Annotated in this window: 55 protein-coding genes, 1 tRNA gene and 1 pseudogene; 21 read left to right on the top strand and 36 right to left on the bottom strand. The window is 73.5% G+C overall.

Annotated elements, in window-relative coordinates:
- Nucleotides 1-63: 63 nt before the first annotated feature.
- From ABD993_RS29065 to ABD993_RS29090, 6 genes are all read right to left on the bottom strand, one after another.
- On the bottom strand, nt 64-228 hold the full coding sequence (locus ABD993_RS29065) for a hypothetical protein (protein ID WP_345425509.1): 165 nt from the start codon (nt 226-228) through the stop codon (nt 64-66).
- A gap of 476 nt (nt 229-704) precedes the next feature.
- Nucleotides 705-1,949 (bottom strand): AI-2E family transporter, encoded by a 1,245-nt coding sequence (locus ABD993_RS29070; RefSeq protein ID WP_345425512.1) that lies wholly within the window; start codon nt 1,947-1,949, stop codon nt 705-707.
- A gap of 52 nt (nt 1,950-2,001) precedes the next feature.
- Nucleotides 2,002-3,012, bottom strand: a complete 1,011-nt coding sequence (locus ABD993_RS29075) for an alpha/beta fold hydrolase (protein WP_345425515.1) — start codon at nt 3,010-3,012, stop codon at nt 2,002-2,004.
- Nucleotides 3,013-3,124: 112 nt separating this feature from the next.
- On the bottom strand, nt 3,125-3,460 hold the full coding sequence (locus ABD993_RS29080; RefSeq protein WP_345425518.1) for a WhiB family transcriptional regulator: 336 nt from the start codon (nt 3,458-3,460) through the stop codon (nt 3,125-3,127).
- Between the two features lie 349 nt (nt 3,461-3,809).
- Nucleotides 3,810-4,643: an oxygenase MpaB family protein gene (locus ABD993_RS29085; protein ID WP_345425521.1), complete on the bottom strand. Its 834-nt coding sequence runs from the start codon at nt 4,641-4,643 to the stop codon at nt 3,810-3,812.
- A gap of 367 nt (nt 4,644-5,010) precedes the next feature.
- Entirely contained in the window at nt 5,011-5,418 is a 408-nt protein-coding gene (locus tag ABD993_RS29090; RefSeq protein ID WP_345425524.1) for a DUF1622 domain-containing protein, read from the bottom strand.
- A 198-nt stretch (nt 5,419-5,616) separates the two neighbouring features.
- On the opposite strand from ABD993_RS29090, the gene ABD993_RS29095 reads away from it, so the two are divergent.
- Nucleotides 5,617-6,834 carry an AI-2E family transporter gene (locus ABD993_RS29095; protein ID WP_425569175.1) on the top strand — a complete coding sequence of 406 codons (1,218 nt, stop codon included), beginning with the start codon at nt 5,617-5,619 and terminating at the stop codon, nt 6,832-6,834.
- On the opposite strand, the gene ABD993_RS29100 is transcribed toward ABD993_RS29095, so the two are convergent.
- The 9 genes from ABD993_RS29100 to ABD993_RS29140 all read right to left on the bottom strand — a co-directional run bounded on the left by ABD993_RS29100 (nt 6,831) and on the right by ABD993_RS29140 (nt 16,146).
- The gene (locus tag ABD993_RS29100) at nt 6,831-8,174 is read right to left on the bottom strand and encodes a diacylglycerol/lipid kinase family protein (RefSeq protein ID WP_345425526.1); all 1,344 of its coding nucleotides are present in this window, start codon (nt 8,172-8,174) and stop codon (nt 6,831-6,833) included. The genes ABD993_RS29095 and ABD993_RS29100 overlap by 4 nt on opposite strands.
- Nucleotides 8,175-8,293: 119 nt before the next feature.
- Nucleotides 8,294-8,884, bottom strand: coding sequence for an HD domain-containing protein (locus ABD993_RS29105; RefSeq protein ID WP_345425528.1), 591 nt, complete (start codon nt 8,882-8,884; stop codon nt 8,294-8,296).
- A gap of 12 nt (nt 8,885-8,896) precedes the next feature.
- Nucleotides 8,897-9,859: a polyphosphate kinase 2 family protein gene (locus ABD993_RS29110; RefSeq protein ID WP_345425530.1), complete on the bottom strand. Its 963-nt coding sequence runs from the start codon at nt 9,857-9,859 to the stop codon at nt 8,897-8,899.
- A gap of 34 nt (nt 9,860-9,893) precedes the next feature.
- Nucleotides 9,894-10,427, bottom strand: a complete 534-nt coding sequence (locus tag ABD993_RS29115) for a potassium channel family protein (RefSeq protein ID WP_345425533.1) — start codon at nt 10,425-10,427, stop codon at nt 9,894-9,896.
- On the bottom strand, nt 10,414-12,054 hold the full coding sequence (locus tag ABD993_RS29120; protein WP_345425536.1) for an MFS transporter: 1,641 nt from the start codon (nt 12,052-12,054) through the stop codon (nt 10,414-10,416). Before ABD993_RS29120 ends, ABD993_RS29115 begins: the two co-directional genes overlap by 14 nt.
- Nucleotides 12,051-12,278 carry a LapA family protein gene (locus tag ABD993_RS29125; RefSeq protein WP_345425539.1) on the bottom strand — a complete coding sequence of 76 codons (228 nt, stop codon included), beginning with the start codon at nt 12,276-12,278 and terminating at the stop codon, nt 12,051-12,053. The genes ABD993_RS29120 and ABD993_RS29125 overlap by 4 nt, the downstream gene beginning before the upstream one ends.
- A 16-nt stretch (nt 12,279-12,294) precedes the next feature.
- Nucleotides 12,295-12,729, bottom strand: coding sequence for a DUF7144 family membrane protein (locus ABD993_RS29130; RefSeq protein ID WP_345425542.1), 435 nt, complete (start codon nt 12,727-12,729; stop codon nt 12,295-12,297).
- A 110-nt stretch (nt 12,730-12,839) separates the two neighbouring features.
- Nucleotides 12,840-15,425, bottom strand: coding sequence for a winged helix-turn-helix domain-containing protein (locus ABD993_RS29135; protein ID WP_345425544.1), 2,586 nt, complete (start codon nt 15,423-15,425; stop codon nt 12,840-12,842).
- Between the two features lie 220 nt (nt 15,426-15,645).
- Nucleotides 15,646-16,146, bottom strand: a complete 501-nt coding sequence (locus tag ABD993_RS29140) for a DUF1269 domain-containing protein (RefSeq protein WP_345425547.1) — start codon at nt 16,144-16,146, stop codon at nt 15,646-15,648.
- Between the two features lie 709 nt (nt 16,147-16,855).
- Here ABD993_RS29140 and ABD993_RS29145 point away from each other — a divergent pair.
- On the top strand, nt 16,856-17,686 hold the full coding sequence (locus tag ABD993_RS29145; protein ID WP_345425550.1) for a uroporphyrinogen-III synthase: 831 nt from the start codon (nt 16,856-16,858) through the stop codon (nt 17,684-17,686).
- Between the two features lie 194 nt (nt 17,687-17,880).
- Here ABD993_RS29145 and ABD993_RS29150 read toward each other — a convergent pair whose 3' ends face one another.
- Nucleotides 17,881-18,537 (bottom strand): GntR family transcriptional regulator, encoded by a 657-nt coding sequence (locus ABD993_RS29150; RefSeq protein WP_345425553.1) that lies wholly within the window; start codon nt 18,535-18,537, stop codon nt 17,881-17,883.
- Between the two features lie 83 nt (nt 18,538-18,620).
- Here ABD993_RS29150 and ABD993_RS29155 point away from each other — a divergent pair, with 83 nt between their 5' ends.
- A complete protein-coding gene (locus ABD993_RS29155) occupies nt 18,621-21,428 on the top strand; it encodes an FAD-binding and (Fe-S)-binding domain-containing protein (protein ID WP_345425555.1) in 2,808 nt (935 codons plus the stop codon).
- Between the two features lie 129 nt (nt 21,429-21,557).
- Here ABD993_RS29155 and ABD993_RS36960 read toward each other — a convergent pair.
- From ABD993_RS36960 to ABD993_RS36965, 3 genes and pseudogenes are all read right to left on the bottom strand, one after another.
- A pseudogene (locus ABD993_RS36960) lies at nt 21,558-21,809 on the bottom strand (acyl-CoA dehydrogenase family protein); the annotation flags it as partial.
- A gap of 60 nt (nt 21,810-21,869) precedes the next feature.
- Nucleotides 21,870-22,097 (bottom strand): acyl-CoA dehydrogenase family protein, encoded by a 228-nt coding sequence (locus ABD993_RS29160; protein WP_345425558.1) that lies wholly within the window; start codon nt 22,095-22,097, stop codon nt 21,870-21,872.
- On the bottom strand, nt 22,094-22,408 hold the full coding sequence (locus ABD993_RS36965) for an alpha/beta hydrolase (RefSeq protein WP_425569179.1): 315 nt from the start codon (nt 22,406-22,408) through the stop codon (nt 22,094-22,096). The genes ABD993_RS29160 and ABD993_RS36965 overlap by 4 nt, the downstream gene beginning before the upstream one ends.
- 89 nt (nt 22,409-22,497) lie before the next feature.
- Here ABD993_RS36965 and ABD993_RS29165 point away from each other — a divergent pair, with 89 nt between their 5' ends.
- Complete coding sequence (locus ABD993_RS29165) at nt 22,498-22,797, top strand: alpha/beta hydrolase family protein (protein WP_345425561.1); 300 nt, start codon at nt 22,498-22,500, stop codon at nt 22,795-22,797.
- Here ABD993_RS29165 and ABD993_RS29170 read toward each other — a convergent pair whose 3' ends face one another.
- From ABD993_RS29170 to ABD993_RS29195, 6 genes are all read right to left on the bottom strand, one after another.
- Nucleotides 22,798-23,244: a nucleoside deaminase gene (locus tag ABD993_RS29170; RefSeq protein ID WP_345425564.1), complete on the bottom strand. Its 447-nt coding sequence runs from the start codon at nt 23,242-23,244 to the stop codon at nt 22,798-22,800. It abuts the gene before it with no gap.
- 62 nt (nt 23,245-23,306) lie between these two features.
- Nucleotides 23,307-24,278, bottom strand: a complete 972-nt coding sequence (locus ABD993_RS29175; protein WP_345425567.1) for an ornithine cyclodeaminase family protein — start codon at nt 24,276-24,278, stop codon at nt 23,307-23,309.
- On the bottom strand, nt 24,278-25,189 hold the full coding sequence (locus tag ABD993_RS29180) for an ABC transporter permease (RefSeq protein ID WP_345425570.1): 912 nt from the start codon (nt 25,187-25,189) through the stop codon (nt 24,278-24,280). The genes ABD993_RS29175 and ABD993_RS29180 overlap by 1 nt, the downstream gene beginning before the upstream one ends.
- The gene (locus tag ABD993_RS29185) at nt 25,186-26,292 is read right to left on the bottom strand and encodes an ABC transporter permease (RefSeq protein ID WP_345425573.1); all 1,107 of its coding nucleotides are present in this window, start codon (nt 26,290-26,292) and stop codon (nt 25,186-25,188) included. The genes ABD993_RS29180 and ABD993_RS29185 overlap by 4 nt, the downstream gene beginning before the upstream one ends.
- Entirely contained in the window at nt 26,289-27,908 is a 1,620-nt protein-coding gene (locus ABD993_RS29190; protein ID WP_345425576.1) for an ABC transporter ATP-binding protein, read from the bottom strand. Before ABD993_RS29190 ends, ABD993_RS29185 begins: the two co-directional genes overlap by 4 nt.
- 1 nt (nt 27,909) lies before the next feature.
- Nucleotides 27,910-28,893, bottom strand: coding sequence for a BMP family protein (locus ABD993_RS29195; RefSeq protein ID WP_345425579.1), 984 nt, complete (start codon nt 28,891-28,893; stop codon nt 27,910-27,912).
- A gap of 142 nt (nt 28,894-29,035) precedes the next feature.
- Between ABD993_RS29195 and ABD993_RS29200 the strand changes: the two genes are divergently transcribed.
- Together ABD993_RS29200 and ABD993_RS36970 are read left to right on the top strand one after the other, a co-directional pair.
- On the top strand, nt 29,036-29,713 hold the full coding sequence (locus ABD993_RS29200; RefSeq protein ID WP_345425581.1) for a GntR family transcriptional regulator: 678 nt from the start codon (nt 29,036-29,038) through the stop codon (nt 29,711-29,713).
- Between the two features lie 660 nt (nt 29,714-30,373).
- Nucleotides 30,374-30,733, top strand: a complete 360-nt coding sequence (locus ABD993_RS36970; protein ID WP_425569180.1) for an Rv3235 family protein — start codon at nt 30,374-30,376, stop codon at nt 30,731-30,733.
- 647 nt (nt 30,734-31,380) lie between these two features.
- Here ABD993_RS36970 and ABD993_RS29205 read toward each other — a convergent pair.
- Nucleotides 31,381-32,133 carry a DUF2382 domain-containing protein gene (locus tag ABD993_RS29205; protein ID WP_345425584.1) on the bottom strand — a complete coding sequence of 251 codons (753 nt, stop codon included), beginning with the start codon at nt 32,131-32,133 and terminating at the stop codon, nt 31,381-31,383.
- Nucleotides 32,134-32,402: 269 nt separating this feature from the next.
- A complete protein-coding gene (locus ABD993_RS29210; protein ID WP_345425587.1) occupies nt 32,403-33,449 on the bottom strand; it encodes an alcohol dehydrogenase catalytic domain-containing protein in 1,047 nt (348 codons plus the stop codon).
- 231 nt (nt 33,450-33,680) lie between these two features.
- Here ABD993_RS29210 and ABD993_RS29215 point away from each other — a divergent pair, with 231 nt between their 5' ends.
- Together ABD993_RS29215 and ABD993_RS29220 are read left to right on the top strand one after the other, a co-directional pair.
- Nucleotides 33,681-35,552, top strand: coding sequence for an AAA-type ATPase lid domain-containing protein (locus ABD993_RS29215; RefSeq protein WP_345425589.1), 1,872 nt, complete (start codon nt 33,681-33,683; stop codon nt 35,550-35,552).
- 302 nt (nt 35,553-35,854) lie between these two features.
- Nucleotides 35,855-36,478, top strand: coding sequence for a DJ-1/PfpI family protein (locus ABD993_RS29220; protein ID WP_345425592.1), 624 nt, complete (start codon nt 35,855-35,857; stop codon nt 36,476-36,478).
- A 22-nt stretch (nt 36,479-36,500) separates the two neighbouring features.
- Here the strand turns inward: ABD993_RS29220 and ABD993_RS29225 are convergent, their stop codons facing one another.
- A complete protein-coding gene (locus tag ABD993_RS29225; RefSeq protein WP_345425595.1) occupies nt 36,501-37,259 on the bottom strand; it encodes a GlxA family transcriptional regulator in 759 nt (252 codons plus the stop codon).
- A gap of 213 nt (nt 37,260-37,472) precedes the next feature.
- Here ABD993_RS29225 and ABD993_RS29230 point away from each other — a divergent pair, with 213 nt between their 5' ends.
- Nucleotides 37,473-38,525: a type III PLP-dependent enzyme gene (locus tag ABD993_RS29230; protein WP_345425597.1), complete on the top strand. Its 1,053-nt coding sequence runs from the start codon at nt 37,473-37,475 to the stop codon at nt 38,523-38,525.
- Between the two features lie 4 nt (nt 38,526-38,529).
- Nucleotides 38,530-39,753 carry an adenosylmethionine decarboxylase gene (gene speD, locus ABD993_RS29235; protein WP_345425600.1) on the top strand — a complete coding sequence of 408 codons (1,224 nt, stop codon included), beginning with the start codon at nt 38,530-38,532 and terminating at the stop codon, nt 39,751-39,753.
- 87 nt (nt 39,754-39,840) lie between these two features.
- Here the strand turns inward: speD and ABD993_RS29240 are convergent, their stop codons facing one another.
- On the bottom strand, nt 39,841-40,017 hold the full coding sequence (locus tag ABD993_RS29240) for an NAD(P)-binding domain-containing protein (protein WP_345425602.1): 177 nt from the start codon (nt 40,015-40,017) through the stop codon (nt 39,841-39,843).
- Nucleotides 40,014-40,865 carry a helix-turn-helix domain-containing protein gene (locus ABD993_RS29245; protein ID WP_345425604.1) on the bottom strand — a complete coding sequence of 284 codons (852 nt, stop codon included), beginning with the start codon at nt 40,863-40,865 and terminating at the stop codon, nt 40,014-40,016. Before ABD993_RS29245 ends, ABD993_RS29240 begins: the two co-directional genes overlap by 4 nt.
- Before the next feature lie 130 nt (nt 40,866-40,995).
- Here ABD993_RS29245 and ABD993_RS29250 point away from each other — a divergent pair, with 130 nt between their 5' ends.
- From ABD993_RS29250 to ABD993_RS29260, 3 genes are all read left to right on the top strand, one after another.
- Nucleotides 40,996-41,685, top strand: coding sequence for an SDR family NAD(P)-dependent oxidoreductase (locus tag ABD993_RS29250; RefSeq protein WP_345425607.1), 690 nt, complete (start codon nt 40,996-40,998; stop codon nt 41,683-41,685).
- A 41-nt stretch (nt 41,686-41,726) separates the two neighbouring features.
- A complete protein-coding gene (locus tag ABD993_RS29255; RefSeq protein ID WP_345425610.1) occupies nt 41,727-42,659 on the top strand; it encodes an MFS transporter in 933 nt (310 codons plus the stop codon).
- Between the two features lie 103 nt (nt 42,660-42,762).
- The gene (locus tag ABD993_RS29260) at nt 42,763-43,812 is read left to right on the top strand and encodes a tyrosine-type recombinase/integrase (protein WP_345425613.1); all 1,050 of its coding nucleotides are present in this window, start codon (nt 42,763-42,765) and stop codon (nt 43,810-43,812) included.
- Here the strand turns inward: ABD993_RS29260 and ABD993_RS29265 are convergent.
- Together ABD993_RS29265 and ABD993_RS29270 are read right to left on the bottom strand one after the other, a co-directional pair.
- A tRNA-Pro gene (locus ABD993_RS29265) sits at nt 43,778-43,851 on the bottom strand. The two genes, ABD993_RS29260 and ABD993_RS29265, sit on opposite strands and share 35 nt — an antisense overlap.
- A gap of 228 nt (nt 43,852-44,079) precedes the next feature.
- Nucleotides 44,080-44,757, bottom strand: coding sequence for a DUF4383 domain-containing protein (locus ABD993_RS29270; RefSeq protein ID WP_345425616.1), 678 nt, complete (start codon nt 44,755-44,757; stop codon nt 44,080-44,082).
- Between the two features lie 192 nt (nt 44,758-44,949).
- Here ABD993_RS29270 and ligD point away from each other — a divergent pair, with 192 nt between their 5' ends.
- The 3 genes from ligD (at nt 44,950) to ABD993_RS29285 (ending at nt 47,626) form a co-directional block, all read left to right on the top strand.
- A complete protein-coding gene (gene ligD, locus ABD993_RS29275; RefSeq protein WP_345425618.1) occupies nt 44,950-46,521 on the top strand; it encodes a non-homologous end-joining DNA ligase in 1,572 nt (523 codons plus the stop codon).
- A 198-nt stretch (nt 46,522-46,719) separates the two neighbouring features.
- A complete protein-coding gene (locus ABD993_RS29280) occupies nt 46,720-47,223 on the top strand; it encodes a hypothetical protein (protein WP_345425621.1) in 504 nt (167 codons plus the stop codon).
- A 1-nt stretch (nt 47,224) separates the two neighbouring features.
- Nucleotides 47,225-47,626, top strand: a complete 402-nt coding sequence (locus ABD993_RS29285; protein ID WP_345425624.1) for an Lsr2 dimerization domain-containing protein — start codon at nt 47,225-47,227, stop codon at nt 47,624-47,626.
- A gap of 165 nt (nt 47,627-47,791) precedes the next feature.
- On the opposite strand, the gene ABD993_RS29290 is transcribed toward ABD993_RS29285, so the two are convergent.
- From ABD993_RS29290 to ABD993_RS29300, 3 genes are all read right to left on the bottom strand, one after another.
- Nucleotides 47,792-48,544, bottom strand: coding sequence for an N-acyl homoserine lactonase family protein (locus ABD993_RS29290; protein ID WP_345425627.1), 753 nt, complete (start codon nt 48,542-48,544; stop codon nt 47,792-47,794).
- Nucleotides 48,544-49,884 (bottom strand): MFS transporter, encoded by a 1,341-nt coding sequence (locus ABD993_RS29295; protein ID WP_345425629.1) that lies wholly within the window; start codon nt 49,882-49,884, stop codon nt 48,544-48,546. Before ABD993_RS29295 ends, ABD993_RS29290 begins: the two co-directional genes overlap by 1 nt.
- Before the next feature lie 120 nt (nt 49,885-50,004).
- A complete protein-coding gene (locus ABD993_RS29300) occupies nt 50,005-50,658 on the bottom strand; it encodes a TetR family transcriptional regulator (RefSeq protein ID WP_345425632.1) in 654 nt (217 codons plus the stop codon).
- A 108-nt stretch (nt 50,659-50,766) separates the two neighbouring features.
- Between ABD993_RS29300 and ABD993_RS29305 the strand changes: the two genes are divergently transcribed.
- Genes ABD993_RS29305 through ABD993_RS29315 form a run of 3 tightly spaced genes read left to right on the top strand, consistent with a single transcriptional unit; the run spans nt 50,767 to nt 54,259 of the window.
- Entirely contained in the window at nt 50,767-51,813 is a 1,047-nt protein-coding gene (locus ABD993_RS29305) for a shikimate dehydrogenase (RefSeq protein ID WP_345425635.1), read from the top strand.
- Nucleotides 51,803-53,629 carry a sugar phosphate isomerase/epimerase and 4-hydroxyphenylpyruvate domain-containing protein gene (locus tag ABD993_RS29310; protein ID WP_345425637.1) on the top strand — a complete coding sequence of 609 codons (1,827 nt, stop codon included), beginning with the start codon at nt 51,803-51,805 and terminating at the stop codon, nt 53,627-53,629. Before ABD993_RS29305 ends, ABD993_RS29310 begins: the two co-directional genes overlap by 11 nt.
- Before the next feature lie 9 nt (nt 53,630-53,638).
- Nucleotides 53,639-54,259 (top strand): TetR/AcrR family transcriptional regulator, encoded by a 621-nt coding sequence (locus tag ABD993_RS29315; RefSeq protein WP_345425639.1) that lies wholly within the window; start codon nt 53,639-53,641, stop codon nt 54,257-54,259.
- A gap of 12 nt (nt 54,260-54,271) precedes the next feature.
- Here ABD993_RS29315 and ABD993_RS29320 read toward each other — a convergent pair whose 3' ends face one another.
- Nucleotides 54,272-54,412, bottom strand: coding sequence for a hypothetical protein (locus tag ABD993_RS29320; RefSeq protein WP_345425641.1), 141 nt, complete (start codon nt 54,410-54,412; stop codon nt 54,272-54,274).
- 528 nt (nt 54,413-54,940) lie between these two features.
- Here ABD993_RS29320 and ABD993_RS29325 point away from each other — a divergent pair.
- Both ABD993_RS29325 and ABD993_RS29330 read left to right on the top strand, forming a co-directional pair.
- Nucleotides 54,941-55,789, top strand: a complete 849-nt coding sequence (locus ABD993_RS29325; protein WP_345425643.1) for a phenylacetate--CoA ligase family protein — start codon at nt 54,941-54,943, stop codon at nt 55,787-55,789.
- Nucleotides 55,790-55,792: 3 nt separating this feature from the next.
- Complete coding sequence (locus ABD993_RS29330; protein WP_345425645.1) at nt 55,793-55,942, top strand: hypothetical protein; 150 nt, start codon at nt 55,793-55,795, stop codon at nt 55,940-55,942.
- Nucleotides 55,943-56,118: the final 176 nt, after the last annotated feature.

Raw genomic sequence — 56,118 nt, forward strand, 5'->3', positions numbered from 1 at the left:
GCCAGGCAGTCACACGTTCCCTGACCGCCTACGACCACTGAAGGGGAGTTCGGACTTACTCGTCTAGACGTCCCGGCCGAAGCCGGTGAGCACCGCGTGCTCGTCGTCCCACTCCGTCGGGAGGTCGGCGAGCGCGTCGACGGTCGCGCGGGCGAGCCGCAGCGACTCCGCGGTCGGGACGAGGGGACCGGCGGCGTCGCCCAGGCCGAGGCGGTCCGGCGCGTCCACAGGATCGCCGCCACCTCGTCCCCGACCTCCTCGTACTCGCGCCAGTAGGACGCGGCGTCCTGGTCCGGTGCGGAATCGGTGCTGCTCAGCGCCCCGCCGGTCATCTCCTGCAGGCCGACGCGGACGTGCACGAGCACGTCGAGCGCCGTCCAGCCGTGGCAGCGGCTCGGCCCCAGCAAGGCGTGGTCGGAGGTGCCGTGCACGACCTCTCGGAAGCGGTCCAGCTGGGCGAGGAACGCCGTCCGCGCCGGGGCGTGCGCGACGGTGAGGACAGCCATGCGACCCGGGTTCCCGGCACGCGCCCGACGAACCGCATCCCCGTGACACGGCGGGACCCGCCATGTCGTGCGCTCAGGAAACGGCGGAGCCCACCGTGGAGCAGCTCGCGGTCCTCGCCCCCTGTCGGCCGGGTCGGCGCATCGCCCGCCGGTCGACGGGGGAACGGGACTCCCCCGAGAGGGGACGGCGGAGGCCGGTCAGCGCGGCGTGTCCGGCTGGGGCGTCGGATCGAGCTCCTCGTGGCGTTCGAGGCCCGGTTCGTCGGGACCGGTCTCCTCGGGCTCGCTGGTGTGGACGTCACGGGGGTCGGTGTGGCTGTCCGCCTCGCTGCGCAGCGACCGGATGCCGGAGTTGAGCACGGCGAGCAGCGGGACGGCCAGGAGCGCGCCCGCGATCCCGCCGACCAGCAGGCCGGTGGCGATCGCGAGGACGACCGCCAGCGGGTGCAGCTTCACCGCGCGGCCCAGCAGCAACGGCTGCAGGACGTGGCTCTCCAGCTGCATGATCCCGATGATGATCGCGAGCACGATCAGGGCGGAGACCGGACCCTGCGCCACGAGTGCGACCAGGACCGCCACCCCGCCCGCCACGACCGCGCCGATGATCGGGATGAACGCGCCGAGCAGGACCAGGGCGGCGAGCGGGATCGCCAGCGGGATCCCGAGGACGGCGAGACCGATCCCGATCGCGACCGCGTCCACGACGGCGACCACGGCGGTGGCCCGGACGTAGCTGACCAGGGCAGCCACCCCGCGTCGCCCGGCGACGTCCACCCGGGTCCGGACGTCGCGGGGGGCGGCGCCGAGCAGGAACCGCCAGATCCCCGCCCCGCCGTGCAGGAAGAAGATCAGGGTGAAGACCACGAGCAGGATCTCGGTGAGGATCTCGCCGATGGTCGCGGCGGTGGTCAGCGCGCCTGCGGTGATGGCGGCCTGGTTGGCGCTCAGGGTGTCCAGCACCTCCTGCTGGATGCCGGCGAGCTGGGCCTGGCCGATCTGGAGCGGGCCGGTCGCCAGCCACCCGACGATCGAGTCGACGCTGGTGGTGAGCTGCGCGCCGAGCTCGGGCACGCCGCGGACGAAGGTGATCACCACGAAGGTCAGCACGGCGCCGATCGCGGCGAGCCCCGCGACGACGACCAGGGCGGTGGCGGGCCCCCGCGGCACCCGGCGCGCCTCGAGGACGCTCACGGCGGGGGAGAGCAGCGCGGCGAGCAGCAGCGCGATCGCCACCGGCACGACGATCGCCGCGAGGTAGGTCACGACCTGCCCCAGGACCCACAGCGCGGCGGCGACCGCGACCAGCCGCCAGCCGATCGCCCCGCTCACCCGCAGCAGCCGGGGCACCAGCACGCGGACGTCGTCCGTCCGGGCGGGCTCCGTGCGTGGCACTCCCGCCGCGCGTCCGTTCGTCCCGGTGGTCGGAGGGGTGTCGGCGGTCATCGGCTGTCTCCTGGAAGCGCTGGTCGTCCGACCCGGGTCGGCGCCGGGAGGCTCATCGGGGTGTGAGGACGTCGTGGTCGGGATGGCGCAGCCTATGGCGCAGCGACCGCACGTCGGGGGCGGCGGGTCGGCTGGTGCGGAGGAAGTCGAGCAGGGCCGCGGCGAAGCGGGCGGGGTGCTCGGAGTGCGGGAAGTGCCCGGTGCCCTCGAAGACCTCCAACCGGCTGCCGGGGAGCCGCTCGTGGGCGGCCCGGGTGTGCGCGGTGGGGATGACCGTGTCGGTGCTGCCCACCACGAACAGCACGGGGACGTCGGCGAGCAGGTAGAGCCGCCCGGTCCCGTCGAGCCGCTGCCCGGCCCAGTTCAGCGTGCTGCGCACGGTCTGGACGAACGCGTGCCGCGCGTCGCGCTCGGTGAAGGAGGCCAGCGCGTAGGACATCCCGTCGAGGTCGGCCGCGGGGACGCCGGGGAGCGCGCGGGCGACGCGGCGCACGAGGTCGGCGACCGGGCGTGGGGTCAGCGCCGTGGCCAGCTGCAGCGCGGCGGCGGTGCCCGGCAGGGTCGCGGCGCGCAGGGCGAGGGTGACGTCGGGGCCGAGGCCGCCGCTGGCGTCGAGTACGAGCCGTTCGGTGAGCTCGGGGAACTGGTAGGCGAACTGCATGGCCACGCCGCCGCCGAACGAGTGCCCGACGACGGTCGCCCGCTCCGGGCCGAGGGCGAGCAGCAGGTCGCGCAGGCCCGCGGCGTAGGCGCCGAGCGAGTAGTCGCCGCTGTGCGGCTTGGCCGACTCGCCGTGCCCGAGCAGGTCCGGTGCGATGACGTGGGCGTGGCGGCCCAGCAGCGGCAGCACGGAGCCCCACGTCGCCGAGCTGCTGGCGAGCCCGTGGAGCAGGACCACGGTGGGCCCGCCGCTGCGGGCGCCCGCCTCGAGGAAGGTGACGCGCTGGTCGTGGAGGGTGATCTCCCGGCGCCGGACGGCGGCCGGGCGCACGCGCGCGGTGCGGTGCGAGGGGCGGCTCCGGAGGGAGGTCGGGCTGAGCGGATGACCGCACGAGGTGGACATGGCTTTCCTTCGGTACGGGCACCCGGGTCCGGGGGAGCGCGCGGTGATGGGTGTGCGGACGGGGGGTAGCCCGAATCGCCCGCACCTACCGCGGAACCCGGCGTCGGGTCCGTCACCCTCCGCTCCGCCGGGCTCGGCAGCGGGCCCCGGAGCGGTCGACGTCCTGCAGGATCTCGGCGCGGTCGGCGACCGAGAGCCCGCCCCAGACCCCGTACGGCTCGCGCGTGGCGAGCGCCCAGCGCCGACACTCCGCGATCACTGGACAGGCCTCGCAGATCCGTTTGGCCCGCTGCTCTCGGGCGTCCTTCTCCGCCCCGCGCTCGCGCTCGGGGTGGAAGAACACCGCGCTGTCGAGATCGCGGCAGGCGCTGGAGAGCTGCCAGTCCCAGTCATCGGTCACCGGCCGGGCGACGCCCAGGGTGCCGAGCTGCGGGGTCTTCGCGGTCATCAGGACGCCACCATCCATCCGGGTCGACTACACATGTGGTGTCGCCGAGGTCCGGGGCGGCAGACGGCGGGCGAGACGATCGCACCGCCGGCAGAGGCAGGGCAACCCCGTCGGTGAGGGGGATGGGCCGGGCCCATCCCCCGCACCGCCGGCAGAGGCAGGGCAACCCCGTCAGTGAGGGGGATGGGCCCGGCCGCAGCCTACCGTCGCACCACGGATCCTGCCGGGTGGAAGCACGCTCCTCAGTGGCCGGTGTGGAACGGAGGACGGTGAGGTGCACCCGCCCGATCACACCGGCCCCGACCACGAGGACCGTCGTCATCCACGATCGAGAGCCCGCCCGCGTTGCTCAGCGCGTGCGGCGCACCAGCCGCCGGGCCTCCTGGATCTCGGGGGGCGCGGGCGGGTCGGGGAGCAGGTCGGTGGCCCGGCGCAGCGCGCCGAGCGCAGCGGAGGCGGCCACGTCGGTGGTCGGCAGCCCCGGCAGCCCGTACATCCGCCGGGCCCAGCGCGGCAGGGTGGCCAGCGCGGCCGTGGCGGTGGCCGAGATCGCCGCCCGGGTCCACGCCGGGGGCCCCGCGGGCGGCGCGAGCAGCCCGCCGACGGCGATCCGCGTCTCCTCGGTGATGCCCAGGCGGGGCCGCATCCGCACGAAGTACGCGGCGAGCTCGGCGCGCGAGGCGGGCACGGTCGCGGGGTCCAGCCCCACGACCTCGGCGGCGCGCACGCTCTCGGCGACGTACGCGTCGGCCTCGGCGGCGGTGACGACGCCTGCCCGGCGGGCGATGTCGACGTAGGAGTCGATCTCCCCGCAGTGCACCCAGAGCAGTCCCTCCGGGGCGTCGATCGGGAAGCGCCTGCCCGTGTCCGGGTCCACGGCGCGCAGCCGGCGGTGCAGGTTCCGGACCCGGGCCCCCGCCGTCTCGACCTCGGCCAGCGACCCGAACGTGCGGGTGCCGACGAACTGCACGGTCCGCTCGAAGCGCGGCCAGGCCTTCGCCGGGTCGAACAGCGCGCTGTTCTGGAAGGTCCCGCGCATGACCCACGGGTGCAGCGACTGCAGCAGCAGCGCGCGCATCCCCGCGACCCAGGTCACGGGTTCCAGGTGCACCCGCCAGGTCACCGAGTCGGGACCGAACAGGCCGTGGTCGGCCGCGGGGCGGACGGGGGTGGACGTGGCCACGGGGACTCCCGACGTGGACGGGGCGGGGACGAGGCGGGGCTACCCGGTGGACGCCGGTTCATCCCGCCCGACGCCCGCGGCGACGCGCGGTCCTCGCGCGTGCACCACAGGGTTTCCGCCAGGAGCATGTCCACGGAGACCAGCGCGTGGACGGTCGGCCCGGCCGTCGCGTGCCGGTTGGTCCGCACCGGAGGCGAGCACGGCCCGTCGGTCAGGAGTCGGTATGCCGGTGTGTCGGGGGTCCTCGCCTTGCTCGACCGCTTCAGCGGTCCGCATCAGGGAGTCGAGGTAGGCGGAGGACCAGACCTCGTCGGCCACCTCCGGTTCACCCTCGGGCCGAGATCTCCGGCCGGGTGCTCGCCGGACCTCAGGGCGGGGTGGCGCGAGCGGTGGCGTGGGCGGTGGCCGCGGTGAGCCGCCCGGCCCCGGTGACCGTCGCGCGCCGCCACGGCGCCACGCCCTCCAGCTCGACTTCGAGGGAGAAGCTCAGGAACGTCCGGATCAGCACGATCAGACCGAGGACGGCGACGTCGGTGAGGCTGGGCGCGACCGCGACGCTGCGGAGCAGGTCCGCGGCGACCAGGATCTCGACCGACAGCAACAGTGCGCCGCCGAAGGTCTCGCGCAGCGTGGTGAAGGCCGGTCGGCCGCTCCGCGAGCGCACCAGCACCCACGCGGCGAGGGCGAGGGCGAGGACGATGCCCACTGCCAGCGCCGCCGCCCCCAGCACCTCGAAGACCACGGCCGTGTGCTCCAGGAGCTCGACCAGCGTCATCGGTGTCCTCCTCGGTCTCGCTCCCGCGCGGGCCCGCCGGTCGAGCGTGCCGACCTCCGAGCCTGGACGGCCCCACGCCACCGGGCATCGCCCCGACGGGGTGACGGCGCCGCCGGGGTGTGCGGGATCGATCCCGACCCGCGACGGTCGCCCCTCACGGGTGACGTCGGGGCGGCGGGACGGTCCTACGGTCCCGGCGTGACCACATCGCAGAGACCTGCCGACACGTCCACCGGCGCACCGGCGGGCACGTCCGCCGGGGCCCCGCCCGCCGCCGCGGCGACGCGGCGCGCCCTGCCCCGCGCGCTCGTCGTGCTGGTCGGCGCGGCCTCCGTGGTGGTGGTCGTCGCGGGCATCCAGGCGGTGGCCTGGCTGATCGGTCCCGCCTTCATGGCGCTGATCATCGTCATCGCGGTGGCCCCGGTCCAGGGCTGGCTGCGCGGCAAGGGCTGGCCCGGCTGGGCGACGACGCTGGTCGTGGTGCTGTTGGTCTACGGCCTGCTGCTGCTCCTCGCGTTCGGCCTCATCCTCTCGGTGGCCCAGCTCGCGACGGAGCTACCGCAGTACGCGAGCAAGGCCGACGGGCTGGTGAGCGGGGTGACCAACGAGCTGGCCCGGTTCGGGGTGGGCCCGGACCAGCTCGCCGCCGCCAAGGGCTCGCTGAACCTGGGCAAGCTCGCCGGGATCCTGGGCGCGCTGCTCAGCAGCGTGGCCGGGTTGGCGTCCAACCTGGTGTTCCTGCTGGCCCTGCTGCTGTTCCTCGCCCTCGAGTCCGGCGGCGCGGGGGACCGGCTGGCAGCGGTCGGCAGGGACCGTCCGCAGGTCACGGACGCGATCACCGGCTTCGCCCGGGGGACGCGGCAGTACCTGCTGGTCACCACGGTGTTCGGGCTCATCGTGGCGGTGCTGGACTGGGCGGCGTTGCTGATCATGGGCATCCCGCTGGCCGTCACCTGGGGGTTGTTGTCCTTCATCACCAACTACATCCCGAACATCGGCTTCATCATCGGGGTCATCCCGCCCGCGCTGCTGGCCCTGCTCACCGGGGGCTGGTCGCTCGCCATCGCCGTGGTCGTCGTCTACTGCGTGCTGAACTTCGTGGTGCAGTCGATCATCCAGCCGCGGTTCATCGGGGACGCGGTGGGCCTGTCGGTCACCGTGACCTTCGTGGCGCTGGTGTTCTGGGCCTGGCTGCTCGGGCCGCTCGGGGCGATCCTGGCGATCCCGCTGACCCTGCTGTGCAAGGCGCTGCTGGTGGACGTCGACCCGAGCGCGCGGTGGGCGGGCGTGTGGCTCCGCGACACCCCGATGGAACCGGAGGAGGCCGCCGCGGCCAAGGCGGCCCGCAAGGCCGCCCGCAAGGGCCACCGCCGCGCCGACCGGAACGGCGACACGGTCACCTCGACCGACGGCTAGACCTGCCCGTCGCGTCCGGCCGCCACCCGGAACAGCCCGCCGACGGCCTTGCCGAGCCCGGCGTGGGCGACGCCGACGGGGGGCGCGCCGGGCGCGTCGAGCGGGGTGCGCACCCGCAGCGCGCCCGGCAGGCACCGGAAGCGCAGCGGCGTCGGCAGCCGCAGGGCCTCACCGTCCACCCCGACGTCGACCAGCTCGTCCCCGGAGTCGACGACGAACTCCGGCGCGGTCCACTCGCGGTACCCGGCGAAGTGCCTGAGCCGCCCGCTCGCCTGGGCGGCGATCAGGCCGCCGACCTCCCGGCCGACGGTGACGGAGACGATCCCGAGCACGCCGGCGTCGAGGTGCTCGCGGGTGCCGAAGCCGCGCAGGTCGTCGAGGCGGTAGACGCCGTTGGACACCAGCAGCACGTCGGCGGTGTCGACCGGCTTCCCGTCGGCGCCGGTGAAGCGGAGGTCGAACGGCTCGGCCCCGGGACCGACGAGGTCCGGCAGCATCCCGATCGCGGTCGAGACCTTGGCCTCCCGGTACCCCTCGGACTGCACCACCGTGGCGTAGACCCCGAGGGAGGCGTTGTTCACGAAGACGCGGTCGCCGACCAGGGCCAGGTCGATCCGCCGCTCGACGGCGTCGCCGTACGCGGCGAGGGCCGCGGCGACGTCCTCGCGGTCGAGCCCGAGATCGAGCGCGAAGTGGTTGCGGGTGCCCGCGGGGACGCACACGAACGGCAGGTCGTGCCGACGGGCGACGTCCGCGACCAGGGCCTGCGAGCCGTCTCCTCCCGCCATCCCGATCACGTCGGCCCCGTCGGCGACGGCCCGCTCGGCCAGCTCGCGCAGGTCGTCCCCCCGCTGCAGCACGATCGGCGTCACCCCGAGCCGGACGGCCTCCTGGACCAGCGCGAACCGCTCGACCTTCCCACCCCCGGACCAGGGGTTCATGAGCAGGACCCCGCGGTGGGCGGGCGGGACCCGACGGGCATCACCCGGGCCGGGCGCGGGTTCGGCGGACCCGAGGGCGACCCGGGCCGCGGCCGTGGCGACCACGGCGAGGGCGACCACGAGGATCAGCCGGACCAGCGACCCGACGTCGAGCAGCACGATCACACCGACCAGTGCGGCGACGGCGACCGCGACGGCGACGATCCGCGTCCACCCCCGGTGCACGAGTGCCGTCCAGGCCGCCACGACGGTGACCAGGAGCAGGAGCAGGGTGGACGGCAGCCGCAGCGGGTGCTGCCAGAGCGCCCAGACGATCACCGCGAGCCCGGCGGCGAGGGCGAGCAGCGCACCGACGGCCGCGATCCGTCGGTGGGGGGCGGGGGTTGTCTCGCTCGGCATGACACGCGCCTCTCTGCGGGTCCGTGGACGACGGGGATCACGCTGCCCCGCGCGGCGGCCGGCGTCGTCACCCGTGACGGGGGAGGGCCGCCACCGCGCGGACACGGTGCGGCGACCGGTCAGCCCGGCCCGCGGCTGCGCAGCCAGGCCTCGGCCCGGGCCACCGCGGCCCACCGGGCGGGCAGGCCGAGGTCCAGCGCGGCGATCGCCCGCGGGTCGTCCGCGCGGCGGCGGCGGATCTCCGCGAGCCGGGACTCCACGTCCATCGGGGCACCGTCCGGCCCGATCGTCATGTCGGCGTACCAGAGCAGGTCCCGGACGACCGTGTCCTCGTCGGTGAACTCGGCCAGCTGGTCGGCCAGCCCCAGGACCCGGGCCTTCGCGGCCGCCGCGGAGTGGAATGCCACCAGGGCGGCGATCCGGTCCCCGAAGCCGAGCGCCCGGACGTACCGGGCGCCGTCGAGCGGATGGAACCCGGTGTCCGCCACGGCGGGGGCGTACCCGACGTCGTGCAGCCAGGCCGCGGAGACGAGGGTCCGGACCTCGTCCGGGGGGAGTCCGACGGCGAGGTCCGCGGCCCGGCGCGCGACGGCCCGGACGTGGTCCCACCGGCGGGGCAGCGCACTCGCGAGCACGGCCTCGGCCACCGCCGCGGCGGTCGCCTCCACGGCGTCGGGGTCCTGCCGTCGGCCGGTCCGGGCGAGCAGCATGACGAGCTCCTCTCACGCCCGCCCGGCGCCTGCTGCGGCGGTGGGTCGGTGTGTCGTCCGCCCGTTGGCCGACGCCGGAGCCTGGGCCATCAGCTCGGCGCGGGCCGCGGCCAGCTGCGCCCGCGTGTCGGCGTCCACGGTGGGGAAGCGCGGGTCGATCTCGATGAGCGTGTGGGCGAGGATCGCGGCCGTGCAGATCCGGGCGAACCACTTGCGGTCCGCGGGCACCACGTACCAGGGCGCCCAGGGCGTGCTCGTCCGGGACAGCATCTCGGAGAAGGCCTTCTGGTAGTCCTTCCACCGACGGCGTTCCCGCACGTCCGCGGCCGAGAACTTCCAGTTGCGGTCCGGCTCGTCGATGCGCCGCAGGAAGCGCCGCCGCTGTTCGTCGTAGGAGAGGTTCAGGAACACCTTGAGGACGCGGAAGCCGTTGTCGGTGAGGTAGCGCTCCCAGTCGTTGATCTCCCGGTAGCGGCGGTGCCAGATCCGCTTGCGGCTCTCCGGCGGCAGCTTCTGCCGGTCCAGCAGCTCCGGATGGACCCGCACCACCAGCACCTCCTCGTAGTGCGAGCGGTTGAAGATCCCGATGTCGCCGCGGGCGGGCAGCCGGGCCGCGTAGCGCCACAGGTAGTCGTGGTCGAGCTCCTCGGCGGAGGGGACCGTGAACCCGGAGACGTGCACGCCCTGCGGGTTGACCCCGCTCATCACGTGCCGGATCGTCCCGTCCTTGCCGCCCGCGTCGAGCGCCTGCAGGCACAGCAGCACCCCGTAGGTGTCCTGGGCGGCGAGCCGGGCCTGGTAGTCGGCGAGCAGCGCGATGCCGGTCTGCAGGATCTCGCGCCCCTCCTTCTTGCGGGAGACGGTCGACGAGTGCAGCCGGGGATCGAAGTCCTTGTGCAGCTTCACCTTCCGGCCGGGTTCGACCCGCAGCGGCGCGATGAACTCGGCGATCCGCTGGGCGCGTTCGTCGACCATGGGATCCTCCCCCGTGGGGTTCCGGGTGTCGCGGTCACCGTCGGGCGTCGCGTCGGGATTCGGACGGCCGGTCCAGGGACTCCTCGGCGGCCCGGTGCCGTCGGGCCGCGCCGACCAGATTGCGGGCCGCGGTCGCGAGCACGACGACGTCGAACACCAGCTGCGCCACGACGAGTGCCCGCGCGACCTGGCCCTCCGCGTGCACGTCGCCGTAGCCGACTGTGGTGAGCGTGGTCAGTGAGAAGTACAGGGCGTCGGTCTTGGTCCGCAGGTCCTCGAACTGGCCCGGCATCGTCGTGGCGACCACCAGGTCGGCGAGCGCGAAGATCACCACGCCCGCGACCAGCGCGACGAGCAGCGGGCCGGTCCGCGACGGGCCCTCCGTCCGGACCTCGTGCTCCACCCGCCGACCCACCAGTACCACGAGCACCACGATGGCGAGCGCGAGCAGACCGCCGCGCAGCCACGCGTCCCCCGCCGTCACGTGCTCGCCGTAGGGCGCCAGGTAGTAGGCGGCGAGCACGAGACCCACGCTCACCACGGTCCGGGTGATCTCACGACGGCCCATCCGCCGCCCCTCCCGCGCCGATCCCGACGGTCTCGGGCTCGGCGGCCGCGACGTCGGCCGCCGCCCGCCGCGACGGCAGGTCCCGGGTGAGGAACAGGCTGGCCAGCGCGATCGCCGCCGCCGCCAGCAGACCGACCTTCAGCCCCGCGAGCTGGGCCTGCGAGTAGGTCGCGACCAGGGTGTCCACGTCCGCCTGCGCCACGCCCCCCGCGGTCAGGGCGGTGCTGACCTGGTCCACCGACAGGAACGGCAGCCCGGTCTCCAGCGCCGTGCCGACCTGCTGTTTCACGCTGTCCGGCACCGGTGCCGCCCCGACCCCGTTGGCGGCCGCCCGGGTCAGCCCGCCGAGCAGCAGCGCGCCGATCAGCGCGGTGCCGAGCGAGGACCCGAGGTTCTGCGCCGTGTACTGCAACCCGCCGACCTCGCTGCGCTCCGCCTCGCCGACACTCGACTGCGCCACGTTGCCCAGCTGGCCCGCCAACAGCCCCATGCCGATCCCGAGCACGCCGGTGGCCAACGCGAACGTCACGTCGTTCAGCTGGGGCTGCACGGTCGCGGTGAGCCAGAGCGCGGCGCCGCACAGGATCAGGAACCCCACCCGCGCGACCGTCCGCGGCGCGGCCCAGCGGTTCACCAGCGGCGCCGCCATCGACGTCACCAGCATCGTCGCCGACACCGGCAGCAGCCTCAGCCCGGTGGAGAAGGCGTTCATGCCCAGCACCACCTGCAGGTACAGCGGGATGGTGAAGAAGATCCCGAGCAGGATGAGGTTCTGCGCGAGCAGGGTCGACAGCGCTCCGCGCAGCGACCGGATCCCGAACAGCTCCCACCGCACCAGCGGGTCCTCGCCCCGGGCCTCGCGGTGCCGGACCCAGCTGCGCAGCAGCCCGAGCACCACGAGCCCCGCGGCGATGACGAACAGCGTGGGGGAGAACCCGAAGACGGTGAACGGGGGGTTGCGGGGCTCCAACCAGCCCCACGCGCTGCTCTGCAGCACACCGAACACCACCAGCGCGAGGCCGGCGACGGACAGGGCCGCGCCGACGACGTCGAGCCTGCGACGCGGTCCCGCGGCCGGGGCGTCGGCGACCCAGCGCAGCATGAGCAGGATCGCGATCACGATCAGCACCTCGCCCGCGAACACCCACCGCCAGCTCAGGTAGGTCGTCATGTAGCCGCCGACCAGCGGCCCGACCGCGATCCCCGCCCCCGCCAACCCGCCGACCACGCCGTAGGCGACGGCCCGGTCCTTCCCGTGGTAGTTCCCGCCGACCAGGGCGGCGAGGGCGGGCAGCACCAGCGCGCCGCCGAGCCCCTCGATCACCGACCAGCCCGCGACCAGCACCCACAGCTGCGGCGCGATCGCGGTCAGCCCCGAGCCCACGCCGTAGACGACCAGGCCGATCCCGAAGGCGCGGCGCCTGCCCAGGATGTCCCCGAGTGTCGCGCCGGTGATCAGGAAGGCCGCCATGACCAGCGTGTAGAGGGTGATGGCGGCCTGGATCGCGGCCACGGTGGTGTCGAAGTCCGCGACCAGCGTACTGATCGAGACGTTCATGACCGCCGTGTCCAGCACCACCAGGAACTGGGCCAGGCCCAGCGCGAGCAGGGGCTTCCAGCGGTTCATCGCCGTCGGGCCGAGACGTAGCCGACCAGGAGGCCGACCCCGACCATCACCACGAGCAACAGCCAGAGGGGTGCGCTGAGCGTCAGCGTGATGAGGTGGACGCCGACCGGGCCCCGGTTCTGCAGGATGAAGACCAGGGCCAGGACGGCGATCACCCCGGCGACCACGACGCGGGGGGAGACCTTGCGGCCCTGCCCCCGCTGCGGTCGGTGTTCGGTGGTCACGGTGTGGTCCTCCGACTCAGGCGCCGGCCTGCTGCTCGCGCACGAGCGCGGCGATCACCACGATGTCCAGGGCGATCACCACCAGGGACCAGACCGGGTAGTACGGCATGAACATGAAGTTGGCGATGATGCTCAGCGAGGCCAGCACGATGCCGACCACGCGGGCCCAGGTCTGCCCCTGCAGCACGCCGATACCGGTCAGGGCCACCGCGGCACCGACGATCAGGTGGACCCAGCCCCAGGTCGTCACGTCGAAGGCGTAGATGTACTGGGGCGTGGTGATGTACAGGGTGTCCCGGATCAGCGCCGCGATCCCGAGGAGCACCTGGCAGATACCGGTCACCAGCAGCACGGCGCCTGCGAAGGCGGTGAAGCCGGTGGACCAGCCCGTCGAGGTCGGTCGGGTCGAGGGGGACGTGCCGCCGGGTGGGCGGGTGGACGTGTCGCTCATGATGTTCTCCTCCATCGGGGACTGCCGGCCGGCAGATGTGTCGAACCCTCGCTCCGGCGACGCGGTGGTGCATCGCCCGTGGGGTGTGGTTCCGCCGCCCTCGGGCGGCCTCAGGCGTGCGAGGTCAGTGCCCGGGCCGGTCTGATCAGGCCGCGCTCGTAGCCGGCGAGCACCGCGGTCCGCCGGGTGTTCACCCCGAGCTTCGTGTAGATCGACCGGACGTGCGTCTTCACGGTGTTCAGCGAGACGGACAGGTCCTCGCCGATCTCCGCGAGCGAGAGCAGCGAGGGCAGCAGCTCGAGCACGTCGCGCTCCCGGTCGCTGAGCCGGGTGGACCCGTCGGTCTCGTGCGCGATCGCCGTCAGGACCTCGGCGGCGAACGACCCGGTGTCGGCCCGGCCGCCGTACAGCCGGGTGAGGATCTCCCGGAGTCGGGATCCGGCGACGGTGAAGGGGCGCACGGCGCGCAGGGGCTCGGCGGCGGCGAGCGCGGCGTCCAGGGAGCCGCGCACCGCGGCGCGTTCGGCCCGCCCCGCCGCGACGTTCGCCTCGAGCAGGAGCGACTCGACCTCCGTCAGCCCGACGAGTATCGGGGCGCCCTCCGCGCCGGCGAGGGTCCGTCGGGCCGCGGCCCGCGCGCCGTCGTCACGACCGGCGGCGAACTCGGTCCACCCGCGCATCAGCGCGGTCTCCGGGGTCTCGCCGACCCGCTCGCGCAACCAGCCGAGGACGCCCCGGGCAGCGGTCCGCCTGCCGAGAGCGAGCGCCGCCCGGTGCTCGACGAGCGCGGCGAAGGCGGCGATCCGGGCGTCCATCGGGCGTCCGCCGACGGACTGCCGGACCTCGCACAGCGCGTCGAGGGCGGCGGCCCGCGGGCCCGCACCGTCGGCCAGGTCGAACCGGGCGGCGGCCTCGACCAGGGCCGTGCCGACGCTGAGCTCGATCGGATCCTCCGGGGTCCCGGCGCCGCGCCCGGTCCAGTCGAGCACCTCGCCCGGGCGACCCCGGACCAGAGCGGCCAGCCCGAGCACCGCGGCGGCCGCGGCGCTCCAGCGGGAGCGCGGCAGGGCGATGCGGTCGGCGCGGGCGAGGGCCTGCGCCGCGGTGTCGCGGGCGACCACGACGTCCCCCCGCGCCATCGCGGCGACCGCGGCGATCGCGCACGCCTGCACGCCGAGTGGCGCGAACCCGTGCTCGTCGGCGAGCCGGACGGCCTCGACGGTGGTCTCGACCGACGGCACCGATCCCGCCCGCAGGGCCTCGACGGCCTGCACGACCAGGCCCAACGCCCGGTGGGCGGGGTCCGTGGGCAGCGCGACCGTGTCGTGGCGCCCGGGCCGCCGGGGCACCACGCCCCAGTCCTCGGCCGCGGCGCGGAGCACGGCCAGCTCCGCGGACGGGTCCGGAGGCCACTCGGGCGGGACCGCCTGCGGGAGCGGGCGGCGGGCGGCGAGCGCGTCCAGCGTCGCGAGCCACGGGTCTCGGCTGGTCTCGGCCCCCGCGACCCGCAGGGCACGCCGCAGCAGCGTGAACCTGCCCCTGACGAACAGGGGTACACCCGTCGTCCGCAGCACTTCGGCCGCCGCGTCCGCGTCGGCGGAGCGGACGACGTGGTCGACGGCCAGTGCCGGGGCGCTGGCGCTGAGCCTGCGGGCGGCGACCGCCTCGAGCCGGTGGTACTCGCACCGGTCGTTGCGGCTCAGCTCGGCGAGCAGGTGCATACGCAGCAGGGGTTCCACCCGGTGGGCGGGCCCGTCCGCGCCGTCGGCGTCGAGCCGGTGCGCGAGGGAGGTCCGCCTGCCGAGCTCGTCTAGCGTGCGCCCCGCGTCGGCGTCCCCGGTCAGCTCGACCGCGAGGTCGGGAGGCACCGGGTCGGCCACGCTGGTCGCCCGGAGCAGGGGGGTCTCGGCCTCGGTGAGGTGGGGGAGGACCTCGTCGGTGAGGTACCCGGCGAGGAGGCGGTGGGCGCCGTCGAACGCGGGGGACGGCTCGCCCTCGGACGCGGCCTCCGCGACGGCCAACCCGGCCAGCCGCAGACCCACCGGCCACCCCGCCGTGAGCCGCGCCAGCCGCGCCGCGGCCAGCACCGGCAGGCCGGGAGCCGTCGCCGCGAGCAGGGCCGCGGCCTCGGCGCCGTCGCACCGGAGAACCTCCGGACCGATCTCGGTGAGCCTGCCCGCCACCCGCAGCCGGGCCAGCCGCAGCCGCGGGTCACCGCGGCTGCACAGGACCACCCGGGCGTCGGGGCGGCGGTGGTGGAGGAGGTCGCGCAGCCCGGTGGACCACGGGGCGTCCTCGTGCGGGTCGGCCTCCTCGAGGGCGTCGAGGGCGTCGAGCACCAGGGTGGGCGGGCGGGCGAGGTGGTCGAGGGCCGCCGCGAGGTCGGAGGGGAAGCGCGGGTCGCCCGCCCGGTCCGGGTCGAGCTCGGCCTCCAGGTCCGCCCCGCCGGGTGTGCGGACCAGGGCGGTGAGCACGGCGGTCCACAGCCGGCGGGGGTCGGCGTCCGCGGCCTCGAGCGTGACCCACGCCGTGTCGCCCGTGGACCGGGCCCAGTCGGCGACCGCGGTCGTCTTCCCGAACCCCGCGGCCCCGCGGACCAGGACCGTGTCCCGGCCGCGGTCGAGGGCCGACCGCACGGCGGTGCGGGCCACGACGGGGTGCGCGGGCCGGGGGATCCGGACGCTCGCGTCGGGCACTCGGTGCATGGTCGCTCCCGGGGCCGGGCCGGCGCGGTTCGCCGGCGGGGCCCCGATGCTGCACGCGCGCGGTCGTCCCGCCCCGGAGCGTCCGGCCCTGGGGTTGGGGGCGAAGGTCCCTTTTCGCGTTCGGTGTCCGCCGACCGTCGGTCACCCGGCACCCGACCGGCCCCGTCCGCTCTCCGCCGGGGAGTCGGAAGGGGCCGGGGCGGGTCGCGGGTCAGACAGTCTCGTGCTCCTCGACGAAGATCTCGCGCAGCTTCTCCTCCTGCTCGCGGGAGAGGTTGGTGGAGATCAGCTCGGCACGGGTGCCGCGGAACTCCTCGAGGACGCGGTCCTGCACGACGTTGTCGGTCATGGCGAACAGCGCCGAGGTCCCGGGCGTGACCTTCTCGCGCACCTCCTTCACGAAGCGGTCGTCGATCCCGACGTCGGACATCGAGCCCGCGAGCGCGCCCATCGCGGCCCCGACCGCCAGGCCCAGCAGCGGGACGAAGAACAACAGGCCGAACAGCAGGCCCCAGAAGCTGCCGCCGAGCGCGCCCGCGCCCTTGAGGTCGTGCAGCTGGCGCGTGCGTGGCTTCTTCCGGCCCTCCGGCCACGAGACGATCGCGGCGTCCTGCAGGACGAGCAGCTCCTGCTTCTGCATCCGCTCGAGCAGGTCGAGCGCCCGCTGGGCGCCCTCGGGGTCGTCGAACTTCCATACGGTCAGGGTCGCCACGGGGCCCTCCTGGGGGTCGTCGGTTCGTCCCCCGACTGTCCCGACCGCCGCTCGTGCGGCGCCTCACCCTTCGGAGGCGAACGCGCCACCCTGCTCCAGGGGCCGGTCGCGGAGCCGAGCGGACGGACCAGCGCGGGGTCGGCGTCGGACGGAGCCGGGTCCCGCGGGGTGCCGCCTGCGCGCGCAGTGTCCAGGGTCGCCGGAGCCCCGGTCGGGTGGTCGGTGAGGTGCAGCAGCGGCGCCTCTCGCGCGGTGGCAGACACGGTGGCAACGGAGTCCGGATCGAGGGTCGTGGAACCGGCCCGGGTGGTGCGCTCGCTGCGAGGACCCCGGGTCGGTCTGGTGTCCCCTTCGCTCGGCCGGCGGCTCGGGGCCGACACGGTGGGTCTGGCGTCGGTCGACTCCCCGGAGGCCACGGACGCTGTCGCCGACCTCCTCGCCGAGGCGGACGTCCGCACGGTCGGGTTGACGACCTCCGGGATGGAGAGGTCCGTGCGGTCGGCGCCGAGCCGGGCGTCGGTCTCCTCGGCGCCGTCGCTCACGCGCACGAGCTGCCCCACTGTCGGCGGATCAACCGGACGTGCGTCGGGACGGCGGGGGAGAGGCCTCGGTCACTCTGTTGTGGCGGGCCGCGCCGTCGGGAGCGCGGTCTCGTTGACGGACCGTGCACACTCGAGCGCGTTTCCCCGGTAGGCGACACGATGGCCTGATGACGGGCGGAGCGAGCCTGGGCGGGCTGCGGGTCGGGGTGACCGCGTCTCGCAAGGCGGCCGAGCTGGGGGAGCTGTTGGCGCGCCGAGGGGCCCGTCCGGTGTTCGGCCCGGCTGTGCGCATCGTTCCGGTCGAGGAGGACGAGCAGGTGGCGGCCGCCACCCGCGGCCTGGTGACCGCGCCGCCGGACGTCACCGTCGTCACGACCGGGATCGGGTTCCGGGGCTGGCTCGCGGGGGCCGAGCGGTGGGGCGTGCGCGTGGAGCTGCAGGAGATGCTGGGCCGCGGCGAGATCATCGCCCGGGGCCCGAAGGCGAAGGGCGCGGTCCGCGCGGCGGGGCTGAGCGAGGTCTGGTCGCCGGCCACGGAGTCCTCGGCCGAGGTGCTCACCCACCTCCTCGCCCGCGGGGTGGCGGGCGCCCGGATCGCGATCCAGCTGCACGGCGATCCGCTGACCGAGATCGTCAGCGCGCTGACCGACGCGGGTGCCGACGTGCTCGGCCTGACGGTGTACCGCTGGGTGCCGCCCGCCGACCCGGGCCCGGTCGACGCGCTCACCGATGCGCTCGTGTCGGGCGGGTTGGATGCGGTCACCTTCACCAGCGCCCCCGCGGTGGCCGGGCTGCTGCGTCGGGCCGACGAGCGTGGGCTGCGCGCCCGGGTCGTGGCCGCGATGCGGTCCGGCCGGGTGCCTGCGGTGTGCGTCGGGCCGGTCACCGCGGCGCCGCTCGAGGAGTTGGGGGTGGCCACGGTGCAGCCGACGCGGTCCCGGCTCGGTCCCATGGTCCGGGCGTTGGAGGAGGTCACCGGACGACCGATGGTCGCCTGACCCGCGACGGGTCGGCAGCAGCCCGACCACGGTCACTCGATGGATCCGCAGGTGTTTCTCCGCGTGGCCGACCGGCTAGCTGTCGCCGCCGCAGAGGTTGTTGACGCGGTGGGCGGGTGGATGTCCGCCGATCGCGGTGTGGGGCCGGTGGAAGTTGTAGCCGTGTAGCCATGCCGGGGCCCTCGGCTTGCTCCTCAGTCGGCGTTGTCCAGCGCGTCGATCAGCAAGTCGCGCGCCCGGCCGAGGTGGCCGTCGAGCACCTCGGCCGCCTCGTTTCCAGCGCCCGCCTCGACCAGCTCCAGGATGCGTTCGTGCTCGGCGACGATGACCGCTGGGCTGAGCAGCTGCCTACCCTGAACTTGGGCCATGCAGAGCCGGACCTCCGAGGCCAGTCCGCGGTACATGCGGCTGGTCCGCACCGTGCCGACGGCGTCCACCATCGACGTGTGGAACCGCATATCGGGCTCCACCACGTCGAAGCTCGACGCGTTCCAGCGCCTGCGGATCTCCGCGTTGGCCTCGCGGGCGGCCTCCGGGATCGGCGTGCCCGCCGCGGCCAGGCGGCGGAGCACCTCGGCTTCCAGGATGGCGCGGGAGAGATAGATGTCCCGGACATCCTGCGGGCCCAGTCGAACCACCCGTGCGGTCTTGTGGGTACTGCGCTCGAGCATCGACTCGGCCACGAGGCGCTCGATGGCCGCCTTCGCCGTAGCGCGCGCCACGTCGTATCGCCCTGCCACGTCAGCCTCGGTCAGCGAGGAGCCCGGCCGCAGCTCACCGCTCAGCACACTGCGACGTAGGTCGTTTGCGATGACGTCGACGACGGACGGGACCTGAACCCGGATCACCACGGAGAGCAAGCATACTCAGCTATGTTGCTCTCTCAGTAGACTTGCTGAACAATCTTGGTTGCTGTCAGACGAGGAGCCTTGGTGTGACTGTCGAACTTCGTACCGACGACCTGGTCCGCCATGCCCAGGCGCATGACGCGTCGCACTTCTTCCTGCTGCCGACCGCCGTCGCGGTGCCGCGCTGCGCGGCGGAGATCGGCCAGCTGCTCGCGCGCAGCCACCGGTCCGGGGTGCCGCTGACGTTCCGCTCCGGGGGTACCAGCCTGTCTGGGCAGGCGGTCACCGACCAGCTGCTCGTCGACACCCGCACGCACTTCCGCGAGGTCGAGATCCTGGACGACGGCCTGCGCGTGCGCGTTCAGCCCGGGGTCACCGTCCGCCGACTCAACGCTCGGCTGGCCCGCCACGGCCGCCGGTTCGGCCCGGACCCGGCCAGTGAGGCGGCCTGCACCGTCGGCGGGGTGCTCGCCAACAATGCCAGCGGCATGGCCTGCGGGACCGTCGAGAACAGCTACCGCACGCTTGAGTCCGTGGTGGCGGTGCTGCCGTCGGGCACGGTGATCGACACCGGCGCGCCGGACGCCGACGAGCGGCTCCGTGCCCTGGAGCCGGACCTCACCCGGGGACTACTCGAGCTGCGCGACCGGGTCGTGGGGAACGCGCAGAGCGTCTCGACGATCGAGCGCCAGTTCGCCATGAAGAACACCATGGGCTACGGGCTCAACGCCCTGCTCGACCACGACACCCCGGCCGCGATCCTGTCCCACCTGGTGGTGGGCAGCGAGGGCACGCTGGCGTTCGTCGCGTCGGCGGTGTTCCGCACGGTCCCGCTGCGCACGCAGATCTCCTCGGCGCTGCTGGTGTTCGACGACCTCGTCACCGCCAGCGAGGCGCTGCCCGCCCTCGTCGCGACGGGCGCGGCGACCCTCGAGCTGATGGACGCCGCCTCACTGCGGGTCGGGAAGTCCTTCGCCGACTGCCCGCCCGAGGTCGCCCGGATCGCGGTGGACGCCCAGGCGGCGCTGTTGCTGGAGTACCAGGCGACCTCGCGGGAGGAGCTGACCGGGCTCGTCGAAGCCGCGGGGCCCACGCTGGCCGGCCTGCGCACCGCCGACCCCGTCGAGCTGACCACGGACGACGCGGTGCGCGGCCCGTTGTGGAAGCTGCGCAAGGGGCTGTACGCGACCGTCGCGGGCGCCCGGCCGCCGGGGAGTACGGCGCTGCTCGAGGACGTCGTCGTGCCGGTGCCCGCCCTCGCCGAGACGTGCCGCTCGCTGGCCGCGCTGTTCGACCGGTACCGCTACTCCGACAGCGTGGTGTTCGGACACGCCAAGGACGGCAACATCCACTTCATGCTCACCGACCGGTTCGAGACCGACGAGCAGCTCGGCCGCTACCGCGACTTCACCGAGGACATGGTGGACCTCGTCCTGGGCCACGGCGGATCGCTCAAGGCGGAGCACGGGACGGGCCGGGTCATGGCGCCGTACGTCCGCCGCCAGTACGGCGACGAGCTGTACGGGGTGATGCAGGAGATCAAACGCCTGTTCGACCCGCACGGCGTGCTCAACCCCGGCGTGGTGCTCAGCGACGACCCGGAGCTGCACCTCAAGCACATCAAGCTCAACCCGGAGGTGGACGTCGAGGTCGACCGCTGCACGGCCTGCGGGTTCTGCGAGCCGGTCTGCCCCAGCCGGGACCTCACACTCACGCCGCGACAGCGGATCGCGGCCTGGCGGGCCATCCGCGAGGCCGAGGAGACGGGGGACGTCGAGCTGGCCGAGCGGCTGCGCGCGGACTACGAGTACAGCGCTGTCCAGACCTGCGCGGTCGACGGCATGTGCCAGACCGCCTGCCCTGTACTGATCAACACCGGCGACCTGGTCAAGACGCAACGCAAGCGCGAGCAGGGCAAGGCGAACGCGGCGGTGTGGACCACCGCGGCCAAGCACTGGTCGGCGGTGACGCGCGGGGCCTCGCTGGGCCTGACCGCGCTGCGGAAGGCGCCGCTGGACCCCGTGGTGATCGCCGGGAACACGGCGGCGCGCGCGGTCGTGGGGAAGGACCTGGTCCCGCTCTGGTCCGCCGAGCTGCCCGGTGGCGGCGCCCGACGACGGCGCCCCGCCCCGGACGGCCCGCCCGCGGCGGTGTACCTCCCGGCCTGTGTGAACACGATGTTCGGCCCGGCTGGGGATCCCGCGGGCCCCGGCGTGCAGGCGAGCCTCGAGGCGCTCTGCCGCGCCGCCGGCGTCGAGCTGCTGGTGCCCCCGGGGATCGACTCGCTGTGCTGCGGCACGCCGTGGTCGTCCAAGGGCGTCGCGGCCGGGTACGAGGCGATGAAGGAACGGGTCCGGCCGGTCGTCCTGGATGCGACGCGGAACGGCGGGCTCATCGTGATCAGCGACGCGTCGTCCTGTTCGGAGGGCTTCCACGGGCTGCTCGACGGGACCGGGGTCCGGGTCGTCGACGCGATGCGGTTCGTCCTCGACGAGGTGCTCCCGCGGTTGGGCGCGCACCCGAAGGTGCCGTCGGTGTCGGTGCACCCCACCTGCTCGTCCTTGCGGATGGGGCTGAACCCGGCGCTGCTCGCGCTGGCGAACGAGGTGGCCGACGAGGTCCACGTCCCGGACGAGTGGGGCTGCTGCGCATTCGCGGGTGACCGCGGCATGCTGCACCCGGAGCTGACCGCGAGCGCGACCGCCCGCGAGGCCGACGAGGTCCGCGACCGGGACACCGCGGCGCACGTCTCCTGCAACCGCACCTGCGAACTGGGGATGACCCGGGCGACCGGCCGCGACTACAGACACGTCCTGGAGCTGCTCGCTGCCGTTGTCGTCGGTCGGGACACGATCGAAGCCACACCCGGTTGGCGCGAAGACGATTCGAGGTGAGTGGCGCCCGCGAGCATTGAGGCGATCGGGCCCCGGTTTCACGAGACTGCGGTTCACGCGGATAGGCGATGGGTCGGCTGTTCGCCATGTGCTCCTCTGCGCATTGCTTGACGGGCCAGCCTTTGGCCTCTACTGGCTTATGACGCGACTCCCAGCGAGCGTGCGATGAGGAGCCGTTGGACCTCCGAAGTCCCCTCGACGAGCGATCGCCGCCTCCCGCTCGATGGGCAAACCGTGGTCGCGTTTCCACGCCTGTTCATAGGTGAGGACCCTGGCCTGGGTGGCGAGGGTGACCAGGTCGGCGAGGCGGAAGCCGGTGTTCTGAAACTCGGTCAGCGGCCGGCCGAAGACCTCGCGGTCGGTGACGAGTTCCAGCGCGTGGCGAAGGCATCCCCCGGGTCACCCCGGTGCCGACCGCGGCGACGGCGATGCGGGCCCAGGTCAGGACAGCGCTGCCCGGAGGTCTTCACCCGGCCGACCCAGTAGCGCCGTGGACGGGACGCGGACCTCGTCGAAGTAGAGGGGGTGGGTGTCAGCGGAGCGCCGGCCCAGCTCGTCGTAGTCCTTCCCGACTGTGACTCCCTTCGCATCGAGGGGGACCAGGAAGGTCGAGATCTCGTTGCGGCCCTCGGTCTGGCCGGTGACGGCGAAGAGACTCGCCGTGGTCATGACGACGTCGGCGGCCGCACAACAGAGAGAGGACAGTCGCAGGGGGACGGAATCGCCGGCAGGCAAGGACGCCGCTGTCGTTCGGCCGCGTGCGCGATCAACCACATCAACGCCCAATGGGTGTCGTCGACCAGGGTTGTGCCCGGGTGCTCCGGTGAAAGCCGATAGTCGACCGACAGAAAGGGCACGCCGCTCTTCTCGACGTAGCTCGCGACGAACCGGTCATAGACCGCTATCGATCCGCAGATCATGGCACCGCCGTGCGCGTAGACGACGGCGAACCCGGGTTGGAGCCGGCCTTGGTGTACCAGCGAGCCGGAATCGACGAGCCGTTACGCGGCGTCGATCCGCAGCGCGTCGCCGTCAAGGCGATAGTGGCGGCGGTGGTGTCGCGGCGGGAATGGCCGTCGCCGCTCGTGACGCCGGCACGCCGCTCGCGATGCAGGTCCTCATCTATCCGATGCTGGATGACCGCAACACGAGCGCGGACCCGCACACGGCGCCGTTCGTCGGTTGGACGTGGGACGACAACTACACCGGCTGGCACGCCCTCTTGGGCGATGACATCGGCACAGCGGAGGTGGCGCCCTACGCGGTGCCGGCACGCATCAGCGACTACCGCGGGCTACCCCTCCAGCAGGAACACGAGCTGCCCCGGGGACACCCGCCACCGCCGCACCCTGAGATCGTGACGCGGTGATCACCCCCGGTACTCGCGGAACACCTCCAGCGCCGGCTCGCCGCCCACCGGGCCCTCGACCGCGATCTCCACCGACGCCGCCGCAACGACGTCCGCGCAGCGCAGGGTGAACTGTGGGCCCTCGCCCAGGATGGGGGAGAAGTCCGGCTCGGCGGCCGCGAACACGATCCGCGCGAGACCCGCCCACACCATCCCCGCGCTGCACATCGGGCAGGGCTCGCCGCTGGCGACCATGGTTCCGCCCGCCCCCGACAGTCCGGCCGTGCGAGCGTTCTCCAGCGCGTCGAGCTCGGCGTGCGCCCGCAGGTCCCCGGTTGAGGTGACGCGGTTGCGCCCCTCGGCGAGCACCGCCCCGTCCGGGCCCAGCAGGACCGCGCCGAACGGCCGGTTCCCCTCCGTGGCGGCCTCCCGCGCCAGCTCGACCGCCCGCCGCACGTGCTCGTCCACAGCTCCTCCTTCGCCGAGGTGAACCTCAGCGTGGTTCTCGGGCCGCCGAACGACCCCGATGCTCATCTCGACAGGTCGATCTCGGTGCCGACACCCTGGGCCGCCGCGGCCTCCAGGAGCAGCTCCGCCGTCGCCAGGTCCTGCAGGCCGAGGCCGACCGAGTCGAACAGCGTGATCTCCTCGTCCGACGACCGCCCCGGCGCCAGCCCCGCCACGACCCGGCCCAGCTCTGTCTCGACGTCCGCCGAGGTCACGGTGCCCTCCGCGAGCGCGAGGACGACCTCGCCCGACTTCGCCATCGCCGTCGGCACCGAGTCGACGACGACGCGTGCCCGAGCCAGCCCCTCGCCGTCGACCTCGCGGTGGTCCGGCCGCGGCGGCGCGCCGACGGCGTTGACGTGCAGCCCCGGTGCGAACCACGCCCCCCGCACGATCGGATTCCGCGACGGGGTCAGCGTGCACAGCACGTCCGCGGCACGCACGACCTCCTCGACCGAGTCGGCGGGTTTGACCACGAGCCGCAGGTCCTCCACGGCCGCACGGTAGCGCTCCACGGTCGCGGTGGATCGCGACCACACCACCACCGTGTCGATTCCGTGCACCGCGGCGATCGCCCGGGTGTGCTCGACGGCGAGCGTCCCGGCCCCGACCAGCCCGAGCACCGAGCTCCCCGGCCGGGCCAGGTACCGGGTGGCCACCGCGCTGGTCGCAGCCGTGCGCACGGCGGTGACCTGGCGGCCGTCGACCAGCGCCCGGCACTCGCCGGTGGCGACGTCGGTCACCATGATCGACGACCGTTGGACCGGCAGGCCGCGCGCGGCGTTGCGGGGCACGTCGGCCAGCATCTTGACGGCGGCGAGCGTGCTCCCCGCGGCGACCATCGGGACCAGGCTGGTCCCGCCGACCGTCATGGCGGGTGGGCCGGGCACCTGCGCGATCCCGAGCCCGTGCTCGCGGTGGGCGCGCTCGACCGCCTGGAGGACGAGGTCTCGGTCGATCAACCGGCAGACGTCGGAGTGGGTGAGGATGATCATCAGGCCCTCGCGAACGGAACGGTGAGACAGGACGGTGCACGGCTGCTCCCGGCGAGCCCGCTGACCGCCACCACGGCGATCGCGTACGGGATCATGGTGAGCAGCGCGGGCGGGACGGCGACGCCGAGTGCGGGCAGCGCGTACTGCAGCGCCTGGGCGAGTCCGAAGAGGACGGCGGCGAGCGCGGTCCCCGGGGCGCGCCACCGCCCCGCGATCACCGCGACGACGGCGAGGTAGCCGATCCCCGCGGTCATGTTGTCGGAGAAGGCCCGCACCTCCGACAGCGCGAGCTGGGCGCCCGCCAGCCCGGCCATCGCCGAGGTGAGCAGGATGCACAGCGCGCGCAGCCTGCGGACCGGCAGCCCCGTGCGGTCGGCGGCGACGGCGTCCTCGCCGGTCGCGTCGATCCGCAGGCCGCGGCCGGTGCGCGGACCCAGCAGGACCGCGGTGACCACGACGACGAGCACACAGATCCAGCCGAGCGCGGTCTGGGAGAACACGGCGGGCCCCAGCACCGGGATGTCGTGCAGGACCGGGATCGGGAGACGGTCGAAGGCGGGCACCTCCGTGCCGCCGGTGAACACCAGCCGGGCGCCGAAGGTGCTGGCCGCCAACGCCAACGCGTTGGCCGCGATCCCGACGACGATCTGGTCGGCCAGCGCCCGCACCGACAGCAGGGCCTGGGCGGCGCCGAGCAGGAGTCCACCGAGGACACCGGCGACCGCGCCCAGCCAGGGCGACCCGGTGGTGACCGAGCCGAGGACGGCGCAGAACGCACCGGAGAGCATCATCCCCTCGAGCGAGAGGTTGAGCGCGCCCGCGCGCTCGCTGACCAGCTCGCCGACGGCGGCGACCAGCAGCGGCAGCGCGAACCCGATGCCGGACACCAGGATCTGGGTGAGCAGGGTCATCGCGTCGCTCCCACGGTCTCGACCGGCGCCCCGGCCGGGCGGTGTGCGGGCCTGCGCGCGGCGGCCCGACGACGGGCGGCCCAGGCGGCGCTGCCCGCGATGAACAGGATGATGAGACTCTCCACGATGGACACCGTGGTGGCGGGGACACCGGCGACGAGCTGCAGGTTGATCCCGCCGGACACCAGGAACCCGAGCAGCACGGCGACGGCGGCGAGCGCGGTCATCGAGCCCCGCGCGAGCAGCCCGACGACGAGCCCCGAGAACCCGTAGCCCGACGTGAACCCCTCGGCGAGCACCGCGGGTGCGGTCGCCACGACCATCCCGCCCGCGACGCCGGCGAACGCACCCGCGCCGCCCAGGGCGAGGAACCGGGTCCGGGCGACCGGGACGCCGAGCCGGGCGGCGGCCGCGGGGGCGTGCCCCAGGGCCGTCAGCCGCAGCCCGGTCCCGGTGCGGCGCAGCACGATCCCGACGGCGACGAGCGCGACCACCGCGACCGCGACCGCGATCGTGGCGGGGGACCGGGGGAGCCCGAGCGAGGGCAGGTGGGCGCCGTCGACCAGCGGCGCGGACTGCGGCAGCGTCTCCGAAGAGGTGACGGGCTGGCGCAGCAGCCCCTCCTCGTGGACCACGAGCGTGACCAGGGCGAGCCCCACGAAGTTCAGGAGCAGGGTCGTGATGATCTCGCTGGTGCCACGCCAGGCCCGCAGCGCGGCGGGCACCGCGGCCCAGGCGAACCCGGCCGCCGCGGCGGCGATCAGCACCGACGGCAACGCGACGACGGCGGGCGTGCCCGCGGGCAGCCCCGTCCCGACCGCGGTGGCCGCGATGCCGCCCGCGCAGAGCTGGCCCTCGCCGCCGACGTTGACCAGGCCTGCCCGGTAAGCGATCACGAAACCGGCGGCGACGAGCATGAGCACCGCGACGCCGTTGAGCGACTCGCCGATCGCGTAGGGCGTGCCGACCATGCCCTCGACCAGCGCCGAGACCGTGGTGAGCGGGTCGGCACCCGCGAGCCCGGCGAGCAGGACCCCGACGAGCAGGGCGGCCACGACCGCGCCCGCGGCGACGGTGGCGGGATGGAGGAGTCGTGTCGTCATGCCGCAGTCCCCGTCATCAGTGTGCCGACGCGGTCGGCGGCGGTGGGATCGGTCGTCTCGACTGGGCCGAGCAGGCGGCCGCGGTAGCCGACGAGGATCCGGTCGCAGAGCGTCAGCAGCTCGCCGACCTCGCTGGACACGACCAGCACCGCGACTCCGCGGTCGGCGGCCCCGCGCAGCCGGGCGAGCACGCTCGCGACCGCGCCGAAGTCGAGCCCGCGGGTGGGCTGGGCCGCCACCAGCACGGTCAGCCCGTCGATCGCGAGCTCGCGGGCCAGCACGATCTTCTGCTGGTTGCCGCCGGAGAGCGAGCGCATCTCGGCCCGCGGTCCGTCCGCCCGGACGGCGTAGTCCTCGATGACCGAGGCGGCCGCCGCGTCCATCGCGGCGCGCTGCAGCATCCCGCGGCGCCGGAACCGGCCCCCCGACCGGCCGAGCTCGGCGAGCAAGAGGTTCTCGGCGACCGAGAGCTCGCCGACCATCGCCTCGCGGTGGCGGTCCTCCGGGACCACCCCCAGCCCGGCCCGTGTGCGGGCGGCCGGGGTGGCGGAGGTGATGTCGTCGTCCCCCAGGCGGACCGTGCCCGCGGTGGGGCGTAGCGCCCCGGACAGCACGCGGACCAGCTCGGACTGCCCGTTGCCCTCCACCCCGGCGATGCCGGTGATCTCCCCGGCGCGCAGGTCGAGGTCGACGCCGACCACGGCGGGCGAGCCATCGGGGTGGTGGACCGTGAGCCCGCGGACGGACAGCACGTTTCGTGCGCCCAGGGCGGTCTCGGCGCCCGACCCCGAGTGCACGTTTCGTGCGCTCAGCGCGGTCGCCCCCGCCCGCCCCGCCCGCCCCGCCCGCCCCCGCGTGCTCCCACCCGGCAGCAGACCGACGGCGCTCGCGGCGTCGGCGTCGAGCTCGCCCGCGTCCCGCCCGAGCATGAGCGAGAGCAGCCGCGGCACCGGGACCTCGGACAACAGCCCGCCTCCGACGACGGTGCCGTGCCGCAGCACGGTCGCGGCGTCGGCGACCCGGGAGACCTCCCCCAGCTTGTGCGTCACCAGCACCACCGCGCGGCCGGAGCCCGCGATCGCCTGGCAGGTGCCGATCAGGGCGTCGATCTCGGCGACGTCGAGGACGCCGGTGGGCTCGTCGAGCAGCACGAGATCGGGATCGGGCAGCAGCGCCTTGACGATCTCGACCTTCTGCCGGGCGCCGACCGGGAGGTCGCCGACCCGGCGGCCGGGATCGACGGCGAGCCCGAACTCGTCGGCGATCCGGTCGAGGCGGTCACCGAGTGCCCTGCGCCGCACCAGCTGCAGGTTCTCCCGCACCGTCATGGTGGGGATCAGCGAGAAGTGCTGGTGGACCATCGCGATGCCGCGGCGCAGCGCGTCGGCGGGGGAGCCCGGCCGGTAGGCCGTGCCCTGCACCGACATGTCGCCGGTGGTGGGGCGGACGCCGCCGTTGACCAGGTTGCAGAGGGTGGACTTGCCCGCGCCGTTCTCGCCCAGCACACAGTGGACGGTTCCGGCGGCAACGGAGAGCGTGACGTCGTGCAGCGCCCAGCCGTTCCCGACGGCGCCGTAGCGCTTGCCGAGACCCTGCAGCTCGAGGAGGGCGCCCATGTCAGTAGGGCTGGACGGCGCCGGCCGCCAGCTGGTCCTCGGCCCGCTGGAGGGTGGCGGCGACGGTCGGGTCGGTGCTGCACAGGACGAAGTCGGTGCCCCCGTTGCCCGAGGTCAGGCCGAAGCGGACCTGCTGCGCGGCCCAGGTGCCGCTCTGCACGGCGTTCACCGCGTACTCGATCTCCTTGCCGATGTCGGTGTGCACGTAGCCGACGAACCGCGGGTCGCCGCAGTCGCCGGGGATCGGGCCGCCGACCATCGACTTCCCGCCCTCCTGCGCGGCCTGGGCCATGCCCTGCTTGCCGAGGTTCACGATCTGGCCGAGCACGTCGGCGCCCGCGCCGTACGTCGCCGACGCGGCCTGCTTGGCCTTGGCCGGGTCGTTGAAGTCGCCGACGTACTGCGGCGGGAGGACGGTGGCGTCGTGCTTGGCGAACCGGGCGCCGTTGCCGAAGGCGTGGGCCGCGTTGACGATCGCGGGCAGCTCGACGCCGCCGACGAACCCGACCGTGCCGTTCGACGAGACCGTGGCGGACACCGCGCCGGAGAGGAACTCCGCCTCGGCCTGCTGCGGGTCGTAGTAGGCGAGGTTGGGCAGCGGGGGCGCGTCGGCCGGGCCGCCGATCTCCACGAACTTCACCTCGGGGAACTGCGGGGCGACCTTGCGGACGTCGGCGTCGGTCTGCCCGCCGAGCGAGACGACCAGGTCGTTCTGCGACGCGAAGCGGACCAGGGCCTGCTCGTAGTCGCTCGCCTCGAGCTGCTCGACGTAGCTGAGCTCCACGCCCCCGGCCTGCTCGAGGCGCTGGTAGCCGAGGTAGCCGGACTGCATGAAGCCGGTGTCCGAGACGGAGCCGGGGAAGAAGACCCCGACCTTCAGCGCGTCGGACCCGGGGCCGACGTCGCCGGATCCACAGGCGGACAACGTGATCGCCGCGGCGGCGGCCAGGGCGCCGAGGGTGGCGCGATGGGTTGTGCGAGTCATGGTTGCTCCCGATTTAGTGGTATACCGCTAAGTCGAAGAGTGAGGGCAGAGTGTTCCAACGGTGTTACCGATGGGTAAGTCGTCCAAGGTCATCTCGAAACATCGGGTTCCGGCGAGGGCGCGACCGGCTACCGTGTCCGGCGTGACCGGGTCCCTGCGCGACAGCACGTACGCCGAGCTGCGCAGCCGGATCGTCAACCTGGCCTACCAGCCGGGGGAGCGGCTGATCGAGCGCGACCTCGCCGCCGAGCTGGAGGTCTCCCGGATCCCGCTGCGCGAGGCGATGCAGCTGCTGCAGAACGACGGGCTGGTCGTGCTCGTCCCTCGGCAGGGCGCGATCGTCGCGCCCTTCACCGCGGACGACGTCCGGGACCTGTTCGACGTCCGGGAGAGCCTGGAGGTGCTCGCCGTCCGGTTGGCGGCGGACCGGGCGTCGACGGACGGGCTCGCCCGGCTGCGGGAGCAGATGGACCTGGCCCGCGCGGCGATCGCGCGCCGGGACGATCCCGAGATCGCCGCCGCCAACTCCGCGTTCCACCGGGTGCTGGTCGAGGTCGCGGCCAACCCGCTGCTGTCGGTGATGATGGGCCCGCTCGCTGCCCGCGTGCAGTGGCTGTTTCACCTCACGAAGCAGCGCGACCTGGTGGTGCAGTGCGAGGAGCACCAGGAGATCTACGCAGCGGTCGAGGCCGGGGACGCCGACCTCGCGGCACGGCACATGTTCGAGCACGTGACGTCCGGTCGGGAGGAGAGCATCGCGCTCGCCGAGGGCTGGTCGGTCATCGACCCGGTGGCGGCCACCCGCACCCGTCGGCGGTAGTGATCGCGGCGCGGACGAGCAGGCCGGGCGGCCGCGTCCTCGCCTCGAGGAGTCGACGAAGGTCCCGACTTCGCGGGGCAGGGTGGTTCTCACACGGCAACCCGGGGTGCCCGCGGGACAGTCCCTCGGAGAACAGACCGCGGTCGCAAGCGCGTTCTCAGCAGTCCCGCCGGGCTGGTTGTGCTCGTGGGCCTCCTCGGTGTGGCGCAGGTGCAGGCCACCTGGCCCACCTGGAGGATTGTTGACGGCGCCGCGCCGTGTGGAGGCGGGCCACCCGAAGTCGGTCAGCCCTGCGCGTCGTCCGTGGCGACGATCGCGCTCGAACGCTCGTCGACCTCGTCGAGCCGTCCGGACAGCACCCGCGACCCGGACTCCAGGATCGCGGCCTGCACCGGAGCGCTGTCGCGGTCGAGCGCGCTGATCTGCGCGGCGCGACGCCGGTGTCGATGCGGCTGTCGAGCTCCGCGGCCAGCCCGGCACGGGAGCGGTAGCCGACCCGGCCGGTCGTCGCGGTCGCGGTCTGTTGGTCTCGACCGTGTCGGGTAGCACGTAGCTGCGTTTGTAGTCGAACCGGTCGACGCTGTTGATCTTGCCGGTCGGGTCGAGGATGTCCGGTGGCCGTTCGAAGCGAGGGGCGGGCCCGGGCCCACCCGGGGCGGGATCGAGGTCATCGACCAGCGCCGCCCGGTCACGCAGGTGGCGGACTTCGTGCACCCCCGCCTCCTGCGTTACGTACACACCCTGCCCGTCGACGGCGGCGGCTCCCACGGGGGAGCACGGCTCCTGTCCCTGCACGCAGTGCAGCCGCACGAGGGAATCGTGGAACTCGCCGGATCGGTCGGGGTGCGAGGGCGCCGCCGCGCGCTGGCCTCGTCCGTGGCCCTGACGCAGGACTACGTCTGGGCGTGCCAGGACCTACGGAGTCCGGTGTGGAGGTTCCAGTGTCGACCGTCGCGGTCGGGGGCGCCGGTGAGGATGTCCATCGACGAGGACGGCTCAGGCGTGCCGGGCTGGTCGTAGGTCCACCCGATGGAGGCGCCGGGGGTGGCGCACCTCGAGTCGAGCGTTCCCCCTGCTCGGTCACCTCCGGTGCGGCGGTGCGGTGCCACACCCCACCGGGACGCCAGCGCTCGGCCAGCTCGTCCTCGGGGAGGAGCCCGAGGTCTCCCACCCGCATCCTCCATTCGTCGATCGCGGTCCGTAGGCGCACGAGGTCCGCGGCGTGACCGGGTCGCGGGCGAGGTTGTGGATCTCGTGCGGGTCGTGGCGCGGCTCGTAGAGCTCCTCGGCCGGCTTGCCCGGCGCGACGAGCGCCCGATGCGGCGGGGTGAGGCGATCCGGCACCTCGCCCCGGCCCCGCCTGCCTGGCCTCCTCCGCAGCCAGCTCCCGCAGCTCGGCCCAGGTGGCGAGGCGGTCCGGGTAGGCCGGGTGCGGCATCGGCGGACAGCCGGGGTGCAGGTGGCGGATGTAGCGGTAGCGCCCGTCGCGCACGGTGCGACCGGTGTCGGACTGCTCGTTCACCGACACCCTCGTCCGCACCCTGCTGGCCGGTATGCGGCTGCGCCCGGACGAGTAGACGCCCTGAGACTCGTCCGCACCCTCGCCCCGAGACGCGGTCAGGGCGCGGACCGGGAGTCCCGGTCCGCGCCCTGGTGACCGCGGTGCGTCAGTGCTTGCGGACCTGGTTCTGCGGGTCGTCGACCTCGACGCGCTCCTTGCGGACGGTGTCGGAGACCGTCTCGTCCTCGGTGACCGTGTCGGTGCCCAGGCGCACCCGCTCCACCGCCTCGGTCGTCTTGTCCACCACCGGGCGCTCGGCGTGCAGGGTGACCTCCTGCTCCTGCTCGCCGATCGCCGCGCCCGTCGCGTGCTCGCCGTCGCGGATCGGCTCGCGTTCGAGGCGGACCTCCTCGTGGGAGACCGGCACGGTCACCTTCTGCTCCTCGGTGACCACGTACTTGCGCAGTCGGACCCGACCGGTCTCCTCGGTCTCGGTCCCCACCCGCAGTCGCTCCTCGGATCGGGTCACGGCCGCGTCGCGGTCGTCGGTGCGCCGGTCGTCACGATCGGCCGCGCCGTGGGAGGCGGCGCGGGTGTCCCCGTTCGCGCCCACGTTGTAGTGCCGCAGCAGGGCCTGCTCCTCGCGGGCGTCGAGGTGCTCGTTCGTCTCCCCGACGTGCGGGGCCTCCTTGACCTGCTCCTTGGCCACCGGCAGCGCCACGTCGCCGCCCTTGACGTCCGCGCCCTGTAGGGGCACGAAGCTCTCCTTCGTCCCGAACAGGCCGGTGTGCACCGTCGCCCAGGTCGGGGTGCCGTTGCGGTCGTCGATGTAGACCTGCCCGATCTTGCCGATCTTCTCACCGCGGGTGTCGTACGCCTGACGACCGATCAGCTCGGCGGTCATCTTCTCGGTGATCACGATGAAGCTCCCTCCGTCGTTCTCGGGCCTCGGTCCCCGGGATCGGGGCGGCCCGGTGAAGGGATCGACCGCAACGCCGTCGGACATGCGCGTGACCCCCGGAAGCAGGCCCATCGAGTGATCCACGTGGGCCGACCGGTTGGCGGAGCGGCACCACAGGAGATCACCCTTCGTGTACCGAGAACCCTCCCGGAGGACCGTCACCCGAGGTCGAGAAGGCCGCCGCGGGGGGTCCGGCACGTGCCGGACCCACCCCACGGGGCCGAGCGTCAGGAGGGCGAGATGACGACCTTGAGCGCAGAGTTGGCGGCCGCGTTCTTGAACACGTCGTAGGCCTCGTCCATCTGGTCGAAGGTGAACGAGTGGGTGCCCATCCGCTCGGCGGGGATGCGTCCGCTGCCGACCATCTTGAGCAGCGTCGGGATGGACACGGTGTCCACGAGCCCCATCGTCAGGGTGACGTTCTGGATCCACATGTCCTGCATCGGCAGCTCGACGGCGGTGCCGTGCACCCCTACGTTGGCGATCGTGCCGCCCGGCCGGACCAGGGAGGCGGCGGTGAGCAGGGTCTCCGGGTAGCCGACGGCCTCGATGGAGACGTCGACGCCGAGACCGTCGGTCAGCGCGATGACGTCGGCGACGGTCCCCGGGCCGACCTCGACGGCGTCGGTGGCCCCGAACTCGAGCGCCTTCTCCAGCCGGAACTTGTTGGAGTCGACGGCGATGACCTTGGAGGCGCCCCACAGGCCCGTGGTGAGGATTGCGGACAGGCCGACCGCGCCCGCGCCGACGACGGCGACCGTGTCGCCCGGGCGGACCCGGCCCGCGAGGACGCCGACCTCGTACCCGGTGGGCAGTGAGTCGGCCAGGAAGATCGCCTGCTCGTTGCTGACCGACTCGGGCACGGCGTACAGCGAGGTGTCGGCGTAGGGCACCCGGACGAGCTCGGCCTGCGTGCCGTCGATGAGGTGCCCGAAGATCCAGCCGATGCCCCCGACGGTCTGACAGTGCGACGGGATGCCGCGCTGGCAGTACTCGCAGCGGCCGCACTTGGTGATCGCCGGCACCAGGACGCGGTCGCCCACCGCGAAGCCCTTCACGGCGTCGCCCACGGCGGTCACCGTGCCGACGGCCTCGTGGCCGAGGATCCGGCCGTCGGTCACCGCGGGCACGTCACCCTGCAGGATGTGCAGGTCGGTGCCGCAGATCGTCGTGGTGTCGACGCGGACGACCACGTCGGTCGGGTCCTGGACCGTGGCGTCCGGAACCTCCTCCCACGCCTTCTCGCCCGGACCGTGGTAGACAAGTGCCTTCATCGTGTGCCTCCGCGCTGAGGAACGCTCGCGTTCCGTGACCTTCTGGGCCCTGCACCGTCAACCCTGGTGGTTCGGTCAGGCGTCGACTGTCTCAGAATCGGACCATCCTGGCGGCGGCCTCGCATCAAGCGGCCGGGAGTGTCCCGTCCTCGGGACAGTCGCTGCGCCGCGGCGTCGGCAGGGGGGAGCCGGGGCTATCCGGGACCGGCCCCCGGTCCATAAGCTGCCGGGATGGGATGGTCGGCGGTCGAGATCGAAGCCGCCCGGTCGGCCTTCGACACCTCCGGTCAGCACGTCGGGGCTCGGGACGTCATCGCCCGCGAGGCGCTGCGCCCGGAGGTGCTCGCGTCCTGGATCCGGTCGCGCGAGGCCGGTGTCGACGCGGCGCGGATCGGGGCTCGCTTCCTGGGCCACACCCCCGAGGTCCCGCCCGTCGTCTCGGCGGCCGACCACGTGTTCGACGAGTTCGTGACGGCGAACCCGGGCAGCGGCTGTTCGCTGGTCCTGCTGGACTCCAGCAGCATCGTCCGCTGCCGCCGCGACGACGGCCCCGAGCTCGCCGCCGTGCTCGACGGCCTGCTCGTGGTGCCCGGTTACGGCTACGCCGAGCGGCAGGTGGGCACCACCGCGGCCACGGTCGCGCTGCACGAGCGGGCCGACGTCGCCATCGGCGGCGCCGAGCACTACCACTGGCGCCTCGCAGGCCTCGCAGGCGCCGGCGCGGTGGTCACCGACCCGCACCGGGGGGAGGTCTGCGCAGCGGTGTGGCTCGTCGGTCCCGCCTCGGAACGGTCCGCGCTGCAGCTCCCGCTGGCCAGAGTGCTCGCAGACCGGATCAGCGAGCGGATTGCGGCGCAGCCGCATCGCCGCACCCGCGCGGTGCTCGACGCGCTGGAGCGGGTGCGCGCGGCGGACCAGTGGGTGCTGGCGACGGACGGTGATCTCCTGGTGTCCAGCCCCTCCTTCCGCCGACTCTCCCCGACCGACCAGCGGGTGGTGAGCGACCTGGTGCTGTCGGCCCTGGTGCTCGGGCAGGTCGGGCAGCGGCACGTCGAGCTGCCGTCCGGAGCGTGCGCCGAGGTCACGCTGCAGCCGATCCACCTGGACGGGGAGGTCGTCGGCTGCGTACTCGGCGGCGGACGGACGCAGCACGGGGAGGTCGCCGAGACGCCGGAGGCCGTGCGACGGCAGGGTTCGCACGTCGCCCCGCTGGCCCGCCGGGACTACACCAAGGACGCCGGCCCGGCCCGCACGCACGCCGACGCGAAGGTCCGGGCCAACCGCGAGCTGCTCTCCCCGTACCTGCGGGCCCGCCAGGAGGTGGTGGCGAGCATCCACCACGGCCGCAACCACCTCCTCATCGGGGAACCCGGAGTGGGGAAGCGGACGCTGGTCACGGCACAGTTCCGGGCCGCGTATCCGACGGGTCGGGTCGTGTCGGTGGACTGTTCGTCGTTCACCGGCCGCTACGGCGTCGACCCCGTGCGCGGCCTCGCTCCCACCGGGGACGGTCGCCCGCAGCTGCTGGTGCTGTCCGGGATGACCACGCTCTCCCCGGTCGGCGCCCGGAAGCTCGACGAGGCGTTGCGGCCGCTGGTCGCGCTCGAGACGCCACCGCTGGTGGTCGGCTGCGTCGACAGCCCCGCGGTGGACGCGACCAGTCCCTACGGGCTGCTGCTGCGGCACTTCCACGAGGTGACCCGGATCCCCGCGCTGCGGTACCGGGCCGACGAGATCTCCGAGCTGGCGCTGACGGTGTTGCGCCGGGTCGCCGGTCGCTGCTCGCTGCGGCTGAGCCTGCAGGTCATCCGGGTGCTGGAGGGCTACGCGTGGCCGGGGAACATCAGCGAGCTCGAGGACGTGATGCGGTACGTGGTCGCGCGCAAGACCATGGGCGAGGTGCAGCCGACGGACCTGCCACCACTGTGTTTCCAGGGTGGGGCGCGCCGGATGTCCATGTTGGAGTCGGCGCAGTGCGACGCGATCATCCAGGCGCTCTACGAGGCGAACGGGAACCGCTACAAGGCCGCGGCGATGTTGGGTATCGCCCGCTCCTCGCTCTACCGCAAGATCGACGCGTTCGGGATCAGCTACATCGCCTGACTTCCCGAGCGAGAGGCCGACCGGAGGCGGCTGCGCGGGAGCGGCGGGAACACCGACTGTTCGACTACGTCGCGGGCGGGGCGGGGGCCGGACCGACTGCAGCCTGAAACGCGGATCGGCGAGGTCTGCAGGAGAGGGCATGTCCTGGGCAGGAACCGCGCGGGAGAGACGGTCGCCGATCGTGTCCACCTTGGACGGAGTACTCGCATCGGTGGCTGGATAAGTGCGCTGTTCGTCATTGCTGGTCAGAGCTGCGCGTGTCAGGCTCGGCGGAGACGAACCCTGTTCGAAGGAGTGGTGCCGTGCAGGTCGCCACCGTCCTCTACCCGGACTTCACCGCGCTCGACATCATCGGGCCCTACGACGTGCTGGGTCGCCTGCCCGGTGCCGAGGTGGTGTTCGTGGCCGCGGACCCGGGTCTCGTGCGCAACGACCTGAGGAGCCTCTCGGTCCAACCCGAGGCCACACTGGACGAGGTGACGAGCCCCGACGTCGTACTGATCGGCGGCGGCCCCGGGTACCTCGGCCAGCTGGAAGGCGGGAGGCTCCACGAGTGGCTGCGGGCCGTCGACCGGACCAGCACCTGGACCACGTCGGTGTGCACGGGCGCGCCGATCCTCGCCGCGGCCGGGCTGCTCGAGGGCAGGCGGGCCACCACCCACTGGTCGGCGCTCGACGACCTGACCCGGTTCGGTGCGACCCCCACCTCCGAACGCGTGGTCTTCGACGGTCACTACGTCACCGGGGCCGGCGTCTCGGCGGGGATCGACATGGCCCTGACGCTCGCGGGCCGGATGGCGGGCGACGAGACCGCCGAGATGGTGCAGCTCATCATCGAGTACGCGCCCGAGCCGCCCTACCGGTCCGGGTCGATGGAGGTCGCCTCGCCCGCGGTGATCGAGAGCGCCCGCGTGGCCCTCGGCTAGCGGGAGGCCGCCGTCGCTCCGGTCACGCGGGGGGTCGGAGCGACGGACGGGCCGACCGGAGGTGCCGCACGCGGTAGGCGGCGGGCGACTCGTCGAGCAGCCCGACGAACGCCCGCCGCATGGCCTCGGCGGTGCCCCAGCCGCAGAGGCGGGCGATCCGGTCGACGTTGTCGTCGGTGTCGGTCAGCATGCGCTGGGCGGCCTCCACCCGGACCTGCTCGACGTACTTCCCCGGGGTGGTGCCGGTCTCGCTGTGGAACAGGCGGGCGAAGTGCCGCGGGGACATCCGGGCCCGCTCGGCGAGGGCGGCGGCGGACAGGTCCTCGTCGAGGTGGTCGGCCATCCACACCCGGATGTCGCCCAGCCGGGTGGTGCGGGTGGACTGCACGGCCAGCTGGATGCTGACCAGCGCCTGCTGGCCCGGCCTGCGCACGAACACCACCAGCAGGCGGGCCACGCGCAGCGCCAGCTCCCGGCCGCAGTCCTGCTCGATCAGCGCGAGCGCGAGGTCGATCCCCGCGGTGACCCCGGCCGAGGTGAAGATCCCGTCGTCCTCGACGAAGATCGGGTAGCGCTGGACCTGGACCTTCGGGCGGTCCCGCGCGAATCGGCCGTAGAAGGACCAGTGCGTGGTGGCGCGCCGCCCGTCCAGCACGCCGGCCTCGGCGAGCAGGAGCGAGCCGGTGCAGACCGACGCCAGCCGCTCGGCCTGCGGACCCAGGGTCCGCAGGCGCGAGGCGATCTCGGGGTTCGGCTGCCGCCGCGGTGCGGGCCGGCTCACCGCCGCCGTCGTGATCTCATCTGCGAGGCTGCTGCGGCGGCGGAGGTAACGACGGCCACCTGGATACCATCATCGACTCCATCCGGACCGCACTCCCCCCGCTGCGTGAGCCGCGGGGTCCTGACACATGATCGGTCGGGCCACGCCCACTCTGGGGCGGGGGTCGGGCGCAGCTCGCGTGCGCCTTCGGGCCCGACGGTGGAGGATCAGCCGGTGCCCCCGGACCACCCGACGCCGCACCTCCTGCTGGACCTCGCGGTCGTCGCGCGCCGGTACGCCGAGCTGTCCGCGCTGTTCGACCAGGTGCGGTACGCCGTGAAGGCGTGCCCGGAGCCCGCGGTGCTCCGCACGCTCGTCGAGCTGGGCTGCGGGTTCGACGTCGCCTCCCGCGCCGAGATCGAGCTGTGCCTGGCCGCGGGCGCCGACCCCGCGACGATCAGCCACGGCAACCCCATCCGCGGGCCCGGCGAGGCGGTGTGGGCAGCCGAGCAGGGCGTGCGCCGGTTCGTGACCGACAGCGCCGAGGACCGCGCCCTGCTTGCCCTGCTCCCCATGGACGTCGAGGTTCTGGTCCGGGTGCTGGTGGCCGACACCGGCTCCGCGACCCCCTTCCTCGGCAAGTTCGGCGCGGCCCCCGCGGAAGCGGCGCGGCTGGCGCGCGGGGCGACCGGGATCGCCCTCCACGTGGGCTCGCAGCAGGTGCGCCCCGAGACGTTCGCGGCGGGGGTGCGGGTCGCATTGGAGGTCGCGGAACGGGCCGGGATCGCGGACCCGATCGTGGACGTCGGCGGGGGGCTACCCGTCGCCTACCGCCTGCCGGTTCCGCCGCTGTCCGAGTTCGCGGAGGCCGTGCACGCGGCCGCGGGCGGGGCGCGGATCGTCGTCGAGCCTGGCCGCGCGCTGGTCGCCGAAGCCGGGACCCTGCGCACCCGGGTGCTGCGCGTCTCCCGACGCCCGGGGATCGACCACCGCCGCTGGGTCTACCTCGACTGCGGCCGCTACCAGGGTCTCGCGGAGACGGAGGGGGAGGCGATCGCGTACCCCGTGCGGGTACCCGGCCGGTCGGGCCCGTGCGGCCCGGTCGTGCTCGCGGGCCCGACCTGCGACGGCGACGACGTGCTCTACCGCCGCACCCCCGTCGCACTCCCGCTGGATCTCGCCGCCGGGGACGCGGTCGACCTGCTGCACGCGGGGGCCTACACCGCCAGCTACTCGAGCATCGGGTTCAACGGGTTCGGACCGCTCCCCGTGCATGTTGTTGAGTAGCGCGATGCGCACCTCCCAACCCGACCCCTCCGGACGCCACGTGCTCGCCGAGCTGCACGGCGTCGACGCCGCGCTGCTCGACGACGCCGAAGGCCTCGTCCACGCCCTGCGCACCTCGCTGCTCGGTGCCGGCGCGGACGTGCGGCAGATGGCGGTCGAGGCGTTCACCCCGCAGGGGGTCACAGTGGTCGCGCTGCTCGCCGAGTCGCACGCCTCCCTGCACACCTGGCCGGAGCACGGCACCGCCCTGGCGGACGTCTTCACCTGCGGCGACAACGCAGACCCGGAACTCGCCGTGCACAGGCTCGCCCGCACCCTCGGCGCAACCGGCCTGGTCTCGCGAGTGGTCTCCCGCGGCGGCACCGAAGTCGTCGAGGCGCTGTCTGCAGGCGTGACCCGGACCTGGGCCATCGAGGGCGTCCGGGCGCGGGTACGGACCGCCTGGCAGGAGGTGCTGATCGCGGACACCGCGCAGGGCGTCACCCTCTTCTGCGACGACGAGCGGCAGAGCGCCGAGCACACCCAGCTCACCTACCACGAGGCACTGTTCGTCCCCGCCGCGCTGCTGGCCGACCGCCGCGAGCGGGTCTTGGTGGTCGGCTCCAGTGAGGGGGTGGTGAGCGAGCTCGCTGTGGCCTGCGGTGCCCGCACCGTCGACCACGTCGACCTGGACGAAGAGTGCGTGCGACTCTGCGCCGAGCACCTCCCGTACGGCTACTCGCCCGCGGGGCTGGCCGCCGCGGAGCGGGGGAGCGGTCCGGTCCGGATGCACTTCGCGGACGGGCTGGCGTTCGTGACGGCGGCGACCGAGCAGTGGGACGTGATCGTCGTCGACCTGCCCGACGAGCGGCCCGGCGATCCGTCGGCCCAGCTCAACCGGTTGTACTCCGAGGACTTCCTGACGGACTGCGCGGGTCGGCTGCGCCCCGGCGGTGTGGTCGTGGCGCAGGCGGGCAGCCCGGCGGTCTGGCGGGACGGCACCCTGCGCGCGGCCTGGGCGCGGTTCTCTGGGGTGTTCGCGCAGACGGTGTACGCGGGGTGTCCGGAGCACGAGTGGGCGTTCCTGTGTGGACTCACGCGGCCGATCGCCGACCCCGGCAGCGTGGCCGCGACGCGGCTGGCCGAGCTCCCGTACACACCGGCGACCCTGGACGCGGACGATCTGCGCGCCCGCACCGTCGCGCCCTCGACCCTGCGTTCGAACCGGAGTTCGTCGACGGCGTCGTGACCAACTCGCCACGCTCCGTGGTGTCCCTCTTGAAGGCTTGGGCCGCAACGATCCCGAGAGGCTGACCCTTCATGCTGGCTGGGGTGGTCAGCTCTCGCCGAGTTCCTTGCCCTCTGCTCGAAGCAGGCCGTCGGAAAGGTCAGCTGCGCTCAGGGTTTCGGGTCCTGGGGAGTTGGCGATGACGACGCTGTATTCCTTTGCGACCGCTGCGCGCGCCAGGTGGTTGCCGACCTCACCGGCACCGAGGATCGCGATGGTCGTCATCGGCGGGTGTCCTGCTCGCGGCCCGCGGCCGGGAGATCGGCCGCGGCGAGGAGGGCGAGGGTATCGGCGTCGCGGCTTCCGGCCGCAGGGAAGTACACGATGAGCCCGAGGCCGTCGGCGCCGTCGATGCCCAGCCGTTCCCGTTGCAGGGTCAGCTCGCCGACCTGGGGGTGGGTGAAGCGGATGAGCGTCTCGCGCTGGCCGCGCACCTCGTGGCGGGCCCACAGCCTGCGGAAGAGCGGGCTGGCGAGGGTGAGCTCGCCGGTGAGCTCGATGAGGCGGGGATCGTCGATGTCGGTGCCCACGGCTTGGCGGAAGGCGGCGACGTAGCACTCGGCCATGTCCTCCCAGTCCGGGTAGTGGGCCTGCTCGGTCGGGTCCAGGAAGAGGTCCCGGAGCTGGTTGCGTCCCACGGCGAGGTCGGGGGAGAGCGCGCGGGCGAGTCTGTTCGAGGCCAGGACATCCAGGTAGCGGCCCTCGATGAAGGCCGGCTGGGTGAGGGAGGCCAGGAGGGTCAGCGCGCCCGGCGGGACGGTTTCCGGGCGGCGCCGACGACGGCGGGGTCGTGGGACATCGGCGCCGAGGGTCAGCAGGTGGGCCAGATGCTCGTCGTCGAGCTGCAACACCCGGGCGATGGACTCGAGGACCTGCACCGACGGGTTGCGGTCGCGGCCGCGCTCCAACCGCAGGTAGTAGTCGGCGCTGATGCCGGCGAGCATGGCGACCTCTTCCCGGCGCAGTCCGGGGGTCCGCCGCACGCCGCCGTCGGGGATGTCGACCTGCTGCGGTGACACCAGCTCGCGCCGGGCTCGTAGGAAGGCGCCGAGAGGGTTCGTCGTCTCGCTCACGTGGTCAGCGTAGGCATCGCCGGCGCGGGGAGAGGGGGCCCTGTCGCACCCCGGGCTGCACGGGGCTCTGGCTGGTGCCAGTAGCCGGTTCCTACCTTCCGGGTCGAAAGCGAGGGAAGGACATCACACCATGACCGTCACACTGATCACCGGTGCCAACAAGGGCATCGGCTTCGAGACCGCCAGGCAGCTCGTGAAGCTCGGCCACGAGGTCTACATCGGGGCGCGCGACCTCGGACGGGGCGAGGCCGCGGCCGCGGAGCTCGGCGCCCGCGTCGTCCAGCTCGACGTGACCGACGACGTCTCGGTGGCCCGAGCCCTGGCCACGATCGACGACGCCGAAGGGCGGCTCGACGTCCTGGTCCACAACGCGGGCTTCCAGGAGCAGGCCGGGGTCGCCGACGGTCCCACGGCCCTGCGCGCCTTCGACACGAACGCGGTCGGTGTCGTGCGGGTCACCCAGGCAGCTCTCCCGTTGCTGCTCCGATCTATGAACCCGACCGTCGTCACCGTCTCCAGCAGCGCGGGTTCGTTCTGGGCGGTGACCAACCCCGACCGCCCCGAGTTCGGCCTGCCGCTGGCCCTGTACTCCGCGTCGAAGGCGGCGGCCACGATGCTGACGGTTCAGTACGCCAAGGCCCAGCCGGGCATCCGGTTCAACGCGGTCGAGCCCGGATACACCGACACCGACATGACCTCGGCCTACGAGGGGGGCAGGTCGGCGGCGGCGAGCGCCGAGGTCGTGGTGCGGCTGGCGACCCTCGGTCCGGACGGCCCCACCGGGACCTTCCAGGACGAGACCGGTGATCTGCCGTGGTGACCGGCACCGTCGCTTCGACGGCTCACCGTCCCGCGTCCTGGGTGGGTGTCGGGTCCCTGGGCCTGGGGATCTTCGCGATCGTCATGTCGGAGTTCCTACCCGCGACCCTGCTCCCGCGGATCGCCGACGACCTCGGGGTCTCGGCGGGCGCCGCGGGCCAGAGCGTGACCATGACGGCCCTCGCCGCCGCGGTGTCGGCCTTGTGCATCGCGGCCGTGCTGCCCCGAGCGGATCGGCGGCGGGTGATGATCGGCCTGACGGGGCTCGCCGTCGTCTCCGACCTGGTCGTTGCGCTGGCGCCGAACCTCGCCGTGCTCCTGGTCGCGCGGCTGGTGCTGGGTGTCGCGTTGGGCGGGTTCTGGGCCATGGCCACGGCGATGGCCGCCCAGCTGGTGCCCGCCGACCGTCTAGGGCGCGCGTTGACCGTGGTCAACTCCGGGGTCGCGGCCGCGACGGTCGTCGCCGTGCCGCTGGGGTCGTGGCTCGGCGAGGTCTGGGGTTGGCGCGGTGTCTTCCTGCTCGCTGCCGGTATCGCGGTCCTCGCCCTGTCCGCACAGGCGACGACCCTGCCGCAGGCTCCGTCCCGAGCCGCGAGCGGGTTGGGGCAGCTCGGTGCGACGTTGCGCTCCCGGGTCGTCCTTCTTGGACTGGGTGCGATCCTGCTGGTCTTCAGCGGCCATTTCAGCGGGTTCACCTACATCCGGCCCGCCGTGGAGAGCCTGTCCGGCATCGGCGCGGAGGGACTCGCCCTGATGCTGCTGGCGTTCGGTGTCGCCGGCTTCGTCAGGGGAACTGCCACATCGTCTTCTCAGGTCGGGTTCGCTTTAAGCAGGGAAGGTCAGGCGAGTCTTGAACGCGGGGGGAGCCAGTGCGCGTCGCATACTCCGGCGCGGTACCGCAGACCGCGACGGAACCCGCAGGCGTCGGTCGGGTGTCACTCGGCGCAAGCGATTCGGGCCCTTCGGGCCGAATGATCACGGTGACTCCCTGCGGGGCCTGGAGGCGAAGACCACGGTTCCGTACCGGGCAGGATGGAAACTCCGCGTCGTGCCGAGTCTCGGCCACATCCCGCCGCCGATGATCACCACTGGAGTCGTCGATCGGGCAGCCCGAAACTGGATCGCCGAGGGTGTCGGACGGTCCAGCGTCAAGAACAGCCTCGCCGTGCTCGTCCGTGTCATGGAACAGGCGCTTCGGGACGGGCTCGTCGACCGCAACCCCGCCAGGATCACCGGCTGGCAACGCGAGTATCGGCTGGCCGAGGACGAACTCGACGATCCTCGCAGCCTTGCTCTGCCGGACTGGGAGACGCTGCAGCACCTCGCCACGGCACTCGTCGCGCGCTCGGCGCTGCGGTACGCGGGGTGGGGGGACATCGTCGAGTTCGCCGGGGCGACGGCGGCCCGCATCGGGGAAGTCTCCGGCTGCCGCGCTGCCGATATCGACACACGTTCCTGGCTGTGGACGGTGCGACGACAGACGACGCCGGGGCCAGGTGGGTTGACCGACAAGGGGACGAAGGGGAAACGGGCCCGCGTGGTGCCCTTGATCGAGGAGATCAGACCGATGCTCGTGCGACGTCTGGCCTCGGCCAAGGAGCGTCCGGACGGTCGGGTGTTCGTCGGGCCACGAGGAGGTCGCGTCACCACGGCCATCCTGCGGGACGCGACCCACTGGGACGAGGTCGTCACCCAGCTCGGTCACGAGAAGCTCCGTCGCCACGACCTTCGGCATACGGGGCTGACGTGGATGGCGGACGCCGGAATTCCACTTCACCAGCTCAGGCTGATCGCCGGGCACGGGTCGCTGACGACGACGCAGCGCTACCTCCACTCGAACCGCAACACCGTGACGGCGGCGGGGGGCTTGCTCTCCGCGCACCTGAACGCGGAGCGACCAGATGCACGGCTTAGGGCGGTCTCGGTGGGCTTGGTCCCAAGTTGGTCCCAAGTCGGACATTCCGCCCACCCCTCAATGATCGAGGAGCGATCGAATGATGATCGTCATCACAGCGAATGCGACCGGCGTTATCGCAGGTGGAAACGACGAAGGCCGGTGGCTCCGTCGAGAAACCACCGGCCTCTGCCGACCGTCGGGACGACAGGATTTGAACCTGCGACCCCTTGACCCCCAGTCAAGTGCGCTACCAAGCTGCGCCACGTCCCGGCCGCCCCCGTGAGGGCTCGATCAGCCTACCGCACCGCTGATCGTGCTCTGCACCGGCCCGGACCCCGCGTCCCCCCAACTCGTCCGCGACCACACCGACTCGAGGATCACGGTGGGGCACCACCGTGACGGTCGTGAGCCAGTCTCGCGGGACCGCACCTGCTGCGCCACCGTCGTCGGTCGCCCCGCGGAGGCGACTTTGGTGGGTACCCGTCGGTAACGAGGGAGTCAGCGCCTGCGGTCGCGCCAGGCGTGGATGCGGTCCTCGGGGCGGCGGACGCCGCTCAGGGAGCGGACCGCCGCGGCCACCGCGGGGGTGGCGCGGTGCTTGGCGACCGCACGCTCGGCCTCGGCCAGCTCGACGGCGGCTTCAGACTCGCCGCGGGTGCCGTCCAGGTCGATTCCGCCCAGCTCGACCCGGTCCGGGTCGCCGAACGCGCCGGACCGGCGGGCGTCGGAGTACGGGCTGTCCTGGTGGGGGCGGCCGGTGAACCGACCCCAGGAGCCGATGACCAGCAGGATGCCACCGACGACGAGGCTGAACACCACGTTGGGCATGCGGAAGGCGAGCAGGTTGTACTCGGAGTTCAGGACGAGCACGTTCGCGATGCCGGAGACCATGAACAGAGCGCCGACGACGACCTCGACGGTCGAGGCGAGCCGGCCGCCGCGGATGCCCGCGCCGAGCAGGACCGCCCCGAACACCGCGGACACCGTGGACAGCAGGCCGTTGGACGACAGGCCCAGGACCTGCTGCCCCTCGGTGGAGAAGAACTCCAGCTGCTGGACGAACCCGAGGATCGCGAAGACCCAGAGGCCGGCCCCGATGACCAGTGACCCGATCCGGTGCACGAGTCCGATCCGGCCCGCCGACGGCGTGCCGTGCTGTGTGTCGATCTCGCTCATGGTGTCCCTCCCTCGGTGAACGACGCGATGCGAATCGCGCCATACCTTGTTCACCTGAGGATGCGCCGGGCCACGGGGCACCGCCACTCGACGACCACCCGATCAGGAGTGGTCCCGCAGCGCCTCCGTCGTCCACTGCATGGACCCGCGTCCGCACAGGACGACGCCGGCGGTGGATGCCAGGCTGTGGGGGTGCCTCGCTCCGACGAGTCCCTGCGGCCCATGCTGGCCACCGCCGGCGTGCCGCCGGTCGGGCCGGGGTGGGCGGTGGAGTTCAAGTGGGACGGGGTGCGCGCCCTCGTCGTGGTCCGCGGCGGCGCGGTGCGACTGGTGTCCCGCAACGGCAACGACGTCACCGGGGGTTATCCCGAGCTGGTCGCCGCGCTGCCGACCGACCGGGACCTGGTGCTGGACGGCGAGATCGTCGCCCTCGACGCCGCCGGACGGCCGGACTTCGGGCTGCTGCAGCACCGGATGCACGTGCGGTCACCGGGGGCGGCGTTGCTGGCCGAGGTGCCCGTCGAGCTGTACCTGTTCGACGTCCTGGAGATCGAGGGGGAGGACCTGACCGGCCTGCCCTACGACACCCGCCGGGCGCGGCTGGCGGAGCTCGGGGTCGAGGCCTGGCGGCGGGTGTCGGCGCCGCAGGCGTTCACCGACATCACCCCGGCCCAGGGCCTCGACGTGGCGCGGGCGCACCGGCTGGAGGGGATCGTCGCGAAGCGGCGCACGGCCCGCTACGAGCCGGGCCGCCGGTCCGGGGCGTGGGTGAAGACGGCACTGTTCCATCCGCAGGAGGTCGTGCTCGGTGGCTGGACCGCGGGCAGGGGCAACCGCGGGTCCACGCTCGGGGCGCTGCTGATGGGCGCGTACGACGAGCACGGCAGGCTGCGCTACCTCGGCAACGTCGGCTCCGGCTTCTCGGAGGCCACGCTGCGCAGGCTGCTGGACCGGCTCCGGCCCCTGGCCCGTCCCGACAGCCCGTTCGACGACGAGGTCCCCCGCGAGCTGCGGCGCGGGGTGACCTGGGTGGAGCCCGAGGTCGTCGGGGAGGTCGAGTACCGCACGCTGACCCACGACCGGCGGCTGCGGCACACCGTCTGGCGCGGGCTGCGGCCGGACCGGGACCCCGGCGAGATCGTCCTGGCGGACGTCGTCGAGGCGGCCCGCGCCCCCGACCCGGAGCTCGTCCGCTACCTGCGGGAGATCGCGCCCCATCTGTTGCCCTACGTCGACGGGCACCCGCTCGTCGCGCCCACCGGTCCCGTCGCCGTCGGCTCGGAGGCGGCCCTGGTGGGGCTGGCCGAGACGGGCGTCGTCGAGCTGCGGTTCGCACCGAGCCGACCGGGCGAGCACCCGCGCTGGGTGGTGGTCGAGCTGGAGGCGGGGGCCGCCGGCCTGCTCCGGACCGCACTGGACCATCTCGGCGTGGTCGGGATGCCGGTGGTGACCGGGCACGGACTGCAGGTCCACGTGCCCGTGGGGGAGGGCACCACGGCCGCCGAGGCCGGGCGTTGGGCGGAGCGGCTCTGCGCCGCGGTCGGCAGCATGGCGCCCGGTGCCCGGCCGATGGCCGCGACGGCCGCGCTCGTCCCGTTCAGCCCGACCCGCGACGGCGCCGTCGCGGTGCCGGTCACCTGGGCCGAGCTCGAGGCCCCCGAGCTGCCCCGCTGGACCCTCGACACGGCCCCGGTCAGGGTCGCCGAGGCCGGGGACCCGCTGCGGCCGCTGCTCGGTCTGGACCAACGCCTTCCGCCGCTCTGACCGGTCGGGCCGGCTCGGGGCGGAGGAGGCCCGGCCGCGCGTCCGCGGAGGCGTCGGAGCCGGTTTCGGCGAGTGGGATGCACGACACGCCCGGCCCGCGGTCGATCCGGAGTTGCGCAGGGTAGATGATGGCGTGATCTGATCGGACCGTCCACGATTGGTCGTGGATGGTCGTCCACCGAAGGGAGCAGCGGGGTCTTGGCAGAGGAGACATCGGGTCGAGCAGGACTGTCGATCCAGGGCGAGCAGGCGCAGGACACCGGCTGGGTCAAGGCGTCGGACGACGACGTCGACCTCTACGTCGACCGGGTCTCGGACGAGGTGCTGGCCTGCCGTGAGCGGGGCAGGCACCTCTTCCCCTCGATTCGGCAGGCCGGAATCCACTTCACCGAGGTCGACGACGACGGTCTGTTCGTCCGCAGGCTCACGTGCACCTGCTGCCTGCTGGCGGTCCGGGTGGAGAAATGGGAGGGCGCCCGCCGCGGCGGCCGGACCCGGTTCAGCCGGGTCACCTCCGGGCTCGTCTACCAGACCGGGCCGGACGGCGCGGAGTACCTCGCCCCGTCGGGTCGCGGGCACATGACGGCCCGCCAGATCGGGGACTCCGTGGCGTCGAAGGCGCTGGCCGGGGAGAGCATCACCGCGTTGCGCAAGTCCATCAAGCAGGCGCAGAAGCGCGCGGCGGGCGACGGGAAGGCCTGACATGGGCGTCCGGCAGATCAAGTTCTGCGATCTGAGCGGGGTCGAGAAGGACGTGCAGACCCACGAGCTGCAGGTCGACCAGATGCGGATCGAGATCGACCTGGCCGACCCCGAGTACTCGAAGCTGCTCAAACTGCTCAAGCCGTACCTGGACGTCGGCCGGATCGAGGCCTCCGTCCCGGCGGGCCTCACCCGGCGCACCGCCCCGCCGTCGGGCACGGCGCTGACCGCCGAGCAGCGCCAGCAGGTGCGGGAGTGGGCCGAGGCCAAGGGCATCGAGGTCCCGGTCAACAACCGCTTCAAGCGCTCGCTGGTGGACCAGTGGAAGGCGGACACCGGCCAGGCCCCGTCGAAGGACGAGGACGACGCGGGCGAGGACACCCTGTTCTCCGACGAGGACTGAGCGGACACGGGCAGGCGACCGCGGTCGGCCGCCTGCCCGTGCCGCACCCGGGGACTCCGGCGCGGGTGGTCCGGGGTTCCCGGCCGGGCACGAGACCGCGTCGACCATGCTCGGGCTCGGCACTGGGCGATCTACGGGCTGGAGTCGCTGCCGTCCGCCGGCCGGTCAGGCGATCCGGACCGAGTACGGCCCTGACCGCGGGAACCCGGCCGTGACCTCCGGGTCGTGGCCCGGGACGATCAGCGCGGGATCGTCGGCGAGGGCCTTCGCCCGGTCGTAGGCGTGGTAGATGCCGGGCATCGAGTGCAGGATCGGGCCGGGGCGGTCCTGCACGAGGTTCTCGGTGAAGTGGGCGGCGTCGGAGGCCAGCACGACCCAGCCCGCCGCCGTCCACACCCGGGTGAGCTGCATGCCCGCGGTGTGCCCGCCGACCCGGTGCACGGACAGCCCGGGGGCGAGCTCCCGGTCCCCGTCGAGCAGGTCGAGCCGCTCCGGATCCAGCATCGTGGCCAGGTCCGGCTCGGACACCAGCCAGCGCTCGCGGGTGATCCGCTTCGCCACCGGGCCGGTCCAGTAGTCGGCCTCGGTGCGCTGGACCACGCGGCGGGCGGCGGGGAACCGCGCCGCCGCGCCGGTGTGGTCGTAGTGCAGGTGGGACAGCACGAGGGTGTCGACGTCGGCGGGGTCGACCCCCAGCGCCGCGACCCCCTCGTGCGGGGCGCACGCGAACTCGATCCCCGCCGGGCCGCTCCCGGGCTCCAGCCCGGCGTCGATCACGACGGCCCGGGTGTCCGAGACGGCGAGCCACACGTAGTAGGCGGTGGGGTGCGGCTCGGCCCAGGTGTCGTCGTAGCCCAGGAAGTGCTGGCCGCGCAGGCCGTCCCGGGTGGCGTAGCGGATCGCGTGCACCTCGAACATCAGGCGCTCACAACCGCCTTCTTCGGGGCCCGCACCGGCTCCAGACCGAGCTGCTCGGTCGGCGTCCGGTAGTAGTCCTTGCCCGTCCCGACGGCGATCACGTTGAGCACGCAGACCGCGGCCACGAAGATCGCGACGGGGACCCAGTTCGCGCCGCCCTCACCGGCCAGCGCCGCGGAGATGGACGGGGCGAACCCCGCGACCGCGAAGCCGATCTGGGTGCCGATCGCGGTGCCGGACAGCCGGACCCGCGCCGGGAACATCTCGCCGTAGAACGCGGGCCAGACGCCACCCGTCGCGCTGTGCACCACGCCGAACATCAGGATGCCGACGACGAAGATCAGCACGTAGTTGCCGGTGGAGATCGCGCCCAGGTAGCCGAACATCAGCACCGCGCAGCCGAGCGAGCCGCCGATGAACACCGGCTTGCGGCCGATCCGGTCCGCCAGCGAGCCGAAGAACGGGATCGCGGCCAGCGCGGCGACGTTGGCCAGCACGCCGACCCACAGCATCGCGGTGCGGGACAGCCCGACCGTGTTCACGGCGTAGGACAGGGCGTAGACGGTGAAGATCGTGCTGACCGTGGCGATGGTGGCGGCCGCGACGACGCGCAGCACCGAGGCCCAGTGGTCGCGGAACAGCACCGCGAGCGGGAGCTTCTCGACCTCGTGCTTGCTCTGCTCCCGGGTGAAGACCGGCGTCTCCTCCAGCGTGCGGCGGATCAGCAGCCCGACGACGACCACGATCGCCGACAGCCAGAACGGCAGCCGCCAGCCCCAGGTCAGCAGCGACTCCTCGGGCAGCACGGCGATCGGCAGGAAGATCGCGGTGGCCAGGATCTGGCCGAACTGGGTGCCCGACAGGGTGAAGCTCGTGTAGTACGCGCGCCGGTTCGGCGGCGCGTGCTCCAGGCTCATCGAGTTGGCGCCCGCCTGCTCGCCGCCCGCGGAGAAGCCCTGCAGCAGCCGCAGCACGACCAGCAGGATCGGCGCCGCGACGCCGATGGAGCTGTAAGACGGCAGGCAGCCGACCAGGAACGTCGCGATGCCCATCAGCAGGACCGTGGCGACCAGTACCCGCTTGCGGCCGAACCGGTCGCCGACGTGCCCGAGCACGAAGGCGCCGACCGGGCGGGCCACGTACCCGACGCCGAAGGTGGCCAGCGCCAGCAGCGTGCCGGTGGCCGGGCTCGACGACGGGAAGAACACCTTGCCGAACACCAGCGCCGCGGCGGTGCCGTAGATGAAGAAGTCGTAGTACTCCAGTGCGCTGCCGATCCAGGCGGCGAGGGCGGCCTTCCGCGGCTGTGCCGTGGCGGTCGGCGGTGATGTCGAGGACACAGTGGGCTCCCTGGGGTGATGCTCCGATGCAGACACCGGGACCGGCGAACCGGATCCGACGGTATGTACCGTCTGGTTACGTACCGGATAGTGAGTTAGTCGGCCCGGGTGTGTCAACCCCTAGGGACGGCCCACGTGCGCGGTCAGGTACTCCAGCACCAGGTCGCCCAACATCCGGCGGTAGTGGTCGCGGCGGGCGGGATCGAGCAGGTCGCGGTCGAAGATGGCCTGGAAGGTGTGCCGGTTCGCCGTCCGGAAGACGCAGAACGCGCTGATCACCATGTGGACGTCGAGCGCGTCCACGTCCGTGCGGAACAGCCCGCAGGTCCGGCCGCGGTCGAGGATCCCGCCGAGGACGTCCACGGCGGGGGCGGCCAGCCCGGTCCGGATCGGGGAGGTGCGCAGGTGCTTGGCGTGGTGGATGTTCTCGATGCCCACCAGCCGGATGAAGGCGGGGTGCGACTCGTGGTGGTCGAAGGTCAGCTCGGCCAGGGCGCGCATGGCCCGCGCGGGGTCGAGGTGGTCCACGTCCAGCTGGGACTCGAGCTCACGGATCCCGCGGTACGCGTGCTCCAGGACGGCCACGTAGAGGCCCTGCTTGCTGCCGAAGTAGTAGTAGAGCATCCGCTTGGTGGTGCGGGTGCGTGCCGCGATCTCGTCGACCCGGGCGCCCGCGTACCCGCGGTCGGCGAACTCGTCCGTGGCGATCGCGAGGATCTCGGCGCGGGTCCGCTCGGCGTCCCGCTGTCGCTCGATCCCCGGTTCGGCGCTCACTGAAGTCCCCTCACGGGTCCGACGATATCCGCCGTCCGCTCTTGCCGAGACCGCCGCCACCCGGTAGAAGTAACCATCTAGTACATACATGCCTCACCGAGGAGAGCCGTGGACGTCGTCGGAGCCCGCAGCCTGCCTGTCCGGACCGGGCTGATCGGATCGGGCATCGGCCCGTCCCTGTCGCCCGCCCTGCACGAGCGCGAGGCGCGCGAGCTCGGCCTCGACCTGAGCTACACCCGCTTCGACCTCGACGAGCTGGACCTGCCGCCGGAGTCCGTCGGCGACCTGGTGGGCCGGGTGCGGGCCGCGGGGTACGCCGGAGTCAACGTCACGCACCCCTGCAAGCAGCTCGTCATCCCGCACCTCGACGGGCTCTCCCCGGACGCCGCCGCGATCGGCGCGGTGAACACGGTGGTGGTCGAGGGTGACCGGACGACCGGCCACAACACCGACTGGTCCGGCTTCCGGGACGGCCTGCTCGCCGGCCTTCCCGGCGCGCCCTTGGACCGCGTGGTCCTGCTGGGCGCGGGGGGCGCGGGCGCGGCCGCCGCGCACGCGCTGCTCACCCTCGGCGTCGGCTCGTTGACCGTCCTGGACGTGGACCCCGCCCGCGCGACCCACCTCGCGGAGTCCCTGCAGTCCCGCGTCCGCCCGACTCGGGTGCGGGAAGTGGGGGACTCGTGCGTCGGGAGTGGGGGACTCGCGGGGGGTGGGGACGCCCGTACCCGCGAGTCCCCCGCTTCCGACATGCGAGTCGGACATCCCGGCCCGCGAGTCGGACAGGCCGGCGGAGGAGTCGGGCGTGTGGGGTCCGTGCGTGGGGGTGGGATCGGGGAGCTGGGGGCCGCCCTGGCCTCGGCGGACGGGGTGGTGCACGCCACGCCCGTCGGGATGGCGGACCACCCGGGGCTGCCGGTGCCCGCCGCCCTGCTGCGGCCCGAGCTGTGGGTCGCGGAGATCGTCTACCGGCCGCTGGACACCGCGCTGCTGCGGGCCGCGCGCGCGGTGGGCTGCCGCACGCTCGACGGCGGCCGGATGGCCGTCCACCAGGCCGCGGAGGCGTTCCGGCTCTTCACCGGCCTGACCCCGGACCCGGATCGGATGCTGCGGCACCTCGCCGAGCTGATCGGCCAGGAGGACTCCCGTGTCGCCTGAACCCCGGACCGCCATCGCCACCGTCTGCCTCTCGGGCGCGCTGGACGAGAAGCTGGTCGCCGCCGCGGCGGCCGGGTTCGACGGCGTCGAGATCTTCGAGCCGGACCTCGTCGCCTCCCCGATGCCCCCGGGGGAGGTGCGGCTGCGCTGCGCCGACCTCGGCCTGTCGATCGACCTCTACCAGCCCTTCCGCGACCTCGACTCCACCGACCCGGCGCGGTTCGCCGCGAACCTGCGCCGCGCGGACGCCAAGTTCGGCGTGATGGAGGCGCTCGGCGTCGACACCGTGCTGGTGTGCTCCTCGGTCGGCGCGGACGCCGTGTCCGACGTGGACCGTCTCGCCGAGCAGCTGCACGCGCTGGCCGCACGGGCCGGGGAGCGGGGCCTCCGGATCGCGTACGAGGCGCTGGCGTGGGGGCGGCACGTGTCGACCTGGGACGCCTCCTGGGAGGTGGTCCGGCGCGCGGACCACCCCGCGCTCGGGCTCTGCCTGGACAGCTTCCACATCCTCTCCCGAGGCTCCGATCCCGCGCCGATCGCGGACGTCCCGGGGGACAAGCTGTTCTTCCTCCAGCTCGCCGACGCCCCGCACCTGTCCATGGACGTGCTGCAGTGGAGCCGCCACCACCGGCTCTTCCCCGGCCAGGGCGCGTTCGACCTGCCCGCGTTCCTCGCCCCCGTGCTCGCCGCCGGGTACGCGGGCCCGCTCTCGCTGGAGGTGTTCAACGACGTCTTCCGCCAGGCCGATCCGGAGCGCGCCGCCGTCGACGGGCGCCGGTCGCTGCTCGCGCTCGCCGAGGCCACCGCGGCGCGCGGCGAGGGCGTCGACCCGGTCGGCGAGGCCGCGGGCAGGCTCTCCGGGCACGCCTTCGTCGAGGTGTCCGGGGACTCGTCCACCGGCGGGGTGCTGGCCGCGCTCGGGTTCGCGCGCACCGGTGTGCACCGGACCAAGCCGGTCGAGCGCTGGGAGCAGGGCGGCGCGCGGATCCTGGTGAACCGGTCCGGCGCTGAGGCGGCCATCGCGGCCGTCGCCGTCGAGACGGCGGACCCGCCCGCCGCCGCCCGGCGCGCCGTGCGGCTGGCTGCGCCCGTCCCGCCCCGCGAGCGCGGGCCCGCGGAGGCCGACCTGGCCGCCGTCACCGCACCGGACGGGACGGCGCTGTTCTTCTGCCGCACCGGTGCCGCGGACGACTGGTCCGGGGACTTCGTGGGGACCGACGAGCGCGCCGAGGGGATCGGGGTGACCGGCATCGACCACGTCGGGCTGGCGCAGCCCTTCGACCACTTCGACGAGGCCGCGCTGTTCTACCGCTCGGTGCTGGGGCTCGACCCGGTGACGGCGGCCGAGTTCGCCGCGCCGTTCGGGCTCGTGCGCAGCCGCGGGCTGGCCGACGCCGGGCGGCGGGTCCGGCTGGCGCTCAGCGTGTCGCTGCTGCGGCGCGGGCGGTGGGCGCCCGGGGTCTCCGAGCCGCAGTACATCGCCCTCGAGGTGGACGACGTCGTGGCCGCGGCCCGCGCGGCCCGCGCGGCCGGGGCGCCGCTGCTGGGCATCCCGGACAACTACTACGCCGACCTGGAGGCCCGCCTCGAGCTGCCCGCGGACGTGCTCGCGGAGTACCGCGACCTCGGCGTGCTGCGCGAGGAGACGCCCGAGGGGGCCTACCTGCAGGTCTGCACCGACGTGCTCGGCGGGCGGCTGTTCCTCGCGCTCGTGCAGCGGATCGGCGACCACGACCTGTTCGGCTGGACCGACGCGCCGGTCCGGATGGCGGCACACCGGCGCAGGCGCCTCGCCCGGGAGCGGGTCCAGGCTTAGGGTGACCGGGTGCCCCGCCCGAGCCGCTGGTCGGAGATCCTCGAAGCCGCAGGCGCGGAGTTCCGCGACCGCGGCTACGAGAACGCGACCCTGGAGGGGATCGGCGCGCGGGTCGGGATCCTCAAGGGCTCGATCTACAACTACGTCGGCTCCAAGGAGGAGCTGCTGTTGGCGGTGGTGGAACAGCCCGCCAAGCAGCTGCTCGCCGAGCTGGAGCGGCTGCAGGCCGACACCGGGCACAGCGTCGCGGTGCGGCTGCGCGAGCTGATCCGGATGCAGGTGCGGATCTTCGGCGACCACCACCCGGCCGCGTTCGTGTACCTGCAGAACATCGGCCGGATGACGGCACCGCGCTTCGCCGACTTCCGCGACATGGACGCCCGGTACATGGCGGCGATCGAGTCCCTCGTCGCCGAGGGCGCCCGCACGGGGGAGTTCTCGCTGGCCGGGAGCCCGCGCACGGTCGCCCGCGCCGTCGTCGGGATGCTGGACTGGATGCAGCACTGGTTCGTCCCGCGCGGCCCGGAGGCGGACCGCGAGCTCGCCGACCAGCTCTTCGCCTTCGCCCTCGGCGGCCTCGTCGCGGGCGGCGGCCTGCACGGCCTCACCCGCTCCCTCCCCGAACCCTGACGGACGGGTGGGTCAGCGGGTGTGGACCGGGAGGGCGCGTAGGCCCCGTGACAGCAGGACGGGGTGCCGGGTCAGCGGCTCGTCGGCCAGGGCGAGGTCCGGGTAGCGGCGCAGCGCGGCGGGGATCGCGATGCCCGCCTCGAGCCGGGCCACGGGAGCGCCGAGGCCGGCGATGCCGTCGCGGGTTCGGCAGGCAAGGATCGTGCGCGAGGTCTCCCCGGTCCGTGCGGACCGACGCCCGGGGCTTCCCGCGGTTCTGGGACGAGGAACGCGAGACCCTCGACCCGGTCAAGCGGGACGCCCTGATCCTGGAGCGGATCCAGCACCAGCTCCAGTACGTCTACGCCGAGCTGCCGTTCTACCGCGATCACTATGCGGCGCACGGGTTCCACCCCGACCAGGTGCGGTCGCTGGAGGACTTCACCACCCAGGTCCCGGTGATCACCAAGAAGCAGCTGGTGGCGGACCAGGCCGCGCACCCGCCGTTCGGCACCTACGCCCGGACGGAGGGGATCGCACGGATCCACGGCTCGTCCGGCACCTCCGGCGTCCCGACCATGTACGCAGTGTCCCGGGCGGACTGCGAGCGGGCGGGTGAGGTGCACGCGATGGCGCAGTGGTGCGCCGGCGTGCGGCCGGACGACATCGTGCAGGTCGGGTTCCCGTTCGGGCTGTTCTTCGGTGGTTGGGGCGCAGGGGGCGGAGCGGATCGGGGCGACCCTGTTCCCCCTGGGCATCACCGAGTCGAAGAAGCACCTGGAGCCGATCACCCGGCTCGGGAGCACGGTGTTCAGCGCGACCCCCTCGTACTGCATCCACCTGCTGTCCGTCGCCGAGCAGCTCGGCGTGGACCTGCCCGCGTCGACCGTCCGGCACCTGCTGGTCGGTGGCGAGCCCGGGGGCTCCCTGCCCGGGACCGCGCGGATCATCGCCGACGGGTGGGGCGCCACCGTCGCCGACGCGGGCTCGACGTCGGAGATGGACTCGTTCCAGACGAGCGTGGGCTGCGAGCACGGCACCGGCACCCACCTCTACACGGACGAGGTGCTCATCGAGGTGGTCTCGGCCGAGGACCTCAACGCGCCGATCCCGGTGGGGGTGCGGGGTGCGGTCGTCTACACGCACCTCTGGCGGGACTCCCAGCCGATGATCCGGTTCGCGCCGGGGGACGAGAGCTACCTCGCCACCGACCCCTGCCCTTGTGGCAGAACGTATCCGCGGCTGCCGGAGGGGGTGCTCGGCAGGTTGGACGACATGCTCGTCATCCGCGGCGCGAACATCTACCCGAGCGCGGTCGAGACGGCGTTGCGGGCGGTGCCGGGGTTGGGGCCGGAGTTCCGGATGCGGGTGACGCGGCGCGGCGCGCTGGACGAGCTGACCGTGGAGGCCGAGGGCGACCAGGCGCTGCGGATCCCCGTCGAGGAGGCGCTGAAGCGGGTGCTCGGCATCCGGGTGCCGGTGCTGCTGCAGGCGCCGGGCACGTTGCCGGAGACCACGTTCAAGGCCCGACGGGTCGTGGACGATCGTTAGCGGATGCCGCTGCTCGACCTGATCCATCCGCTCGTCCCCGGCATGCAGGTCTATCCGTTCCGCGCCGCGGCGGTCGAGTGTCGGCACCCCGCCGAGCACGTTGAAGGCGGACGTGACCCTCGAAGAAGGCTTCCTGCCCAGCAGAGGCACTGACCCTGTGCACGGCCGAGTAGGAGAGCCGAAGGCTGAACAGCGCGCAGGTTACGAGCTCGCCGCGCAGGCGGATGACGACGTCGCCGAAGTCAACCTCGGCCTCGCGGCCCGGGAGGTGCTCTTGCGGGATGAACGCGTTGGCAGGTTCCCGTCCGACCTCGACGCGAATCTCACGG

This window comes from Pseudonocardia xishanensis, assembly GCF_039541715.1.
Taxonomy (GTDB): Bacteria; Actinomycetota; Actinomycetes; order Mycobacteriales; family Pseudonocardiaceae; genus Pseudonocardia; species Pseudonocardia xishanensis.

Bases quoted from the DNA above. Each gene is read 5' to 3' on its own strand.
- ABD993_RS29210 (WP_345425587.1), bottom strand. From the start codon at position 33,449: ATGAAGGCACTTGTCTACCACGGTCCGGGCGAGAAGGCGTGGGAGGAG.
- ABD993_RS29180 (WP_345425570.1), bottom strand. From the start codon at position 25,189: ATGACCCTGCTCACCCAGATCCTGGTGTCCGGCATCGGGTTCGCGCTG.
- ABD993_RS29160 (WP_345425558.1), bottom strand. From the start codon at position 22,097: ATGACCACGGCGAGTCTCTTCGCCGTCACCGGCCAGACCGAGGGCCGC.
- ABD993_RS29075 (WP_345425515.1), bottom strand. From the start codon at position 3,012: ATGTCCACCTCGTGCGGTCATCCGCTCAGCCCGACCTCCCTCCGGAGC.
- ABD993_RS29165 (WP_345425561.1), top strand. From the start codon at position 22,498: ATGGCCGTCGCCGCTCGTGACGCCGGCACGCCGCTCGCGATGCAGGTC.
- ABD993_RS29090 (WP_345425524.1), bottom strand. From the start codon at position 5,418: ATGACGCTGGTCGAGCTCCTGGAGCACACGGCCGTGGTCTTCGAGGTG.
- ABD993_RS29215 (WP_345425589.1), top strand. From the start codon at position 33,681: ATGGGATGGTCGGCGGTCGAGATCGAAGCCGCCCGGTCGGCCTTCGAC.
- speD (WP_345425600.1), top strand. From the start codon at position 38,530: ATGCGCACCTCCCAACCCGACCCCTCCGGACGCCACGTGCTCGCCGAG.
- ABD993_RS29190 (WP_345425576.1), bottom strand. From the start codon at position 27,908: ATGGGCGCCCTCCTCGAGCTGCAGGGTCTCGGCAAGCGCTACGGCGCC.
- ABD993_RS29285 (WP_345425624.1), top strand. From the start codon at position 47,225: ATGGGCGTCCGGCAGATCAAGTTCTGCGATCTGAGCGGGGTCGAGAAG.
- ABD993_RS29070 (WP_345425512.1), bottom strand. From the start codon at position 1,949: ATGACCGCCGACACCCCTCCGACCACCGGGACGAACGGACGCGCGGCG.
- ABD993_RS29145 (WP_345425550.1), top strand. From the start codon at position 16,856: ATGACGGGCGGAGCGAGCCTGGGCGGGCTGCGGGTCGGGGTGACCGCG.
- ABD993_RS29270 (WP_345425616.1), bottom strand. From the start codon at position 44,757: ATGAGCGAGATCGACACACAGCACGGCACGCCGTCGGCGGGCCGGATC.
- ABD993_RS29240 (WP_345425602.1), bottom strand. From the start codon at position 40,017: ATGACGACCATCGCGATCCTCGGTGCCGGTGAGGTCGGCAACCACCTG.
- ABD993_RS29175 (WP_345425567.1), bottom strand. From the start codon at position 24,278: ATGATCATCCTCACCCACTCCGACGTCTGCCGGTTGATCGACCGAGAC.
- ABD993_RS29110 (WP_345425530.1), bottom strand. From the start codon at position 9,859: ATGGTCGACGAACGCGCCCAGCGGATCGCCGAGTTCATCGCGCCGCTG.
- ABD993_RS29130 (WP_345425542.1), bottom strand. From the start codon at position 12,729: ATGAGCGACACGTCCACCCGCCCACCCGGCGGCACGTCCCCCTCGACC.
- ABD993_RS29250 (WP_345425607.1), top strand. From the start codon at position 40,996: ATGACCGTCACACTGATCACCGGTGCCAACAAGGGCATCGGCTTCGAG.
- ABD993_RS29115 (WP_345425533.1), bottom strand. From the start codon at position 10,427: ATGGGCCGTCGTGAGATCACCCGGACCGTGGTGAGCGTGGGTCTCGTG.
- ABD993_RS29185 (WP_345425573.1), bottom strand. From the start codon at position 26,292: ATGACGACACGACTCCTCCATCCCGCCACCGTCGCCGCGGGCGCGGTC.
- ABD993_RS29290 (WP_345425627.1), bottom strand. From the start codon at position 48,544: ATGTTCGAGGTGCACGCGATCCGCTACGCCACCCGGGACGGCCTGCGC.
- ABD993_RS29195 (WP_345425579.1), bottom strand. From the start codon at position 28,893: ATGACTCGCACAACCCATCGCGCCACCCTCGGCGCCCTGGCCGCCGCC.
- ABD993_RS29330 (WP_345425645.1), top strand. From the start codon at position 55,793: ATGCCGCTGCTCGACCTGATCCATCCGCTCGTCCCCGGCATGCAGGTC.
- ABD993_RS29105 (WP_345425528.1), bottom strand. From the start codon at position 8,884: ATGCTGCTCGCCCGGACCGGCCGACGGCAGGACCCCGACGCCGTGGAG.
- ABD993_RS29120 (WP_345425536.1), bottom strand. From the start codon at position 12,054: ATGAACCGCTGGAAGCCCCTGCTCGCGCTGGGCCTGGCCCAGTTCCTG.
- ABD993_RS29100 (WP_345425526.1), bottom strand. From the start codon at position 8,174: ATGCCGAGCGAGACAACCCCCGCCCCCCACCGACGGATCGCGGCCGTC.
- ABD993_RS29260 (WP_345425613.1), top strand. From the start codon at position 42,763: ATGATCACCACTGGAGTCGTCGATCGGGCAGCCCGAAACTGGATCGCC.
- ABD993_RS29080 (WP_345425518.1), bottom strand. From the start codon at position 3,460: ATGACCGCGAAGACCCCGCAGCTCGGCACCCTGGGCGTCGCCCGGCCG.